General features: G+C 63.0%; 52 protein-coding genes and 1 pseudogene. 38 read left to right on the top strand and 15 right to left on the bottom strand.

The annotated features are described in order from the left end of the window. Positions 1 to 459 precede the first annotated feature (459 nt). Positions 460 to 1,785, bottom strand: a complete 1,326-nt coding sequence (locus QA600_RS15295) for an ABC transporter permease (protein ID WP_278292819.1) — start codon at positions 1,783 to 1,785, stop codon at positions 460 to 462. Positions 1,786 to 1,936: 151 nt separating this feature from the next. Between QA600_RS15295 and QA600_RS15290 the strand changes: the two genes are divergently transcribed. Continuing rightward, positions 1,937 to 3,184 (top strand): hypothetical protein, encoded by a 1,248-nt coding sequence (locus tag QA600_RS15290; protein ID WP_278292817.1) that lies wholly within the window; start codon positions 1,937 to 1,939, stop codon positions 3,182 to 3,184. 47 nt (positions 3,185 to 3,231) lie between these two features. After that, positions 3,232 to 3,729, top strand: a complete 498-nt coding sequence (locus QA600_RS15285) for a type IV pilin N-terminal domain-containing protein (RefSeq protein WP_278292816.1) — start codon at positions 3,232 to 3,234, stop codon at positions 3,727 to 3,729. Here QA600_RS15285 and QA600_RS15280 read toward each other — a convergent pair whose 3' ends face one another. Next, complete coding sequence (locus QA600_RS15280; RefSeq protein ID WP_278292815.1) at positions 3,730 to 4,353, bottom strand: methyltransferase domain-containing protein; 624 nt, start codon at positions 4,351 to 4,353, stop codon at positions 3,730 to 3,732. Positions 4,354 to 4,510: 157 nt separating this feature from the next. Here QA600_RS15280 and ahaH point away from each other — a divergent pair, with 157 nt between their 5' ends. The 12 genes from ahaH to QA600_RS15220 all read left to right on the top strand — a co-directional run bounded on the left by ahaH (position 4,511) and on the right by QA600_RS15220 (position 16,761). Beyond that, a complete protein-coding gene (gene ahaH, locus QA600_RS15275) occupies positions 4,511 to 4,843 on the top strand; it encodes an ATP synthase archaeal subunit H (RefSeq protein ID WP_278292814.1) in 333 nt (110 codons plus the stop codon). Beyond that, positions 4,830 to 7,085 carry a V-type ATP synthase subunit I gene (locus QA600_RS15270; RefSeq protein ID WP_278292813.1) on the top strand — a complete coding sequence of 752 codons (2,256 nt, stop codon included), beginning with the start codon at positions 4,830 to 4,832 and terminating at the stop codon, positions 7,083 to 7,085. The genes ahaH and QA600_RS15270 overlap by 14 nt, the downstream gene beginning before the upstream one ends. A gap of 233 nt (positions 7,086 to 7,318) precedes the next feature. After that, entirely contained in the window at positions 7,319 to 7,582 is a 264-nt protein-coding gene (locus QA600_RS15265) for a hypothetical protein (RefSeq protein WP_278292812.1), read from the top strand. Between the two features lie 22 nt (positions 7,583 to 7,604). After that, positions 7,605 to 8,186 carry a V-type ATP synthase subunit E gene (locus QA600_RS15260; protein ID WP_278292811.1) on the top strand — a complete coding sequence of 194 codons (582 nt, stop codon included), beginning with the start codon at positions 7,605 to 7,607 and terminating at the stop codon, positions 8,184 to 8,186. After that, positions 8,183 to 9,235: a V-type ATP synthase subunit C gene (locus QA600_RS15255; protein WP_278292810.1), complete on the top strand. Its 1,053-nt coding sequence runs from the start codon at positions 8,183 to 8,185 to the stop codon at positions 9,233 to 9,235. The genes QA600_RS15260 and QA600_RS15255 overlap by 4 nt, the downstream gene beginning before the upstream one ends. Next, positions 9,232 to 9,564, top strand: coding sequence for a V-type ATP synthase subunit F (locus tag QA600_RS15250; RefSeq protein ID WP_278292809.1), 333 nt, complete (start codon positions 9,232 to 9,234; stop codon positions 9,562 to 9,564). Before QA600_RS15255 ends, QA600_RS15250 begins: the two co-directional genes overlap by 4 nt. A gap of 3 nt (positions 9,565 to 9,567) precedes the next feature. Continuing rightward, positions 9,568 to 11,331 carry an ATP synthase subunit A gene (locus QA600_RS15245; protein WP_278292807.1) on the top strand — a complete coding sequence of 588 codons (1,764 nt, stop codon included), beginning with the start codon at positions 9,568 to 9,570 and terminating at the stop codon, positions 11,329 to 11,331. 1 nt (position 11,332) lies between these two features. Continuing rightward, the gene (locus tag QA600_RS15240) at positions 11,333 to 12,748 is read left to right on the top strand and encodes an ATP synthase subunit B (RefSeq protein WP_278292805.1); all 1,416 of its coding nucleotides are present in this window, start codon (positions 11,333 to 11,335) and stop codon (positions 12,746 to 12,748) included. Between the two features lie 147 nt (positions 12,749 to 12,895). Further along, on the top strand, positions 12,896 to 14,557 hold the full coding sequence (locus QA600_RS15235; protein ID WP_278292803.1) for a long-chain-fatty-acid--CoA ligase: 1,662 nt from the start codon (positions 12,896 to 12,898) through the stop codon (positions 14,555 to 14,557). A 155-nt stretch (positions 14,558 to 14,712) separates the two neighbouring features. Further along, complete coding sequence (locus QA600_RS15230) at positions 14,713 to 15,483, top strand: endonuclease/exonuclease/phosphatase family protein (protein WP_278292802.1); 771 nt, start codon at positions 14,713 to 14,715, stop codon at positions 15,481 to 15,483. 100 nt (positions 15,484 to 15,583) lie between these two features. After that, on the top strand, positions 15,584 to 16,339 hold the full coding sequence (locus tag QA600_RS15225; protein WP_278292801.1) for a V-type ATP synthase subunit D: 756 nt from the start codon (positions 15,584 to 15,586) through the stop codon (positions 16,337 to 16,339). A gap of 5 nt (positions 16,340 to 16,344) precedes the next feature. After that, complete coding sequence (locus tag QA600_RS15220) at positions 16,345 to 16,761, top strand: DUF6276 family protein (protein ID WP_278292800.1); 417 nt, start codon at positions 16,345 to 16,347, stop codon at positions 16,759 to 16,761. 14 nt (positions 16,762 to 16,775) lie between these two features. Here QA600_RS15220 and QA600_RS15215 read toward each other — a convergent pair whose 3' ends face one another. From QA600_RS15215 to QA600_RS15200, 4 genes are all read right to left on the bottom strand, one after another. Beyond that, entirely contained in the window at positions 16,776 to 17,168 is a 393-nt protein-coding gene (locus QA600_RS15215; protein WP_005553227.1) for a DUF5811 family protein, read from the bottom strand. A gap of 58 nt (positions 17,169 to 17,226) precedes the next feature. Next, a complete protein-coding gene (locus QA600_RS15210) occupies positions 17,227 to 17,706 on the bottom strand; it encodes a pyruvoyl-dependent arginine decarboxylase (protein ID WP_278292799.1) in 480 nt (159 codons plus the stop codon). 424 nt (positions 17,707 to 18,130) lie between these two features. Further along, positions 18,131 to 19,360 (bottom strand): proteasome-activating nucleotidase, encoded by a 1,230-nt coding sequence (locus tag QA600_RS15205; RefSeq protein WP_278292798.1) that lies wholly within the window; start codon positions 19,358 to 19,360, stop codon positions 18,131 to 18,133. 120 nt (positions 19,361 to 19,480) lie between these two features. After that, on the bottom strand, positions 19,481 to 20,431 hold the full coding sequence (locus tag QA600_RS15200) for a hypothetical protein (RefSeq protein ID WP_278292796.1): 951 nt from the start codon (positions 20,429 to 20,431) through the stop codon (positions 19,481 to 19,483). 140 nt (positions 20,432 to 20,571) lie between these two features. On the opposite strand from QA600_RS15200, the gene QA600_RS15195 reads away from it, so the two are divergent. Together QA600_RS15195 and QA600_RS15190 are read left to right on the top strand one after the other, a co-directional pair. Next, positions 20,572 to 21,030: a hypothetical protein gene (locus tag QA600_RS15195; protein ID WP_278292795.1), complete on the top strand. Its 459-nt coding sequence runs from the start codon at positions 20,572 to 20,574 to the stop codon at positions 21,028 to 21,030. A 62-nt stretch (positions 21,031 to 21,092) separates the two neighbouring features. After that, complete coding sequence (locus QA600_RS15190) at positions 21,093 to 21,263, top strand: hypothetical protein (protein WP_278292794.1); 171 nt, start codon at positions 21,093 to 21,095, stop codon at positions 21,261 to 21,263. A gap of 13 nt (positions 21,264 to 21,276) precedes the next feature. On the opposite strand, the gene pepF is transcribed toward QA600_RS15190, so the two are convergent. Then, the gene (gene pepF, locus QA600_RS15185) at positions 21,277 to 23,070 is read right to left on the bottom strand and encodes an oligoendopeptidase F (protein WP_278292793.1); all 1,794 of its coding nucleotides are present in this window, start codon (positions 23,068 to 23,070) and stop codon (positions 21,277 to 21,279) included. 92 nt (positions 23,071 to 23,162) lie between these two features. Between pepF and QA600_RS15180 the strand changes: the two genes are divergently transcribed. Continuing rightward, positions 23,163 to 24,551, top strand: a complete 1,389-nt coding sequence (locus QA600_RS15180; protein WP_278292792.1) for a M28 family metallopeptidase — start codon at positions 23,163 to 23,165, stop codon at positions 24,549 to 24,551. A gap of 74 nt (positions 24,552 to 24,625) precedes the next feature. Beyond that, positions 24,626 to 24,787: a hypothetical protein gene (locus QA600_RS15175; RefSeq protein ID WP_278292791.1), complete on the top strand. Its 162-nt coding sequence runs from the start codon at positions 24,626 to 24,628 to the stop codon at positions 24,785 to 24,787. Positions 24,788 to 24,809: 22 nt separating this feature from the next. Here the strand turns inward: QA600_RS15175 and QA600_RS15170 are convergent, their stop codons facing one another. The 3 genes from QA600_RS15170 to QA600_RS15160 form a co-directional block, all read right to left on the bottom strand. Further along, on the bottom strand, positions 24,810 to 25,055 hold the full coding sequence (locus QA600_RS15170; protein ID WP_278292790.1) for a hypothetical protein: 246 nt from the start codon (positions 25,053 to 25,055) through the stop codon (positions 24,810 to 24,812). Positions 25,056 to 25,113: 58 nt separating this feature from the next. Continuing rightward, positions 25,114 to 25,971 carry a tRNA pseudouridine(38-40) synthase TruA gene (gene truA / locus QA600_RS15165; RefSeq protein WP_278292789.1) on the bottom strand — a complete coding sequence of 286 codons (858 nt, stop codon included), beginning with the start codon at positions 25,969 to 25,971 and terminating at the stop codon, positions 25,114 to 25,116. Between the two features lie 112 nt (positions 25,972 to 26,083). After that, complete coding sequence (locus QA600_RS15160) at positions 26,084 to 27,445, bottom strand: sulfatase (RefSeq protein WP_278292788.1); 1,362 nt, start codon at positions 27,443 to 27,445, stop codon at positions 26,084 to 26,086. Between the two features lie 157 nt (positions 27,446 to 27,602). Between QA600_RS15160 and QA600_RS15155 the strand changes: the two genes are divergently transcribed. The 9 genes from QA600_RS15155 to QA600_RS15115 all read left to right on the top strand — a co-directional run bounded on the left by QA600_RS15155 (position 27,603) and on the right by QA600_RS15115 (position 38,396). Further along, a complete protein-coding gene (locus QA600_RS15155; protein ID WP_278292787.1) occupies positions 27,603 to 29,087 on the top strand; it encodes a sulfatase in 1,485 nt (494 codons plus the stop codon). Between the two features lie 533 nt (positions 29,088 to 29,620). Further along, positions 29,621 to 32,128, top strand: a complete 2,508-nt coding sequence (locus tag QA600_RS15150; protein WP_278292786.1) for a heavy metal translocating P-type ATPase — start codon at positions 29,621 to 29,623, stop codon at positions 32,126 to 32,128. A 106-nt stretch (positions 32,129 to 32,234) separates the two neighbouring features. Next, a complete protein-coding gene (locus QA600_RS15145) occupies positions 32,235 to 33,476 on the top strand; it encodes an MFS transporter (RefSeq protein ID WP_278292785.1) in 1,242 nt (413 codons plus the stop codon). Between the two features lie 57 nt (positions 33,477 to 33,533). Continuing rightward, positions 33,534 to 34,688: a site-2 protease family protein gene (locus QA600_RS15140; RefSeq protein ID WP_278292784.1), complete on the top strand. Its 1,155-nt coding sequence runs from the start codon at positions 33,534 to 33,536 to the stop codon at positions 34,686 to 34,688. 282 nt (positions 34,689 to 34,970) lie between these two features. Beyond that, positions 34,971 to 35,609 (top strand): helix-turn-helix domain-containing protein, encoded by a 639-nt coding sequence (locus QA600_RS15135; RefSeq protein WP_278292783.1) that lies wholly within the window; start codon positions 34,971 to 34,973, stop codon positions 35,607 to 35,609. Positions 35,610 to 35,822: 213 nt separating this feature from the next. Beyond that, positions 35,823 to 36,254: a response regulator gene (locus QA600_RS15130; RefSeq protein WP_278292782.1), complete on the top strand. Its 432-nt coding sequence runs from the start codon at positions 35,823 to 35,825 to the stop codon at positions 36,252 to 36,254. A gap of 52 nt (positions 36,255 to 36,306) precedes the next feature. Further along, on the top strand, positions 36,307 to 37,770 hold the full coding sequence (locus tag QA600_RS15125; protein ID WP_278292781.1) for a lipase maturation factor family protein: 1,464 nt from the start codon (positions 36,307 to 36,309) through the stop codon (positions 37,768 to 37,770). Between the two features lie 198 nt (positions 37,771 to 37,968). Then, a complete protein-coding gene (locus tag QA600_RS15120) occupies positions 37,969 to 38,241 on the top strand; it encodes a hypothetical protein (protein WP_278292780.1) in 273 nt (90 codons plus the stop codon). Next, entirely contained in the window at positions 38,238 to 38,396 is a 159-nt protein-coding gene (locus QA600_RS15115) for a hypothetical protein (protein WP_278292779.1), read from the top strand. The genes QA600_RS15120 and QA600_RS15115 overlap by 4 nt, the downstream gene beginning before the upstream one ends. Before the next feature lie 47 nt (positions 38,397 to 38,443). Here the strand turns inward: QA600_RS15115 and QA600_RS15110 are convergent, their stop codons facing one another. Next, on the bottom strand, positions 38,444 to 38,821 hold the full coding sequence (locus tag QA600_RS15110; protein ID WP_278292778.1) for a DCC1-like thiol-disulfide oxidoreductase family protein: 378 nt from the start codon (positions 38,819 to 38,821) through the stop codon (positions 38,444 to 38,446). An 85-nt stretch (positions 38,822 to 38,906) separates the two neighbouring features. On the opposite strand from QA600_RS15110, the gene QA600_RS15105 reads away from it, so the two are divergent. From QA600_RS15105 to QA600_RS15095, 3 genes are all read left to right on the top strand, one after another. Then, positions 38,907 to 39,101 (top strand): hypothetical protein, encoded by a 195-nt coding sequence (locus tag QA600_RS15105; protein WP_278292777.1) that lies wholly within the window; start codon positions 38,907 to 38,909, stop codon positions 39,099 to 39,101. A gap of 114 nt (positions 39,102 to 39,215) precedes the next feature. After that, entirely contained in the window at positions 39,216 to 40,463 is a 1,248-nt protein-coding gene (locus QA600_RS15100; protein ID WP_278292776.1) for a hypothetical protein, read from the top strand. A gap of 172 nt (positions 40,464 to 40,635) precedes the next feature. Beyond that, the gene (locus tag QA600_RS15095; protein ID WP_278292775.1) at positions 40,636 to 41,853 is read left to right on the top strand and encodes a DegT/DnrJ/EryC1/StrS family aminotransferase; all 1,218 of its coding nucleotides are present in this window, start codon (positions 40,636 to 40,638) and stop codon (positions 41,851 to 41,853) included. On the opposite strand, the gene QA600_RS15090 is transcribed toward QA600_RS15095, so the two are convergent. After that, positions 41,838 to 43,511, bottom strand: coding sequence for an alpha-glucosidase (locus QA600_RS15090; protein WP_278292774.1), 1,674 nt, complete (start codon positions 43,509 to 43,511; stop codon positions 41,838 to 41,840). The two genes, QA600_RS15095 and QA600_RS15090, sit on opposite strands and share 16 nt — an antisense overlap. A 757-nt stretch (positions 43,512 to 44,268) precedes the next feature. Between QA600_RS15090 and QA600_RS15085 the strand changes: the two genes are divergently transcribed. From QA600_RS15085 to QA600_RS15065, 5 genes are all read left to right on the top strand, one after another. After that, entirely contained in the window at positions 44,269 to 46,734 is a 2,466-nt protein-coding gene (locus QA600_RS15085) for a CARDB domain-containing protein (protein ID WP_278292773.1), read from the top strand. A gap of 422 nt (positions 46,735 to 47,156) precedes the next feature. Beyond that, positions 47,157 to 48,170 (top strand): tyrosine-type recombinase/integrase, encoded by a 1,014-nt coding sequence (locus tag QA600_RS15080; protein ID WP_278292772.1) that lies wholly within the window; start codon positions 47,157 to 47,159, stop codon positions 48,168 to 48,170. A gap of 520 nt (positions 48,171 to 48,690) precedes the next feature. Continuing rightward, complete coding sequence (locus QA600_RS15075) at positions 48,691 to 49,410, top strand: YgjP-like metallopeptidase domain-containing protein (protein ID WP_278292771.1); 720 nt, start codon at positions 48,691 to 48,693, stop codon at positions 49,408 to 49,410. Positions 49,411 to 49,487: 77 nt separating this feature from the next. Beyond that, positions 49,488 to 49,718 (top strand): hypothetical protein, encoded by a 231-nt coding sequence (locus QA600_RS15070; RefSeq protein ID WP_278292770.1) that lies wholly within the window; start codon positions 49,488 to 49,490, stop codon positions 49,716 to 49,718. A gap of 127 nt (positions 49,719 to 49,845) precedes the next feature. Beyond that, positions 49,846 to 51,543, top strand: a complete 1,698-nt coding sequence (locus tag QA600_RS15065; protein ID WP_278292769.1) for a hypothetical protein — start codon at positions 49,846 to 49,848, stop codon at positions 51,541 to 51,543. 375 nt (positions 51,544 to 51,918) lie between these two features. Here the strand turns inward: QA600_RS15065 and QA600_RS15060 are convergent, their stop codons facing one another. Continuing rightward, positions 51,919 to 52,881, bottom strand: a complete 963-nt coding sequence (locus QA600_RS15060; protein WP_278292768.1) for a hypothetical protein — start codon at positions 52,879 to 52,881, stop codon at positions 51,919 to 51,921. Between the two features lie 835 nt (positions 52,882 to 53,716). Here QA600_RS15060 and QA600_RS15055 point away from each other — a divergent pair. Further along, a complete protein-coding gene (locus QA600_RS15055) occupies positions 53,717 to 53,953 on the top strand; it encodes a hypothetical protein (RefSeq protein WP_278292767.1) in 237 nt (78 codons plus the stop codon). Positions 53,954 to 53,977: 24 nt separating this feature from the next. After that, entirely contained in the window at positions 53,978 to 54,583 is a 606-nt protein-coding gene (locus tag QA600_RS15050; protein ID WP_278292766.1) for a hypothetical protein, read from the top strand. Between the two features lie 819 nt (positions 54,584 to 55,402). On the opposite strand, the gene QA600_RS15045 is transcribed toward QA600_RS15050, so the two are convergent. After that, entirely contained in the window at positions 55,403 to 55,594 is a 192-nt protein-coding gene (locus tag QA600_RS15045) for a hypothetical protein (RefSeq protein ID WP_278292765.1), read from the bottom strand. 638 nt (positions 55,595 to 56,232) lie between these two features. Between QA600_RS15045 and QA600_RS15040 the strand changes: the two genes are divergently transcribed. Then, complete coding sequence (locus tag QA600_RS15040) at positions 56,233 to 56,451, top strand: hypothetical protein (protein WP_278292764.1); 219 nt, start codon at positions 56,233 to 56,235, stop codon at positions 56,449 to 56,451. A 163-nt stretch (positions 56,452 to 56,614) separates the two neighbouring features. Here the strand turns inward: QA600_RS15040 and QA600_RS15035 are convergent. Next, a pseudogene (locus tag QA600_RS15035) lies at positions 56,615 to 57,026 on the bottom strand (hypothetical protein); the annotation flags it as partial.

The raw sequence follows: 57,026 nt of genomic DNA, 5'->3' as shown, positions 1-57,026 counted from the left end.
GACGAGAAAAAGGGACCACGCGGCAGGTCGTCGAGCGGACGCCGTTAACATAATTTCTGTATCACGAACGAACGCCACTGACGAAAGCCGCAGTCCCGCAGTTTACGGCCGGGAGCGCGACTCGAGCGACAGTGAGAGTCGCGCTCCCCGGGGAAGGGCAGGCAGTCGACCGATGTGCGGCGAGCGACCGTAGAAAACGGCCGCTTCCACCGAATGCTCCAGGGATCGGCCGTCCACCCGGGAACCGTTCGGGCTCGAGCTCGTCCGATTCCAAAGGGGCCGACGAGAACTCGGATGCGTTTTCCATCCCGAGTCGTGCGTCGAACCCGCGAACGCTCTCCGGTTGCCGAAACCGCTTTTTCCAGTGCCGGACCGCTGGTCCCGCAAGCCGTGCGAACGGCAGGGGATCGCGAGCGAAGCTAACTCTGCCGACGGCGCTCTCGAGCCGAAAAGGGACCGTCAGCCGAGTTCCGTCGGATCGACTTCCGGCAGGGTGATGAGGTTCTCGCGGCCGATCCGGAGCTTCTCGATTTCCTCGTCGTCGGCCATCTGTGAGAGCAGTTGGGAGACCTTGGCGTTTGACCAGCCGGTCTCCGAGACGATCGAGCCTTGTTTCATTCGACCGCCGTTTCGCCTGAGCAGCCGGAGAACCCGCTCTTCGTCGCTCAACAGCTCGGGGTCGACCGCCTCACCCGTCCCATCCGCCCCCGACTCCTCGGCGTACGCGAACGTCTGGCCCGACGATTCTCGAGCGTCGACTGGCGGTGTCGAGTCAGCGTCTCGAGAATCGTCGGTATCGACCGCACCCAGTTCGGCGTCCCGCTCCGAAGCGCTGCTCGGGTCGTCACGTCCGGTCGGTGGCGACCCTCCGCCGGTTCGTTCTCCTGCGTTCGACGGGAGGAGCCCGGAGACCCACAGCGCCGGCGACCACTCCGAATCCGAGGACCATCGCGCCAGAGCGTAGCTTCCCGTTCCGATCAAGATCGCGAGAACGAACACCCCACCGAAGAGTAGTTCGGCGCTGGCGGGGTAGAAATCGGCGCCTCCGGACGAGCCGTCGTCGGCCCCGCGGAGGAACGTCGCCTCGAGTTCGTCCTCGTCGAACTGGTGGGGACCGTCGACGATGAGCGCGCTATCCTGTGGACTCACCGAGAGGTTGTAGTCGTGAAAGCCGTGGTCCGAGGGCGCCTGAATCACGAGACGTTGCTCCTCGGCGAGCGCCGAGAGCCATGGCCCGTCGTCGCTCTGGAACGCATCCCCGACGTGGATCTGCGTTCCGTCGACTGCCGCAAACTCGGTCCAGGTAAACGAGTACGAGAGGACGCCGACCGTTGATCCCGACTCGTTCGATCCGTCGTCCGCGGAACGTAGCTGTGGGTCGTCCCAGCCGGCGTCTTCGATCGTCATCTCCCGGTCGGTCGCGTCCGCGGCAGTCTCGACGTGGGGTTCGAACAGGCTTCGATCGTAGACGCCCTCGTCTTCGTCGGTCGAAGCCGTCTCGGCATACTCGAGGAACGCCTCGACCTCGCCCTCGTCGCTCAGGAGAAACCGGCTCTCGATCGTCCAGACCGCGTCCCCGCTCTCCGTGACGTTGATGCGGATTTCCTGGGCCGGGTTCGCGCTCTCGAGCATCGAACCGTCGTCGACCGCGGGCTGTGTTGTCTGCACCGAGGGCGTGCTCGCTGGATCCGACGCCGTCGCTGTCGATCCGGTGGCAGCCGCTCCGAGGACCGAACCGGCAAGTACCACCACCAGTACGACCGACGCGACGATCGAAACCCGCATACATACCACCAATACCCTCAGAGTAAAAAACACTTTCCATGGGTGAATAAAAAATCACAGCGGTGTTTGAAGCGTTTCCGGTCCTCTCGAACGGTCCCGAAACGACGGCCGGCCGATCGTATTTTATATCATGAGTTCTTATGATGTATTGATGAAGGGTGTGATGGCCGTCGTTCTCGCAGGACTACTCGTCCTCTCGGTGCCCGCAATGGCCGTTTCCGCGGTCGATGGGGAACCGAACGAGACGGACGAGATCGTCTTCGAGGCGGACGAGGCCGACCAGGGAGCGACGTTCGTCGAGGCGAACGGGACGTCGAACCGACTCGATCCCGGCGAGGAGCAGCGAAGCGAACGGGTCGAGCACGGCAGCGGTCTCGGCGCGTCGCTCATGGCCGCGGACGACGAGCTCAGAGTCGCCTCCGAACAGGAAACGCTCGTCCGAAGCGGGTTCGACAACGCCTCCGACGAGGAGCGCGAAGAGCGGGTCCGGGCGGGGTACGATCGGCTACAGGAGCGGATCGACGAACTCGAGGATCGCGAGCGAACGGTGGTGCGAGCGCACGCGGCGGACGAGCAGTCGACGATCGAACTACTCCAGACGTTCTCGCGGAACTACCACGAGTCGGAGACGATCGAGCGTGCGCTCGACGACCTCGTCGGATATGCAAACGAGATTCCGGGGTACTCGCTTTCGACTCGAGACGATGTGAGAAAGCTGGAGATGCATCGTAGCGATACCCGATCGCAACTCGAGACGACGGCGAGTCGGTCCGGCAGTGGGGGACAACCGCTGGCCGTCCGGACCGCCGAGACCGGCTACACCCTCTCGTTGCTGGACGGCAACTACGTCCGGGAGACGACGCGGTTCGACAGTCGGAACACGACGCAGTCGAACCAGTTCGACGACATCACCGACGCACACGGAACGGCCCAGGAGCTGTATCCGTGGGTGTTCGGTGCCGACCACGAGAGCCACTCTTCCGACGCCGTCGAAAGCAGGACGGGACAGCTGTACCGGGTTCAGGCAATCCACGACCAGGGACAGCTAACCACGTACCTCGACGGCGGGACGGGCACAGCCTATCGGGAAGTTCAGACCCTCGACTATCGGCAGCTGCCGACGATCAACAACAGCCAGTGGAACGACGACGGGCTGGCCCTCTCGATCAACGAAACTGCGGCGAACGGACCGGTCGAAGTCGTCGTGACGGACGCCGAAACCGACGAGCCGGAGCCAGCCACGGTTTCGGTCGACGGCGAAGAAATCGGCGAGACGGGCCCGGACGGCTCGCTGTGGCTTCTTCCGCCCGACGGCGAGTACGACCTGCGAGCGGAGACCGGCGACGGCAGTATCGAGGGAACCGTCTCGAGTAGCGACGCACCGAGCGACGGCGAGTAGCGGCCGCGACCGACTCTTTATGTAGGAAGGCGAGGCCAGAGAGTGCCGTGATACTGGGATCGACGTTCCGAGCCCACCGATCCGACGACCGCGGGGTCAGCCCCGTGATCGGCGTAGTGCTCCTGATCGGCGTTACCGTGGCACTGGCGGCAGTCGTCGCGGTCGGTGCCGGCGGGCTGAGTCCGACATCCCCTAAGAACCCGGTCGCGTTCGACCTTGCGGCCGACGGGAGCGAGGGGACGATCACGGTCGAACACGTCGCCGGCGATTCGATCGACGTCGAGGAGCTCGCGCTTACGGTCGCAGTAAACGGTGAGCAGCTCTCGGAGCAGCCGCCGGTTCCCTTCACCGGTGCCGCGGGCTTCGACCAGGCACCGAGCGGTCCGTTCAACTCGGCGAGCGGTTCGACCTGGAGCGCCGGTGAACGCTCGACGCTCTCCGTCGCGGGAACCAACACGCCGACGATCAGCTCCGGTGACACGGTTTCCGTGACCATCGCCGTCGACGGCCAACAGGTCGCCGCGCTCGAGACGACCGCCGACTGACTACTCCGGGGCGCGGGCGACGGTCGTGATGGCGACCTCGGGCTCGTACTCCGGCCCCATGAAGGCGTGTCTGACGTCCTCGAAGCCGGCCGCCTTGAACATCCGATCGGCCTCGTACTCGTCGTAAAACAGCATCATTGCGTCGGCGAGACGCTGTGCGATCGGGTTTTCGGGGTAGTTCGGTCCGACGACCAGCACCTGGCCGCCGGGTTTGAGCACGCGGCGGAACTCACGAAGCGCCAGTATCGGGTTCGGCCAGTACTCGATCGAGCCCGACGACCAGACGACGTCGAAGGTGTCGGTCGCGAACGGGAGCCGCTCGGCGTCGCCCCGGTGGAAGTGAACCGGCGGCGCTCGCTTGCCGAACTTCGCGTAGGCCTGCTCGAGCTGGTGTTCGCTCTGGTCGATCGCGTACACCTCCTCGACGTGCTCGAGGAGCCCCTCCGTGGCGAAACCGGTACCACAGCCGACGTCGAGCACCGTGGCTTCGGGCTCGAACTCGAGCAACTCGAGGGCCTCGCTTCGCATCCGTTCGTTCCAGATAAACGGGTTGATGCGGTCGTACACCTTCGAGAGGTACTTATAGAACAGCCGAGCTCGGGCCTTGTTCTCGAGGACTCCCATTGGAGAGGAGGTTTTGATCCGACGGCAATATGTCTGCTGTTCCCGGTCGATTCGGCGCCGGACAATCACTGACTACCACCGATCTGCGTCGCGATCGAACGCGATACTTTCGCAACTACCATATACGCGTTGCCGCAAACGTTCGTTTGCTTAGAATATGCCGAGGCCACAGGTTCTCGAACGAATCAAGTCGGCGGAAGAGGAGGCCGACGAGATCGTCGCACAGGCAGAAGACGACCGCGACGAGCGGATAGCCGAGGCCCGGAAACGTGCCGAGGAGATTCGCACGGAAGCGGAACAGGAAGCGCGGGATCTCAAGGAGCGCCGCCTCGAGGAGGCGCGCGCCGAGATCGACGAGGAGTGCGAGCGCGTCCTTCGTGAGGGCGAACAGGAGCGCGAGGCGCTCGCCGAGCGTGCCCAGAGCCGGGTCGACGAAGTGACCGACTACGTCGTCGAACTGTTCCAGGAGGACGTTCATGTTCAGACCTGAGCGGATGAGCAAGGTCTCGGTGGCCGGTTCGAAGGGCGTCATGCCCACGGTCATCGAGACGATTCACAACCTGAATCTGGTTCATCTCTCGGACTACGACGGCTCGTGGGAGGGGTTTGACAACGGGACGCCGATCGAAGGGGCCGACGACGCCTCCGAGAAGCTGGTTACCGTTCGCGCCCTGGAAAGCACCCTCGACCTATCGGCCGACGAGACGACCGTGGGTTCGGTCGACGACGGCTGGGAACAGCGACTCGAGGAGACGCGGACGCGGGTCAACGAACTCGACGACGATCGCAGCGAGATCCGCGAAGAGCTCCGGCAGGTCGAGGAACGACTCGACCGCGTCGAGCCCTTTGCGGAACTCGAAGTGGATCTTGATCTGCTCTCGGGCTACGAGACGGTCGACGTCGTCGTCGGCGAAGGGCCTACCGACGAGATCGAAGCCGCCCTCGAGATGGCCGACGAGATTCGGGCGTTCGAGACGTTTGCTGGCGGTGACGTCGTCGCCATCGTCGCTGCACCCGCCGAGGGCGTCGATGCTGACGACGGCCTGATCGACGACGCGCTCGTCGGCGTCGAGTTTACGCGCCACGAGATTCCTGAGACCGACCGGACGCCGGGAGCGTACGTCGCCGAACTCGAGGAGGAAAAACAGGCACTGCAGTCTCGTACCGACGAGATCGATGCGGAGCTCGAACGGATCAAGGCCAACGAAGGGGGGTTCCTGCTCGCGCTCGAGGCGGAGCTGACCGTCGAGGTCCAGCGTGCGGAAGCGCCCCTGCAGTTTGCGACGAGCGACCGGGCGTTTATCGCCGAGGGATGGATCCCCACCGAGCAGTACGAGGAACTCGTTGCCGCGCTGCGCGATACGGTCGGCGAAAGCGTCGAAATCGAGGAACTCGAGCGGGCCGAGTACGACGAGCACGAACACGGTCCCGTCGAGCACACCGACGATACGGAGACGGAAGCCGACGCCGACGCGGAATCCGACGAAGCGTCCTCGCCCAAACAGAAGGCGGCGACCGACGGCGGACAGCCTACACGCGCCGATGGCGGCGGACACGGCAGTCGTGCCGTAACGATGGACAGCGAGCCGCCGGTCAGGCTCGACAACATCACGCCGGCAAAGCCGTTCGAGCTGATCGTGAAGATGGTCAGCCAGCCCAAGTACAGCGAGCTGGATCCGACGTTTTTCATCTTCCTGACCTACCCGTTCGCCTTCGGGTTCATGATCGGTGACATCGGCTACGGGATCCTCTACATGCTGATGGGCTGGGGAGCCTGGAAGATCTTCGACTCCGACGCCGGCAAGGCCCTCGGGACCATCGCCATCTGGGCCGGTGTGTTCACGATACTCTTCGGCTACCTGTACGACGACTTCTTCGGCGTCTACATGAGCGACGTGGGAATACACCTGCCCCTCGCCGGCGTGCTCACCAAGGGCCTCCAACATCCCGAGAGCTGGGCGATGCTGTGGATCGTCATGAGCGTCGTCTTCGGGATTGTCCACCTCAACGTCGGTCTGGTGCTGGGCTTCATCAACGAGCTCAACCACAGCCTGAAGGCGGCCGTCATGGAGAAGTTCTCCTGGATCCTCGCGATGAACGGCCTGTTCCTCTGGCTGTTCAGCACCCACGGAGAGGGACAGAAACCCGACTTCCTCGTCGGAACCGAGAGTGTCCTCTACGAGACGGACCAGTTCGCACTCGGGTTCGAGGGACTCCCGGAGGTCGTCGGCCTCGCGGGGCTCGCGATGTTGGTCGTCGGCGTCGTCATGGTCGGCAGCGCCGAGGGCGTCGCCGGCCTCCTCGAGACGCCGGCCTGGGCGTTCGGTCACGTCCTCTCGTATCTCCGGATGGTCGCCGTCCTGCTCGCGAAGGGTGGGATGGCGTTCGTCGTGAACCTCCTGGTCTTCGGCGCTGCCGCCGACGAGACCGGTTACATGGAGTTCGCGTACTTCGGCGCGCCGGCGGCTCCCGAGACCGGTGAAGTCGTCTTCGAAGGGCTCGTCTGGATCGGGTTCGACGGCGGCCCCATCGTGATGGCGCTGGCACTGATCGGCGCCGTGCTGGTGTTCGTCCTCGGCCACATCGTGGTCCTGCTGCTGGGGATCACCGCAGCCGGGATCCAGATGCTCCGCCTGGAGTACGTGGAGTTCTTCCAGAAGTTCTACGACGGCGGCGGCGAGGAGTACGAGCCGTTCGGTCACGAGGGACAGTCCGCTCCACAGGCGGACTGATCGCGCCGCTGTCGGTCGTTATCACCGTTTTCTCTCTCGAGCCGGGACGATTCGTATCGATACGTTTCGGAGTCGAACGATCACCGGTGAATTCTAGCTTGGGAATAGCTACCATCTCTGCCTGAGTCGGTGGTATAGCGCGGGCTCCGTCGATTCGTTTCGAGAGTTTTATAGGGAGTGCAGAGACAGATACGCTTGTTCGGAGCAATCGATCCAGAGGAAATCTATAAGCCATGATGGAAGAACTTGTACTCGCGACCGAGACCGTGCTACAGAATGGAACCACCGAAGAAGCGCCGTTCCTGACCGATTCGGGTGCAGCCGCCCTCGCCGTCGGTCTGTCGGCGCTCGCAGCCGGATACGCCGAGCGTGGTATCGGAGCCGCTGCAGTCGGCGCAATCGCGGAAGACGACGACCTCTTCGTCCCGGGCCTGATCATGACAGTCCTGCCGGAGACGCTCGTCATCTTCGCGCTCGTCGTCGTCTTCGTTATCTAAGCACACCCCCCTTCTCCCACCAATGAGTTTGGACACAGTCGTCGAGGATATCAGAGAAGAGGCCCACGCGCGTGCGGAGGAAATCCGCGAAGAGGGCGAATCTCGCGCCGAGAAGATCATCTCGGAAGCCGAGGATGATGCCGACGAAATCCTCGAAGAGGCCGAAGGAGATGTCGAGCGCGAGATCGAGCAACTGCGTGAACAGCGCCTCTCCAGTGCCAAACTGGAGGCGAAACAGAAACGTCTGGAGGCCAGACGCGACGTCCTCAGCGACGTCCGTGAGCACGTCGAAGCCGAACTCGCCGACCTCGAAGGCGAGACCCGTACGGAGCTTACACGAGCGCTCGTCGAGACATCCAGCGTCGAGTTCGAGAACGCAGACACCGTCCGCGTCTACGGCCGTGCTGACGACGAGGAGCTGATCGAGTCGATTCTCGAGGAGTACGACGGTTACGAGTACGCCGGCGAATACGACTGTCTCGGCGGCGTCGTCGTCGAAAGCGATCAGTCCCGCGTTCGGGTCAACAACACCTTCGACTCGGTGCTCGAGGACGTCTGGGAGGACAACCTTCAGGAGATCAGCAACCGACTCTTCGAGCAATGAGCTTAGGCGCCTCGAACACGGAGTACGTCAGCGCTCGCGTCCGCGCACGAAAAGCAGCGCTGTTTACAGACGAGGATTATCGCAAACTCGTCCGTATGGGGCCAAGCGGGATCGCACGCTTTATGGAAGAGTCGGAGTACGAACGCGAAATCAACGAACTCGGTGCGCGATTTTCGGGTGTCGACCTGATCGAACACGCCCTCAACCGCAACCTCGCGAAACACTTCGGAGACCTGCTCGAGTGGTCCGAGGGTCGGCTGTACGATCTCATCGCTCGGTATCTCCGAAAGTTCGACGTCTGGAACATCAAGACGATCATCCGTGGAATCTACACGGGCACACCTGCCGAAGAGTTCCAGACGGACCTGATTCGTGCCGGCGAGCTCGACGATGCGACGCTCGACCGCCTGCTCGAGGTCGAGTCGATCGAAGACGTCGTCGAACTGCTCGACGGGACGACCTACGCCGAGCCGCTCGAGGACGCCCGCGAGGAGTTCGAAGAGACGAACACGCTCGTCCCCCTCGAGAACGCCCTCGATCGGGAGTTCTACGTGCATCTGCTCGACGACCTCGGCCGTCCACAGGAAGGACCGGAGGCCAAATACGTCGAGTTCCTCCAGGCCGAAATCGACTTCCGAAACGCCCGAAACGCCCTGCGACTCGCCCGCAGTGGCGCGGATTTGGATCCAGCCAGCTACTACATCGAGGGCGGTGTGCTGTTCGACGAGTCCGAGCTCAACCAGCTCGTCGCCAACCCCGACGAACTCGTCGATCACATCGCCGACAGCAAACGCTACGGCAACCGGCTCTCGGAGGCGCTGTCACGATTGCGCGATGCTGATAGCCTTATCCAGTTCGAGCACGCAATAGATGCTGCACTGCTCGAGTACGCCGACATGCTCTCGAGTATCCACCCGACCTCCGTGTCGGCCGTCCTGTCGTACATCCTCGCGAAGGAACGCGAGGTCGAGAACATCCGTGCGATCGCACGCGGTCGCGAGGTTGGACTTTCAGAAAGCGAGATCGAGGAGGAACTGGTGATCCAATGAGCCAGGAAATCGCAGTCGTCGGCAGTCCGGAGTTCACCACCGGGTTCCGACTCGCGGGCGTTCGCCGCTTCGAGAACGTCCCCGAGGACGAGAAGGAAGAATCGCTCGACGACGCCGCGACGGCCGCCCTCGAGGATGAGGGGATCGGGATCGTCGTCATGCACGACGACGACCTCGAGTACCTCTCGCGGGGCGTTCGCCAGGACGTCGAAACGAGCGTCGAACCGGTCGTCGTCACCATCGGGAGCGGAACCGGCGGCGGCGGACTGCGCGACCAGATCAAGCGCGCGATCGGCATCGACCTGATGGAAGAGGACGATCAAGAGTAAACTATGAGCCAGGCAGAAGACATCGAATCCGTCGACGAAGACGGTGTAATCGAAAGCGTGAGCGGTCCCGTCGTGACCGCCACGGACCTCGACGCCCGGATGAACGACGTCGTCTACGTCGGCGACGAAGGACTGATGGGCGAGGTCATCGAGATCGAAGGGAACCTGACCACGATTCAGGTCTACGAGGAAACCTCCGGCGTCGGCCCGGGCGAACCCGTCCAGAACACGGGCGAACCGCTCAGCGTCGACCTCGGACCCGGGATGCTGAACGCTATCTACGACGGCGTCCAGCGCCCCCTCGACGAACTCGAGGAGAAGATGGGATCGGCGTTCCTCGACCGCGGGGTCGACGCGCCCGGAATCGACTTCGAGCGCGAGTGGGAGTTTACCCCATCCGTCGCCGAGGGCGAGATCGTCGAACCCGGCGACGTCATCGGGAAGGTTCCCGAGACGGCGAGTATCACCCACAAGGTGATGGTACCGCCGAACTACGAGGGCGGCGAGATCTCCTCGATCGAGACCGGCGAGTTCACCGTCGACGAAGTGATCGCCGAGCTCGACTCCGGCGAGGAGATCACCATGCACCAGGAGTGGCCCGTCCGCCGGGCCCGCCCCTCCGACGAGAAGGAGACGCCGACGGAACCGCTGGTCTCCGGCCAGCGGATCCTCGACGGCCTGTTCCCGATCGCGAAGGGCGGGACCGCGGCGATTCCCGGTCCCTTCGGCTCCGGGAAGACCGTCACCCAGCACCAGCTCGCGAAATGGGCCGACGCCGACATCGTCGTCTACGTCGGCTGTGGCGAGCGCGGCAACGAGATGACGGAAGTCATTGAGGACTTCCCCGAACTCGAGGACCCGAAGACGGGCAAGCCGCTGATGTCCCGGACATGTCTCATCGCGAACACCTCCAACATGCCGGTGGCGGCCCGCGAGTCCTGTATCTACACGGGGATCACCATCGCGGAGTACTTCCGCGATATGGGGTATGACGTCGCGTTGATGGCCGACTCCACCTCCCGGTGGGCCGAGGCCATGCGCGAGATCTCGAGCCGGCTCGAGGAGATGCCCGGCGAGGAGGGCTACCCCGCCTACCTCGCCGCGCGGCTCTCGGAGTTCTACGAGCGCGCCGGCAAGTTCCAGCTGATCAACGGCGAGGAGGGATCGATCTCGGTCATCGGCGCCGTCTCCCCGCCCGGCGGGGACTTCTCGGAGCCGGTTACCCAGAACACGCTGCGTATCGTCAAGACGTTCTGGGCGCTCGACGCCGACCTCGCCGAGCGACGCCACTTCCCGTCGATCAACTGGAACGAGTCGTACTCGCTGTACCGCCAGCAGCTCGACCCGTGGTTCCGGGAGAACGTCGCCGAGGACTGGCCCGAACGGCGCCAGTGGGGCGTCGACGTCCTCGACGAGGAGGGCGAACTCCAGGAGATCGTTCAGCTCGTCGGCAAGGACGCGCTGCCGGAGGACCAGCAGCTGACCCTCGAGGTCGCTCGCTACCTGCGCGAGGCCTGGCTCCAGCAGAACGCGTTCCACGACGTCGACACCTACTGCGAACCGGAGAAGACCTACCGCATGCTCGGCGCGATCAAGACGTTCAACGACGAGGCGTTCGACGCCCTCGAGGCCGGCGTCCCCGTCGAAGAGATCCAGGACGTCGACGCCGCACCCCAGCTCAACCGGATGGGCGTCGCCGACGACTGGAACGAGTTCATCGACGAGCTCGAATCGGACCTCAAACAGCAGATCAGAGCACTGTACTAACATGAAAGAGTACCAGACAATCACGGAAATCAGCGGTCCGCTGGTGTTCGCCGAGGTCGACGAACCCGTCGGATACGACGAGATGGTCGAGATCGAGACGCCGCAGGGCGAGACCCTGCGCGGACAGGTCCTGGAGTCGAGCGAGGGACTCGTCTCGATCCAGGTGTTCGAGGGAACGGGCGGTATCGATCGCAACGCCTCGGTCCGGTTCCTGGGCGAGACGATGAAGATGCCCGTCACCGAGGATCTGCTCGGCCGGGTGCTCGACGGCTCCGGGAACCCGATCGACGGCGGCCCGGAGATCGTCCCCGACGATCGCGTCGACATCGTCGGCGAAGCGATCAACCCCTACTCCCGGGAGTACCCCGAGGAGTTCATCCAGACCGGCGTCTCCGCCATCGACGGCATGAACACGCTGGTCCGGGGTCAGAAGCTGCCGATTTTCTCCGGATCGGGGCTGCCCCACAACGAACTCGCACTGCAGATCGCCCGCCAGGCGTCGGTGCCCGAAGAGGAGGAGGGTGACGACGAGGAAGGGTCGGAGTTCGCCGTCATCTTCGGCGCGATGGGGATCACCCAGGAGGAGGCAAACGAGTTCATGCAGGACTTCGAGCGCACGGGCGCACTTGAGCGCTCGGTCGTCTTCATGAACCTCGCGGACGACCCGGCGGTCGAACGCCAGGTCACGCCGCGACTCGTACTCACCACGGCCGAGTACCTCGCCTTCGAGAAGGGATACCACGTGCTGGTTATCCTGACCGACATCACCAACTACTGCGAGGCACTGCGCGAGATCGGTGCGGCCCGCGAGGAGGTTCCGGGCCGGCGTGGCTACCCCGGGTACATGTACACCGACCTGGCCCAGCTCTACGAGCGCGCGGGCCGGATCGAGGGCAATGAAGGCTCGGTGACGCAGATTCCGATCCTGACGATGCCCGGCGACGACGACACCCACCCGATCCCCGACCTCACCGGTTACATCACCGAGGGACAGATCGTGATGGACCGGGACCTGAACAGTCAGGGGATTGAACCGCCGGTGAACGTCCTCCCGAGCCTCTCGCGGCTGATGGACGACGGGATCGGCGAGGGGCTGACCCGCGAGGACCACGGCGACGTCTCCGACCAGATGTACGCCGCCTACGCGGAAGGTGAGGACCTGCGAGACCTCGTGAACATCGTCGGTCGCGAGGCGCTGTCAGAGCGGGACAACAAGTTCCTCGACTTCGCTGATCGCTTCGAGACGGAGTTCGTTCAGCAGGGGTACGACACCAACCGCTCGATCGAGGAGACGCTCGATCTCGGCTGGGACCTGCTGTCGATGCTGCCCAAGGAGGCCCTCAACCGGATCGACGAGGACCTCATCGAGAAGTACTACCGTGAAGAAGAAGCCGAGACTGCCGAAGTCGAAGCCTAACTCGGCAAGGCACTGCGAACGCGGTTGTAGCAACGGTTTCGATTTTTCGACGGATGTCAGATGCAGTGATGGCACGGACCGTTCAGGGACGAGTGTCTTGATCGTGTGAAGCAAAACGATCATAACGATCGTTGTTTGAGGTTAACTATGCAGAAGCCACTGCTCGTCACAGAGTTTCTCGACCGGGCACGAACGCATTACGGTGAGACGGAAGCCGTCGTCGGGACGGACGGCAAGCGGTTCACCTACGACGAACTCGGCGAGCGCGCCGATCGGTTCGCCGCGGCCCTTCAGGAGCGGGGCATCGAGAAGGGCGACCGTGTGGCGGTGCTCGACCCCAATACCCACTACCATCTCACGGCGGCCTACGGCTCGATGCAGGCCGGCGCGGTCCACACGCCGTTGAACTACCGGCTCACGCCCGACGACTTCGCGTACATCCTCGAGGACGCCGGTGTCGATGCCGTCTACGCCGACTACGAGTACGCCGATCGGATCGAAGAGATTCGCGAGGAGGTGCCGACGGAGACGTTCATCACGAACGACGTCGACGCCGTCGAAGGGGGTGAGGCCGCCGAAGGCGGGCGATCCTCGTCGGACTCGTCCGACGGGGAGTGGGAGGACTTCGAGCAAGTCCTCGGGGACGCCACGCCGGAGTACGACCGCCCGGAGATGCACGAAGACGAGATAATCACGATAAACTACACCTCGGGGACGACGGGCGATCCGAAGGGAGTCTGTCGAACCCACCGCGGCGAGACGATCCACGCCTACCTGGTCGCGGTCCACCAGAACCTCACCGACGACGACGTCTACCTCTGGACGCTGCCGATGTTCCACGTCAACGGATGGGGACACATCTACGCCGTCACGGGGATGGGCGCGAAACACGTCTGTACCCGCGGAGTCGACGCCGAGTGGATCCTCGAGACGATCCGCGAGGAGGACGTCTCCTACCTCTGTGGGGCGCCGACGGTGTTGAACATGCTGATCGACTACTACGGGGACAACGAGGTCAAGACGACGGGCGCGAACGACGTCCGGATCGCGACCGCGGGGTCGGCGCCGCCGGAGGCGACGCTGCGGACCGTCGAGGACGAGTTCGGCTGGTACCTGAAACACGTCTACGGCGCCACCGAAACCGGGCCGCTGATCACGACCTCGGACGCCCGGCGCCACTTCGACGACGACAGCGACAGCCGGTTCGCGATCAAGAAACGCCAGGGACTTGGCTTCTTGGGCACCGAGGTCCGAGTCGTCGACGAGGACGGCGAGGACGTTCCCCGGGACGGCGAGACGCTCGGCGAGGTCGTCGTCCAGGGCAACCAGGTCATGGAGAAGTACTGGAACAAACCCGAGGCGACCGAGGAGGCCTTCTCCGACCGCGTGGAGGGCTACTACCACACCGGCGACCTCGCGACGATCGACGAGAACGGGATGATCGCGATCCAGGACCGCAAGAAGGACATCATCATCTCCGGCGGGGAGAACATCTCGAGCATCGAGCTCGAGGATACCCTCTTCGACCACCCGGAGGTCTCCGACGCTGCCGTCATCCCGTCGCCAAGCGAACAGTGGGGTGAGACGCCGAAGGCGTTCGTCGTCCCGGAGAGCGGCGATCCGGACGAGCCGGGCGTCAGCGAGGACGACCTCGTCGCGTTCACTCGAGAACACCTCGCGAACTACAAGACCGTCCAGCGGATCGAGTTCGTCGAAGAACTGCCGACGACCGCGACCGGGAAGGTCCAGAAGTACGAACTCCGCGAGCAGGAGTGGGACGACGAGGAGGGGATGGTCGGCCAAGGATAGCGGCTCCGACCGCTACCGACGGTTTCGGGTTGTGCGGGCGACCGTTTTCCCGGCTGACCCCGGGTTCCGTCCGATTCTCCTGCCACAACTGGTAGTTCGAGAGCACGACCTGCGACTCCGCAACCGTTACCCGGCTGGTTGTCGGCATCGAACGTATGGCCCTCATTCGGGCGTCTACGTTCAACGTCCGGTACGACGATCCGGCGGACGAGTACCCGTGGGACGAGCGGCGCTCGCGAGTTCTCGAGACGCTCGACCGGATCGACCCGGATCTGTTGGGCAGTCAGGAGGCACTCGCCCACCAGTACGACGACCTGCAGGCCGGCCTCGAGGCGTACGACTGGCACGGCGTCGGCCGACGGGACGGCGAGCGCGAGGGGGAGTTCGTTCCGATCGCGTGGCGACCGTCGCGGTTCGAGCGCCTCGAGACGGGTGCGTTCTGGCTCTCGGAAACGCCGGCCGAACCGAGCGTCGGATGGGACGCGTCCCTGCCCCGGGTCGCCACGTGGGCTCGCCTGCGGGACCAGGAGAGTGACCGGACCGTTTGGTTCTGTAGCGTCCACTTCGACCACCGCGGCGAGCGGGCACGCCTCGAGTCCGCACGACTGCTGCGTCGACGGGCGACGAACCGCCTCGAGCAGGGAGACGTGCCGGTCGTGACCGGGGACGCGAACTGTACGGTCGGATCGGCCCCCCACCGGACGCTGACGACGGGCCCGCTCGCGGATGCCCGTCGAGTCGCGAGCGAGCGGTTGGGTCCCGCCGGAACGTTCCGCGGTTTCGACGGCGGCATCGGTGACCGGATCGACTACGTGTTCGTTCCGTCGACCGTTGACGTAAGGCAGTATCGAACGCTCCCCCCGAACGAGACGACGCCCCGGTCGGATCACCTGCCGGTGGTTGCCGATCTCGAACTCGAGGAATGACGTGCCCGGTCACGTCGTGAGTGCGGCCGCGAGAAACCGATCGCTCGAGCCGGCAAAACTGTAAACAGTTATCCGACTGGGAGCGCAAATCCTCCACAAGATGGCCAAGGACGTCAAACCGACCCGCAAGAACCTGATGGAGATCGAAGACCGGATCGAACTCTCCGAGCGCGGGCACGGGACCCTGGAAAAGAAGCGGGACGGGCTAATCATGGAGTTCATGGACATCCTGGACAAGGCCCAGGACGTCCGCGGCGACCTCGCCGACGACTACGAGGACGCCCAGAAGAAGATCAACATGGCCCGGGCGATGGAGGGCGACGTCGCGGTTCGGGGCGCCGCAGCGGCCCTGCAGGAACACCCCGAGATCACCACCGAGTCGAAGAACATCATGGGCGTCGTCGTCCCACAGATCGAGTCCTCGCGCGTCTCCAAGAGCCTCGATCAGCGCGGCTACGGGATCATGGGGACCTCCGCGCGCATCGACGAGGCCGCCGAGGCCTACGAGGACCTACTGGAGAGCATCATCCTCGCCGCGGAAGTCGAGACGGCGATGAAGAAGATGCTCCGCGAGATCGAGACGACCAAACGTCGGGTCAACGCGCTCGAGTTCACGATCCTGCCCGAGCTCTACGAGGGCCAGGAGTACATCGAGCAGAAACTCGAGGAGAAGGAGCGCGAGGAGACCTTCCGCCTGAAGAAGATCAAGGACAAGAAAGAGCAGGAAGAGAAAGAGGAGCGCGAGGCCAAAGACGACGTCGAGGAGACCGAGGAGGCCGCGACCGGCGACACCGCCGGCACCGAGTCCGAGGAGATGGGCCAGTCGACTGCCGGCGGCGTCCCCGGCGGCGACTAGCTCCGATGACCTGTTCGGCGTGTGGTTCCGACGCGACGATCGTTCTCTCCCTTTCTGCCGAGTATCGCGACCACGCGCCGGCGAACGCCGCGGTAGTCAGCGTCTGTACGCGCTGTCTCACGGTCGATCCGGTCGAAAGCGAGGCCGACTCGACCGCCGAATCCGACGACAAACCTGACTTCGCTCGGATCAGCGACGCACTCCCGCCCCGTCCCGAGCAGGCGATCCCGCTGGTTCTCGCGATCGACCTGTCGTCCTCGCTTGCGACCAACCGCGCCGCGATCGAGTCGCTCTTCGAGGACGTTGAGCGGGCCGGCACGGACCCACTGCTGGCGATCGATCGACTCGTCGCGGATCCGACCCTCGAGCCGGCGGTCGATCTCGAGCGTCGACGCCACCAGCTCGAACAGCTGTTGTACTAGAAGGACTCTCGAGGCTACTTCGCCGTCGGCGTTACGTTGTTGCTGACCGCCTGCTTGACCTGTAGCGCCGCGCTCGCGGCCAGTCCGCGGGCGACCTCGTCGCGTTCGTCAGCCGAGATGAGTTCCTCGGTTGGCTCCTCGAGGTCGGGCTGGAAGCCGGCGCTGACGGGATGGCCGATCGGCGGCTGGACGGCGACGGTCACCTGAAAGCCGGCCTGGCCGCTGGCGACGTCGGCGTCGACGATGTACTCGTTTGGCAGGAACTCGCGGGTTCGGGCGGCGATCCGCGACACGTCGCGGCTGAGCGTCCGCCGCTGGGTGCTCGAGAGCTCCGGAACGTCCGCCGCGGCACGCTGACCAGCACCGGTCTCGCCCGGCAGCCCCGCATACGGCGTATTTCCGTTCATGAGAAGTTGTATCCTGTGTATAGGGGCCACAGGTGAAAAGCGTTCGCCTTCGGGCAGCTCAGCAGATCGGCTCGCTCTCGCCGTACACAGCCAACGCCAGCGCCGTCGTGTACGTCCCGGCATCGGCTCGGCTGCTCTCGACGACGACGCTCGGGTCGTCGAACGGCCAGTCGCGCAGCTCCTGGCCCGCCTCGAGCCCCTCACGGACGCGGCGTTCGACGTCGTCGCGGTCCATCTCGCCGGCGGTCTCGTAGAACAGCCCCGGCCCGCCGTCGACGGACTGGTTCCACGCGAGTGCAGCGCTCGCCCGGCCCGGCCCGGCGGTAGTCGCTCGAGCCTCGACGACGGTCAGACGGTCGCCCGCAGGTCCGAGGTCGGGTGCGGTTCCGACGGCTTCGACGTCGGTGTCGGCCGGGATCACCGACGACACTGCGACGAGGTTATAGTTCTCGACACCGGCGTCGGCTAGCGCGGCGTCGTAGGAGGCCATCTTCGTGGGTCCCGAACCGGTACCCCAGACGACTCGGATCATGCTCATGGCCGGGATAGGGCTCCCGCGGCGTAAGGCGTTGCGATCCTCGGTTGCGCCGTGGCCGCGAGCGGCGTCCGAAGAGATGAGGACGTCGCGAGCCGGGAAAGGGCAGGCGGTTCATGACACTCACCGCGAGCAGTCGTCGGCTGCGAGCGGGCCGACGATTGATTCGGAGCGAGAGAAGCGAGCGGAGAGGAAAGAGGAGTGCTTTTAACCGAATCTGAGCGGGATCTTTGATCCCGCGAGGTCGTCGGCGTGCTCAAAAATAGAAGATTTTTGGCATCACGAAACGGCTTCGCCGTTTCGAACGACTTCGCGCCGACTGCAAGCGATTCCGGGGGAATCGCCCCGTGCAAAAGAGTGCTTCGCACTCTTTTGAAGATTTTGCCGAGGTGCGCCGAAGGCGCACCCGTAGAGCAAAACTTCGCGCTTACTGGTAGAAGTAGCCCGCAGACGAGATCACGTCGCTCGAGTCGTCCTCCTCGATCTTCTCTAAGGCGTCGAGGAAGTCCTGCTGGCGGACCTCCTCGCGGTCGTTCCGGATGGCGAACATACCGGCCTCGGTCGCGAGGCTCTCGATCTCGGCGCCGGAGTAGCCGTCGGTCTCCTCGGCCAGCGCGGCGAAGTCGACTTCGTCGTCGACGTTCATGTCACGGGTGTGGATCGCGAGGATCTGCTCGCGACCCTCCTGGCTGGGTTCGGGGACCTCGATGAGCCGATCGAACCGGCCCGGGCGGAGGATCGCGCGGTCGAGCATGTCGAAGCGGTTGGTCGCGGCGATGATACGGATCTCGCCGCGAGCCTCGAAGCCGTCCATCTCGCTGAGGAGTTGCATCATCGTCCGCTGAACCTCGGCGTCGCCCGACGTCTTCGACTCGGTTCGGGTGGTGGCGACGGCGTCGATCTCGTCGATGAAGATAATTGCCGGCTCGCGTTCGCGGGCCATCTCGAACAGGTCACGAACGAGCCGGGAGCCCTCGCCGATGAACTTGCGAACCAGTTCCGAGCCGGCCATCTTGATGAACGTGGCGTCGGTCTCGTTGGCGACGGCCTTCGCGAGCATCGTCTTCCCGGTTCCCGGCGGACCATGCAGGAGCACGCCGCTTGGGGGGTCGATGCCGACCTCCTCGAACAGCTCGGGGTTCGTCAGGGGCTGTTCGACGGCCTCGCGGACCTCCTTGACCTGCTCGTCGATCCCGCCGATGTCAGTGTAGTCGACCTCGGGACGCTCGGTGATCTCCATCGCCTGGGCGCGGGCGTCGGTCTCGGCCTCGAGGATCGTCTGGATCCCGAAGGAGTCGTTGACGGCGACGCGGTCACCGGCCTCGACGCGCTCGAGCAGCCGCGGGGAAACGTCCGTGAGGACCTCCTGGTTGTTGCCGTGCTGTTTGACGATGACTTCCTCGTCGATCACGTCCTCGACGGTCGCGATATACAGCGAGGAGCTCTTCAGCGTCTCGTTCTCGCGTTCGACTCGGTTGGCCTTCTCCTGGAGGCGCTGTCTGCGGCCCTCGGCCTCGTCGAGTTGCTCCGTGAGCTGCTCGTTGATGTCGACGAGATCCTCGAAGTGGTCGCGAAGCGCATCGAGCCGCTCGTCGTCGGGGAGATCGGGGTCGATCTCGCGGTGTGGTCGGTCGGGGATAGACGGGCTTCGAGACATCTGTTATAGGTCGATTAGTTTTCGACGATAAATGTGCCTTTGGGTCGCGGTGGGATTGCGTGGCGGATTCCGTCGCCCGAGGGCGGACACGACGGTATCCGCGCTCGAATCAACACTCCGTTACTCGAGGTCGAGTTCGGAGACGGGGTACTCGAACAGCCGCTCGTCGGTTTCGGCGCAGGTGATCGCGATGACGTCGTGGGAGCGACAGCAGGACTCGACGGTTTCCTCGCCCATGACGACCTCGCCCCCGGCCGTCGGGCAGGTCTCGAGGAACAGCCGCAGACTGTTGAGCAGTTCGCCCCTCGCCCGCGGGTCGTAGTCCGTCCAGTCACTGTCCCACGACTCGAGAACGCGAGCGGCGGTGACGTCGGCAACGAGGGCGGCCCGCGAGGGCCACTTGCCGAGCAGGCGGCCGTCCCGCCGGAGCGTGCGCGCGTCGCCGCCGTGACCGGTGATCTCGAACGCGCCATCCTCGGCGTCGAATCCGAGGGCTCTCGCGGCGTCGGTCCCCTCGAGCGCGTCGGCGTCGATCCGATCGATCTCGTCGCTCCAGGCGCTCTCGAACGACTCGGTCAGACAGAGGTCGTCGATCTCCTCGCAGGGTTCGACGATCCCCTCCTCGAGGAAGTAGGTCTCGGGTTCAGGGGGTTGCGGACGGTCGGATGCGTCCCCGGTATCGGTGGCCGTGGAAACGGCGTCCGGTTCGTCGACGTCGCTGTCGGTCTCGGAGTCGACGGCTCCCGGCTCTGTGCCCGTCTCGTCGGCTCGTGACTCCCCCGCGACGAGCCCGCCGCGGATCTCGGGCTCCGGCGTCTTGCCGAACAGCCGGAGCACCGGCTCCGGCAGGTACCGCTTGGTCAGTTCGGGCGTCCCAGGAACGAGATATCCCCGGAGATAGATCGCGGCGGTCGACGCTCCGACGACGGCGGCAGCCGCGATTCTCGACCTGCGTGCGACGGCCGCACCGATTGCGCCGGCGATGGCGAGGTTGAGTACCGTACACGGCGTACACCGGTTCTCGCCGGTGTACTCCGGTTGCCGGAGGCGATCGACGATGGTCTCTCGCATTCTCCAGTAGCATCTCCCGGTAATCGTATCGCTCTTTCGGTGGTTCGATCCGCGAGGCCGTGATCGACGGCCATCGGTCGGCTCCCCTCGGCCGACGGCGGCGGGGTAACTGTTATGTGATCTGTCGAAGTCATTTCATTATGGCTCGCTTCCAACGCCGTCTCGCACTCCCTCTTGGGGTCGGAATCCTCCTCTCCTCGACCGGCTTTCTCGCGCTCGCCGAGCCGTCGGGTTGGCCGTCGATCGTCGGCGCGGTCCTGTTCTGTCTCGCTGGCCTCGCGTTCGTGCTCTCGAGCGCGACCGACCGACTCCGGATCGGCGGGCGAGCGATCGGGTGGCAGCAGGCAAACGGTATCGGCACGATACTGCTCGCAGTCGGCTGGCTGCTTACCACAGTCCCGATCATCGACTCGTCGCCGCTGTTCGGAATCGTCGTGGGAGTCGGCGCGCTGTCGCTCGCGTTCTTTGGCGTCCAGGCGCTAACCGACGGTCCGCACGTCGACCTCGAGCGCGAGCCCTCCCGCGGGCGACTCGTCGCCGTGCTGGTGCTGGTGCTCGTCTCCGTCGGGTTCGGGGTCGGGTTCGCGGTCGCGATCTGAGCCGTCGGGATCGGCGTCTCGAGGACGAACGATATAACGGGACGGGCCGTCTGGGTCGAAACGTGAACCGGGAACGTCGGCGGCCGCTGATCGTCGCCTCGCACGGCGTCGCCGGGATCGCGCTGGTCGGCTACGGGCTCCTCGCGGGCGAGGTACTCGCCGTCGGCTTCGGGGCGGTACTGGTCGCGATCGGGCTCGCGTACCGCCGGCTCGATCTTCGAACCGAACGGTAGCGTCGAAAGCGGCCTACGCCAGCAGGTCCTCGAGCTGCTCGAGCCGTCGGCCGTAGGTCTCGAGCGCGCGGTCGACGGGCTCGGAGGAACTCATGTCGACACCGGCGATCCGCAGCAACTCGAGGGGGTACTCCCGGGAGCCCCGCCGGAGGAAGTCGAGGTAGTCGTCGGCGGCCTCGTCGCCGTTCTCGTCGATGCCGTCGACGATCGCCAGCGCGGCGGAGATCCCCGTCGAGTACTGGTAGACGTAGAACGCCCGGTAGAAGTGAGGGATGCGCATCCACTCGCGGGCGATGCGGTCGTCGGTCTCGGCGGGCTCGTAGTACCGCTCCTTGAGCCCCCCGTAGATCTCGTCGAGGCGGTCGGCGGTGAGCGGCTCGCCCTGCTCCTCGAGACGGTGGGCCTCGTGTTCGAACTCGGCGAACAGGGTCTGTCGGTACAGCGTCGAGCGCACTCGCTCTAAGAACTCGTTGAGCACGTGCTTGCGGAAGTGGGGGTCCTCGACGGTCTCGAGCAAGTGATTGGTCAGCAGCGCCTCGTTGACCGTACTCGCGACTTCGGCCACGAAGATCTCGTAATCGGAGTAGACGTAGGGCTGTTCCTCCTTGGCGAGTTCGGAATGCATCGAATGTCCTAGCTCGTGGGCCAGGGTGTACATCGAGGCGATGTCGTCCTGGTAGTTCATCAGGATGAAGGGCTGGGTGTCGTACGTGCCGCCCGAGTAGGCGCCCGACTGCTTGCCCTCGTTCTCGTAGACGTCGACCCACCGGGATTCGAGACCCTCCGCGACGCGGGACTGGTACGCCTCGCCCAGCGGCTCGAGGGCGTCGACGACGTACTCGGTCGCCTGGTCGTACTCGACGTCGGGCCCCTCGTCGGCGGTGAGGGGCATGTACAGGTCCCACATCTGCAGCTCGTCGACCTCGAGGGCTTCACGCTTGAGCTCGGCATGATGGTGGAGCTTCTCGAGGTTGTCGTTGACACTGTCGACGAGCGTGTCGTAGACCTCGACGGGAACGTTCGGGCCGTCGAGAGCGGCCTCCCGGGCGGTGTCGTAGTTGCGAGCCTGGGCCATCTTGACGTCGGCTTTGACGCTGTTCTTGTAGGAGGCGGCGACGGTGTTGCGGACGTCGCTCCACTCCTCGAAGTAGGCTTCGTAGACCTCGCGTCGAAAGTCGCGATCGGGGCGCTTGAGCAGGTTCGTGAAGTTGCTCTGGGTGATCTCGACGGGCTCGCCCGAGGGATCTTCGACCGTCGGGAACGACATGTCCGCGTTCGAGAGCATGTTGTAGACCTCTCCCGTCCCTCCCGTCACCTCGCTCAGATCCGCCAGCAGCGCCTCGACTTCCGCCGAGCGCGTGTGTGGCTTCATCCGCAACACGTCGTCGACGTAGTGGTCGTAGGTCTCGAGTTCCGGCTGCTCGTCGACCATCGCGTCGAACTCTTCGCGGGTCAGTGTCTGGAGCTCGGGCTCGATGAACGACGCCGCCGACTGGGCGTCGGCCGCCAGCGACTGCGCCCGGGCGGTCATCGCCTGATACTCCTGGTCGGTCGTATCCTCGTCGCGTCGCATTCGGGCGTACGAGAAGACGGTCGCGACCTCCCGCATAATCTCGTTTCGAAGCTCGAGGACGGCGTACAGCGTTTCGGCGTCGTCGGTCGCCTCCCCCTCGTAGTCCGCGAGTTCGTCGACGCGCTCGGCGACCGCCTCGTAGGCGGCCTCCCAGTCGTCGTCGGTCGCGTAGATGCTCTCGAGATCCCACGTGTACTCGTCGTCGATCTCGGAGCGCTCTGGAACGGAACTCATGAACGAACGTTCGGAATGAAGCTGGTAAAGGGTATCGAAGCCCCGCATCGATCACCCGACGGCTTTTGATCGTCGCCGCGAAACGGCGAGGTATGGACGACATCGGCGGATCGACAACTCGCGAGCGCGACCCGACCCTTGAGCGAGCGCTCGGCCGCGCGTGGGCCGACGACCGAACCTGGAACCTGCTGAGTCGACTGACCGCCCTGCCGGACCGAATGGGCGGGTCTTCGGGCGAACGACGAGCCGCGGCGTTCGTCCGCGACAGCCTCGAGGAGGCGGGGGTCGCCGACGTTCGGACCGACGAGTTTTCGATGCGACACTGGCAGCGAGGGACGACCGAGTTCGCGGTCACCGACGTCGGCGACGACGGGACGGACACACCAACCGAGCGCAGCTTCGAGGCGATCGCCCTACCGTACTGTCCGCCGGGCGACCTCGAGGGGCCGCTGGTCGACGTCGGCTACGGCACCCCAGAGGAGATCGACGAGGCCGATCTGCGGGGCGCGATCGCGGTCGCGAGCACGACGACCCCCCCGGATCGACGGTTCGTCCACCGGATGGAGAAGTTCGGCCACGCGGCCGCCGCGGGCGCCGAGGCGTTCGTCTTCGCCAACCACGTCCCCGGCCAGCTGCCGCCGACGGGCGCGCTGAAGTTCGACGCCGAGGCCGCGATCCCCGGCGTCGGCGTCAGCGCCGAAACCCACGACTGGCTCGTCGAGTACGCAACGCGGGACGCTCGAGCCCGACTGCGCGTCGACGCCTCGACGACGGACGGCACGAGCCGGAACGTCCACGGGACCCTGGGCCCCGACACCGACGAGGAGGTTCTCGTCCTGGCTCACTACGACGCCCACGATACCGCCGAGGGGGCGCTCGACAACGGCTGCGGGATCGCGACCGTCGTGGGTGCGGCGTCGATCCTCGCCGACCTCGAGGACGATCTCGAGTGTCGGGTCCGAATCGCCGGCGTCGGCTGCGAGGAGATCGGGCTGCTGGGCGCCGAGGCTCTGGCCGAGGGCCTCGAGCTCGAATCGGTCCGGGCGGTCGTCAACGTCGACGGTGCCGGCCGATTCCGAAACCTGCAGGCGCTCTCCCACGCCTCGGAACCGCTGGCGGAGCTCGCCGAGGACGTAACCGACTCGGTCGGCCAGCCGATCGTTCACGACCGGGATCCCCACCCGTTCAGCGATCACTGGCCGTTCCTGCGTGCGGGCGTTCCCTCGCTGCAGCTCCACAGCGAGCCAGCCGACGGCGGCGAGCGGGGACGGGGCTGGGGTCACACCGCGGCCGACACCAGGGACAAGGTCGAACCGCGCAACCTGCGCGAACACGCGATGCTGGTCGCGCTGTTGGTTCGGGAGCTGACCGGTGCCGAAGTTCCGCGGGTGTCAGCCGACGAACTTCGGGAGCGCTTCGAGGCCCAGAACTACGTCCCCGGGATGCGGGCGGCCGAGGTCTGGCCGTCGGCCTGGGAGTAGCGGGGTCGGATTCGGGTGCGAGCATATGCAGGCTGTAGGGGTTTGTCCGCAGTTGGCAAATATCGAAGGAGAACATGACATTCGATCCACCAGTTACGTGTCCCGTCTGCGAGGAAGTCCTGGAGTTAGACCGTGGTCTCGAGGATCATCTCGTGGAAAAACACACCCAGCGGGAGGTCGTACGCTACGTCGTCTCACAGCAGGATCGAACCGAGACCGAAGCACTCGTCAGGTGACGGCTCTCGAGCGGATTCGTTCTCACCCTCGCATCTCCGCGTCGACGGCGGTCCGGACGACTCGTGCGACGCCCAGCATGGCGAGAAAGCAGCCAGCGAACGTTAACGTCCCAAACAGGAACAGTCCGATCGCGATCGGGCCGCCCTCCGACTGGGCGAACAGCGTCGAGATGACGAACCGATAACTCAGGAAGACGAGGACGACGCCCGCGGCGACGTAGATCGATGCACGCCAGTAGGCGCCGTACTCCTCGGGAGAGAGCTCCATGTGCCGTCGATCGAACGCAGGGGGCAAAAACGCTCTCCTGCGTGGGGTCGAACGGGAGTTATCGTAGGCCGTCCCGGAGCTGTCCCGCCACTCGCGACCCGGTCCGTCGATCGATCTGTCGACGGTCGAACACCGCTCGAGCGCTCGCCGCGGCGTCCCCGTCGACTTCGAACGCGAGATCGGGATAGTCGACGTCGGCGAGCACGAGCGGTTCGGGCGGAGCGGGCGCGATCCCCTCGTGACCGGGCAGCGACTCGGGCTCGATGGCGCGCTCTAGGTCTGCGAACGATCGCTCGCCTGTTCCGACCGATTCGGCGAGCGAGACGAGCCGCCGAACGAGCTCGCGGGCGAAGCCGCTGGCAGAAACGGTGACGACGAGATAGTCGCCGTCCCGCGTCGCCTCGAGCGTCGGCGACCGCTCGGTGTTGCGTTCGTCGGGCGTGAGGTTGTGGAAGTCGTGCGTTCCCGACAGCTCGCCACAGGCGGTTCGAAAGCGGTCGTCGTCGACGGCCGCTCGGCCGTCTCGAGCGGGGCTGTTCTCCTCGCGGCGGTTCGCGGGCGGTGCGTACAGGTGATACGTGTACTCGCGTCGGGTCGCGTGGTGGGTCGCGTGGAACCCCTCAGGTGCGGCGGCGGCCGCCCACGCACGAACGTCGGCCGGGAGTTCGCCGTTGAACGCGCGCGGCGCCAGCCAGTCGGGCACCTCGAGGGCGATCGTCTGGGCGAGCGCGGAGACGCCGGCGTCGGTTCGTCCCGCTGCGGCGTAGTCGGTCGGTTTCCTCGCGTCGGGCTCGAGAACACCCAGCGCGCGCAGGGCGTCGAAGAGCGCGTCCTCGACCGTCGACACGTCGGGCTGGCGCTGGAAGCCGTAGTAGCCACTGCCGTCGTAGGCGATCCGGAACGCGCGCAGAGACATCGATTGAACGCAGCGGGCCGGGCGTGTTAGGGCCGTCGTTCGGTCTCGAGGGGTCGACGAGTCGCCCGCTCCGGGATGTTAAAAAGCGCTGGCTCGTGTAGGCGGAGCCGGACTACGGTCCGTCCTGCTCGGGTTCGCTCTCGATCTGTGGGTGGATCGCGTCCCAGTCGCTGGGTCGGACCGGACCCTCGAGCAGCGGGTCGTCGGTCTCGATCATCCACCCGATGAGTTCGTCCCGGAGGCTGTCCCTGACGTCCTCGTGGTCGGAATCCTCGGCGAGGTTCTCCTGTTCGTGGGGGTCGGTCTCGAGGTCGTACAGCTCGACGTAGGGGCGTTGCTCGCAGTAGTACTCCTCGCGGACCTCGCTGCCGGCCGCGCTCTCGTAGATGTCGCGCGTGAGGTAGACACCGGGCAGGTGCCAGAAGTTGCGGACGTACTTGTAGCGGTCCGTGCGGACGGCCCGTACCGGGTTGTACCGATCGTGCCAGGTCATCCCCGCGAACAGCCGCTCCCGGGGTTGGTATTCGTCCTCGCCCTCGTCGACAAGCCGGTTCCGAAAACTCCGCCCGGCGACGTTCGCCGGGACCTCGACGTCGGCGAACTCGAGCAGCGTCGAGAAGACGTCGACGTTGCTGACGAGGTCGTCGACGACGCTCGGCTCGAATCCGTCGGGGTAACGCATCGCCAGCGCAGCGCCGATACCGGCGTCGTAACAACAGCCCTTCGCCCGAGGGAACGCCAGTCCGTGCTCGGTCGTGAAAACGACGAGGGTATCCTCGGCGAGCCCCGCCTCCTCGAGGGCGTCGAGCACCGTTCCGACGCCGTCGTCGAGCGCCCCGAGCATCCCCTGTACTTCGGCGATGTCGCTGCGAATCCCCGGTTGGTCGGGGAGAAACGGGAGCGGCTCGACGCGCTCCGGATCGGGGGTCTCGTAGCGGTCGGCCTCGAAGCCGAACCGATCCTCCTCCTCGACCCGGTGGAGTTCGAAGAAGCCGACGGAGGCGAAGAAGGGGTCGTCGTGTTCGCCCGCCGAAAGCACCGAGGCGACCTCCTCACCGACGTCGCGGGCGCGGGCGGTTTCGTGGACCGACGGGGGCGTGTTCACCCGCAGGGACTCCTCGACGTGTTCGTGATCGTAGCCGAGCCGGTCGGGGTACTCGGTGATATGCTGAAGGCCGAATCGGTGGGTCTCGTAGCCGGCCTCGCCGAGCAACCGCGGAAGGAGCCGCTCGTCGGGGCCGATCTCCCAGTCGCCGTGAGCGAGCCCCAACATCCCGTTCTGGTGGGGGTGGCGTCCGGTCATCAGACTCGAGCGGCTCGGCGAACACTGCGGGGCTGTCACGAAGTGGCGGTCGAAGCGGACCCCCTCCTCGGCGAGTCCGTCGATCCGCGGCGTGTCGACGGCCGCTCCGTAGCAGCCGAGATAGCGCCCCAGATCGTGGCAGTGCATCAGAACGATGTTTGGCGGGGCCATTGCACCGGCGTACGCAACCGGGTCGAGTAAGCGTTGGGCCGGCTACAGCCTGATCGGTCGCCGACGGAGACGGTCACTCGACCCGATCCGAATCCCTGAATCCCCTGCATTAGCCGGGTCTGGCTCCTTGCCGACGAGAGGCGGAGGAGATATAGTCATGAGCGAACCCAACGAGCGTGACGGAGAGTCACACACTAACGTTCGGAACGTCGTTCTCGTCGTTCTCGACACCGCTCGAGCGAAAAGCGTCAGCCCGGAGACGGCGCCGACGCTGACGACGCTCGCCGAAGAGGGGACGAGCTTCGAGAACGCGTTCGCGACCGCGCCGTGGACGCTGCCCTCACACGCTTCGATATTCACCGGCTGCTACCCGTCCGAACACGGTGCCCACGGCGGACATACGTTCCTCGACGACGATCTTCGAACGCTGGCGGAGGCCTTCTCTGAGGGCGGGTACGAGACGGTCGGCGTCTCGAACAACACCTGGATCACCGAGGAGTTCGGCTTCGACCGCGGGTTCGACGACCTCCGGAAGGGTTGGCAGTACATCCAGTCCGACACCGACATGGGCGCCGTCGTCAGGGGCGAGGACGCCCGCGAGAAGCTGCAAGCGACCCGCGACCGGCTGTTCGAGGGCAACCCCCTCGTCAACGCGGCGAACGTCCTCTACAGCGAGGTGTTCCAGCCGACCGGCGATGACGGCGCTTCGCGGTCGGTCGACTGGATCGGCGACTGGCTCGAGGGGCGGGGCGACGACCCCTTCTTCCTGTTCTGTAACCTCATCGAGCCCCACGTCGAGTACGACCCGCCGCGGTCGTACGCCGAGCGCTTTCTCCCCGAAGGAGCGAGCTACGAGGAGGCGACCGCGATCCGACAGGACCCGCGCGCCTTCGACTGCGAGGACTACGATCTCACCGAGCGGGAGTTCCGGCTCCTCCGGGGGCTCTACCGGGCCGAACTGGCCTACGTCGACGATCACCTCGCTCGGCTTCGCGAATCCCTGGAGGCAGCCGGCGAGTGGGAGGACACCCTGTTCGTCGTCTGTGGCGACCACGGCGAACACATCGGCGAGCACGGCTTCTTCGGCCACCAGTACAACCTCTACGACACCCTGATCAACGTCCCCCTCGTCTGTCACGGCGGTCCCTTCACCGGCGGCGGTCGGCGACGGGAGCTGGTCCAGCTGCTCGACCTCCCTGCGACGCTGCTCGAGACCGTCGGGATCGACGACCCGGAACTGCTCGAGCAGGGCCACGGTCGGTCGTTCCACCCCGACAGCGACGGCGAGCGACGGGACGCGATCTTCGCCGAGTATGCCGCCCCCCAGCCCTCGATCGACCGCCTTGAGGCCCGCTTCGACGAGATCCCCGACCGCGTGCGCGCGTTCGATCGCCGGCTCCGGGCGATCCGCACCCACGACGAGAAGTACGTCTGCGGCGACGACGGCTTCGAACGCTACCACGACCTCGAGGGCGATCCCGACGAGCGGACCGACCTCGCGGCCGACCGCCCCGAGCGGGTTCGGGAGCTTCGGAAACGACTCGAGGAGCACTTCGACTCGCTCGAGGCGTCCGAAGCGGGCGGGGAGGTCGAAATGCAGGCCGGAACCAAGGAGCGACTGGCGGATCTGGGGTATCTGTAACCAGTAATTGGTGGGACGGGTTCGTTTTTAGCTGGCTCGTGAATCTAATTCGCCCGATTCGTTACGTAGAACGTGCTTATTTATCAATTAGTTCCGTTCGTCCCCGCCTTGTCGAATCCCGTCTTGTCGGATGATCTCTATAACTGTAGTTATACTTGGTCGTGTCCCATAGTGGAAAGACTGAAGCGCCATCATAGCCCCTAAATAAGAAGCACCGGCGATGAAGAGGAATATGATAAGTCCTATGATGAGGATGCCTATGATGTCTACCATAGGCTGTTCTCATTGACTGACATTAAAGTACTTTCTGGGCTTCGATTTCCAATACGGTAACTGCACCACCTGTATTCAGCGCGCTGTTCTTGACAGTCATCGGTGACGTACACTCGAGCCAGCACGGGAATACCAGCGGAGTGAACGTTCTACTCCCCCCCCCTAACACATTGGATCCCCTGCCCTCTCCAGCCGCCTCGCTCAACTCGATTGAACACCACCAGCCATCGTTATTGTTGTGGGCCGTCGTACGGGTAGACGTGTCCGATACCCGCGCGGAGACGGGCAGTTGCCGGCTCTGTGGCGCCGACGTCGACGGCGACGAGCGGTTCTGCTCGAGGGGCTGTCGGGAGATCCACGAGAGCCTCGGCGAGCCACCCGAGGGCGCAGCCGACGAGCGGACGGCGGACGACGCGACGATCTCGAGCGACACACCCGACGACGCGGCCCGCGCGTTCTTCCGGATCGACGGGATGTACTCCGCGCTCTGTGAGGCCTACCTCGAGTCGATCGCCGAGAAACGGGAGGGCGTTCTCGAGGCGAGCGCGAGCTACGTCAGCGAAACGGTGCGGGTCGACTACGATCCCGCGCTGACTTCGGCCGACGAGCTTCGGGTAACTCTGACCACGACCGGGTATACGGCCTACCGCCGGGAGGGGATCGCCAGCGGGAGCGCCGAGGACAGCAGGAGCGACGGGGACGACTCGAGCGAGACCACCCATCGGTCCCGGGAGATGGCGGGCCTTCGCAAGCGACGCACCGACGACGTCCTCGAGATGCGCTACGTCGTCGGGATCGTCTTCGGCTCCTTCCTGCTGGTGCCGTACGTCACGATCCTCTACCCGGTCTATCTCGCGGACGTCGTCGACTGGCGGTTTCTCGCACCGTACGAGGGGGCGTTCGCAACCCTCGACGGGCTGATACTGCTGCCGCTGTTTCTGTCCGTCACCGGCGCCGTCCTCTACCTGAGCGGGATGCCCCTCCTCCGGGGCGCCTACGTCAGCCTGAAGCTCCGCCGGCCGAACACCCAGCTGCTGGCCGCCGTCACCGTCGTCGCCGCCTTCGCCTACGGCACCGTCGCCCTCGCGCTCGGTCGCAACGACGTCTACTACGACCTGACGATCCTGGTCGCCGCGACGGTGATGGCGGCGCTGTTCTACGAGGCGACCGTCAAACGGCGGGCGCTGGCCCGGCTCACCGACCTCACCGTCTCTGACGTCGGCGAGGCGCGCCTGCTCGAGGCCGACGGGACGACACGGACAGTGCCGACCGAGCGGCTGGCCGCGGGCGATCGGCTGCTCGTCCGCGAGGGCGAGCGGATCCCGGTCGACGGCCGGCTCGCGGAGGGGAGCTGCACGGTCGACGAGGCGGTCGTCACCGGGGAGTCGCTTCCGGTGGCAAAGCGGGCGGGCGACGACGCCGTCGGCGGCTCGCTCGTCGTTTCCGGTGCGGCGATCGTCGACGCGGCCGACAGAACCGAGAGCAGTCTCGAGCGCCTCACTGAGACGGTCTGGGATCTCCAGAGCGCGACCCACGGCGTCGGCCGGCGCGCCGATCGACTCGCCGCGCGTGCGACTCCGCTGGTCGTCCTCGCCGTGGGGGGCGTCGGCGCAGCCGCGCTCGCGCTGGGCTGGGACGCGACGACGGCGGTGACCGCTATCCTGGCGGCCGCGATCGTCACGAGCCCCTGGGCGCTCGGCCTCGCGGCCCCGGTTTCGGTCGCGACGAGCATTCGAGAGGCCCTGGATCGGGGGATCGTCGTCTTCGACGAGACGGTGTTCGAACGGCTCCGGGCGGTCGACGTCGTCGTCTTCGACAAGACGGGAACCTTGACGACCGGCGAGATGCGGGTGCTCGAGGCCGACGCACCGGAGGAACTGCTCCGGGCCGCAGGCGCGCTCGAGGAACGGGCGGCCCATCCGGCTGCGACCGCGATCCGGGAGGCGTTCGCCGGCGGGACCGGCTTCGAGGCCGGCGAGGACGGGGCCGACAGGGGCGAAACGACCGTCGGCGACGGTGCCGGCGCTCCGCCGACGGTTCGGGAGTTCGACTCCCACGAGACCGGCGTCGAGGGCGTCGTCGACGGACGACGGGTGCTGGTCGGCCACCCGGATCTGTTCCGCGAACGGGGCTGGACGCTCGAGGGCGACCTCACCCAGCGAGCCGCTGAGGCCCGCAGGCGCGGACGGCTTCCGGTCCTCGTCGGCGCCGACGGCCGCGCGTGCGGGCTCGTCGTCGTCGGCGACGAGCCCCGCGCCGAGTGGGTCGAGAGCCTGACCCGACTTCAGGATGCGGGCATCGAGATCGTCGTCCTCACCGGCGACGACACGGCCGCCAGCGCGTTCCTCGAGCGTCGGGCCGGCCTCGAGGTCTTCGCCGATGTCCCGCCGGCCGGCAAGACCGCGGCGATCGAGCGGCTGGCGGCGGATCGGCAGGTGGCGATGGTCGGCGACGGGACCAACGACGCGCCCGCGCTGGCCGCGGCTGACCTGGGGATCTCGCTCGGCGGCGGGACCGCGCTCGCGGCCGACGCTGCCGACCTCGCGATCCTCGGAGACAACCTGGCCGGCGTCGAGCGGGCGATCGCGCTCGCTCGAGCCGCGGGGGACCGCGCCACCCAGAACCTCTGGCTGGCACTTTCGTACAACGCGATCGCGATCGCGGTCGCACTGGCCGGCCTGTTGAGCCCGCTGATGACGGCGGGCGCGTTTGCGGTGAGCGCATCGCTCGTCGCCGCGAACGCCTCGCGACCGCTGCTCGACCGGTAGCGCTCGAGTGCGCGGAGTAACGGAGGGTTCCCCTCGAGATCGCGAAGCGGCAACCGGGCGGGGCAAGGCCAACCTACAGGACGAAACGCCCGCATCTCGCGGACGAATGGCCGACGACACCCTCGGGCGCCGACGGAGCTACGGGATCGTCGTCGCCGCGACACTCGCCTACACCTGCCTGATGTTCGTCTGGTTCTCGCTACCGGCGTACCTCTCGACGATCATCGCGGAGCTCGAGCTGTCGGGGACGCAGGCCGGCGTCGTCGCGGGTGCGGTACCGCTGACCTACATCCCGCTGGCGCTGTTCTCGGGACTGGCGGTCGATCGGATCGGTCCCGGACGGAGCCTCGCGGCCGGCGCGGCGATCTTCGGCGTCGCGCAGTCGGGTCGGAGCGTCGCCGAAGGGTTTCCGTCGTTGCTGGCGCTGACCCTGCTGCTCGGAGTCGGCGCGACCGCGATCACGTTTGGCCTGCCGAAGCTCGTCTCGACGCTGTTTCCGCCGAGCCGAACGGGGCTTCCGTCCTCGATCTACCTCGTCGGCGCGTCGGCGGGGACCGCGCTCGCCTTCGGGGTCGGACGGCCGATCCTCGGCCCGTGGCTCGGCGGCTGGCGCCCGCTCTTTCTCTGGAGCGGGCTCGTCGCGATCGGCTACGGGCTCGGCTGGTACCTCCTCGCCCGGCAACTGAGGCTCGACGACCGCGCCGCGGCAAAGGACGCAAACGAGAACGACCACGGCGACCGATCGCCCCTCGAGTCGATCCGACGGGACCTCCGGCTGATCCTCACTCACCGGGAGCTCCAGCTCGTGGTCGTCGTCGGCACGATGTACTTGCTGGCGAGTCACGGGATACAGGGCTGGCTCCCGACGGTGCTCGAGGCCCGGGGCGTCTCGCCCGGGCTCGCGGGCCAGACGACGAGCCTCTTCGTCGCGGCCTACGCCGTGGGAATCTTTACGGTCCCGGCACTGGCCGACCGCTACGAGGCCCGTCCGTCGGCGCTGATCTGCTGCGGCATCGTGTTCTGTGTTGGGATGGTCGGTATCGTGCTCGCCGATCGGATGTGGGTCGCGCTCCTGGCGAGTATCGTCGTCGCCGGACTCGGCGTCGGCGGGCTCTCGCCGCTCGTTCGAGCGATCCCGCCCGCGCTCGAGGGGATCGGCGCGCGGCTGACGGGCACCGCCGTCGGCTTCATCTTCGCCGTCGGCGAGATCGGCGGCTTCCTCGGTCCGGTGCTGATCGGGACGAGCCACGATCTGACGGGCTCGTACGCCCCCGGACTGGGACTGATCGCAGCGGCGGGGATCGTGGTCGCGGCCGCGGGCGCGGCGCTGCGTCGCCTCGCCGATTGAGGTCCGAGAGACCTATGCAGCATATCGTCTGAAGAGGCTCCGGTTCCTAACGCCAGTATGGCCAGTATCCGTATCGGTTCGGCGTTCGGCATTCCGATCAAGCTCGGCGTCTCGTTTCTCCTCGTCGTTCCGCTGTTAGCCTACCTCATCGGCGTCCAGATGGAACTCACTGTCCAGTTGCTCAACGACACCTTCGGCGCGGGGATCGATCCGGTCCCGCTGACCGACGGCGTGACGCCGTGGCTGCTCGGGCTGGCGGCCGCGCTGGGGCTGTTCGTCAGCGTCTTCTTCCACGAGCTGGGACACGCGCTGGCCGCCCGCCGCTACGACCTCGAGACCCAGTCGATCACGTTGTGGTTTCTGGGCGGGCTCGCGCAGTTCGCCGAGATGCCCGAGGACTGGCACAAGGAGTTCGTCATCGCGATCGCAGGTCCGATCGTCAGCGTCGCTGTCGGAGTCGTCTGTTACGTCGGGTTCGTCCTGCTGCCCGCCGAGTTCCCGGCGATGCTGTTCGTGCTCGGCTACCTGGCGATACTCAACGTCGTGCTGGCGATCTTCAACATGCTCCCGGGGTTCCCGATGGACGGCGGACGGGTGCTTCGAGCGCTGCTTTCGCGGAACCGATCGCGGCTGGAGGCGACGCAGATCGCCGCCGGCGTCGGAAAGGGGTTTGCACTCCTGCTCGGATTCTTCGGCATTCTTACGCTCAGCATCTTCGCGATCGCGATCGCCTTCTTCATCTACATCGCCGCCTCGAGCGAGACCCAGCAGATCTTCGTCGAGACCGCCTTCGAGGGGCTGTCCGTCGCCGACCTGATGACGCCCGCGGCGCGGCTCGATACGGTCACGCCGGAGTTCCCGCTCGATCGGCTCCTCGAGCGGATGATGCGCGAGCGCCACACCGGCTACCCCGTCCTCGAGGACGGCGAACTCGTCGGCATCGTCACCCTCGAGGACCTCCAGGAGCGGGCTGACGACGCCGACGACGTCGTCACGGACGTGATGTCGACCGACCTCGTCACTGCCGCGCCTACCGACGAGGCGACGTCAGCCCTGCGGACGATCCAGCGGGAGGATATCGGACGCATCCTCGTCGTCGACGACGACGGCTCGCTCGCGGGGCTGCTCTCGCGGACGGACCTGATGAAGGCCCTGGAGATCGCCCAGCGGAGCCGCTCGATCCCGGCCGAGCCGCGGTCGCTCGAGCAGTGAGCGCCCGCCGCGGCCGCAGCCGCGACTCCGTTGACGACGGTTCGACTGTCGGGCGTCGGTCTCTGAGGCGCGTGCTCGTGGAACGAGCGACGTGGCGTGCGGTGAACGCCACTGACAGGCGTAATCCGGGGATCGGCACTCACCAGAATCGCGGTCACTGTGGCATCGCGGCCCACGAGCGGATCCTGGCGGCGACCGCGTCGTCCGCCCGCGAGTCGTTTGCGGACACGAGGTTTCTACTGCCGACCATAGAATTTACTACAGCGAAAGTATGGAGGAATTATGGCGATCGAGGCCGCATTCGACGTGTCGGGGGAGTGGTTTCCGCTGACATGCGTGTTCGAGGAGCTTCCGGACGCGATAGCCGAACTCGATCGGACCGTCCCGACGAACGGAGAAACGATACCGTACTTCTGGTTGCGCGGTCCGAACGTCGCGTCGTTCGACCCGGACGCGGTCTCACACCCGGATATCGGGGCGATCAGTGTCGTCGAAACTGTCGGCGAGGAGCGGCTGGTTCGCGTCGAGTGGGCTCCCGACCGGGAGAACCTCCTGACGGTGTTGCTCGAGTCGGCGGTCGTCCTCGTCTCCGCGGTCGGCACGAGGCGGCGCTGGTCCTTCGAGATCCGAGGTGACGACCGCGAGTCGCTCGCCGCCTTCCAGTCGGCCTGCCGCGAGGCGTCGATCCCGATCGACCTCACGCGACTCCAGTCGCTTTCGTCGCGGACGGACGAGAGCGACGCCCTCACGTCCGCTCAACGCGAGGCGTTGCTCCTGGCCTACGAGCGGGGCTACTTCGACTCGCCGCGACAGATCACCCAGGCGGAGCTCGCCGCGGAACTCGACATTACGCGCCAGTCGGTTTCCTCGCGGTTGCAGCGCGGACTCCGGCGACTCGTCGGAACCACGATGTTCGATTGAATCGACACGGTCCGTATAAAAAGGATGCTGCACACGCAGCAGTACGCTCAACCGTTCGAAACGCCGCCGTACGGTAATGGCAGACGGATTCGAGTTCATTTTATCCGTATACTTTCGGGGAAAACTGAGACGACTGTCGCGGCGAACGAGGGTGGCAGTCGCTCGCGAGACGTCGGGGAACGGGGACGAACGGTCGGTCGTCCGAGGAGGACAATGATTCCCTCGCGGGAGGTGTTGCTGGTCGAGGACAATCCCGGCGACGTCCGACTCGTCCAGGAGGCGTTCGAAGCGACCGACGGCGATCACGAACTCCACGCGGTACCGACCGGCGAGGATGCCATGCGGTTCCTCGAGCGACGAGCCCGGGACGCCAACGGAACGCTTCCCGACCTCGTCCTGCTGGATCTGAACCTGCCCGGGACAGACGGCGAGACCGTCCTCGAGCGAATCAGGAAGTCGCGGGACCTCCGACGGCTCCCCGTTATCGTGTTGACGAGTTCGGAGGCCAGCGAGGACGTCGAGGCGTGTTACCGACGGGCCGCCAACGCCTACCTGACGAAACCGATCGCACCCGACGACCTCGTCTCGATGATCAGGAGTGTCGAGACGTTCTGGTTCGATCGCGTCCGACTTCCGCCGCAGTAGGCCGACCCGTTTCGGCGGTATCCCTTTGCCCGTTCGCACGTTCAGGCGGAACGTGTTCCACGGCGAGGAGTTCTGGCTCGTTCGCTTCCTCTTCCAGCGCGGGCTGGCGCTCCTCTATCTGCTCGCCTTCCTCGTCGCCGCCGTCCAGTTTCGCCCGCTGGCCGGCGAGGACGGCCTGTTCCCCCTCGAGTGGTACGCCGAGGGTGCCTCGTTCAAGGAACAACCGAGCCTCTTCTATCTCGTCCCCAGCGACCGCGCGATCGGTGTCGCCGCCTGGACCGGGGTCGGTCTCTCCGCGCTGGCGCTGTTCGCGGTTCCCTACCAGCTTCCCGACGGCTACGCGACGCCCGCCTCGATGGCGCTGTGGGCGACGCTGTGGCTGCTGTACCTCTCCTTCGTCAACGCTGGCCAGCTCTTCTACGGCTACGGCTGGGAGTCGATGCTGCTCGAGACCGGCTTCCTGGCGATCTTCCTCGGCGCCGGCTCGGCCTCCCCGCCCGCGGTCGTTTTCCTCCTGCTGCAGTGGGTGCTCTTCCGAAATATGTTCGGCGCGGGACTCATCAAGATCCGTGGCGACGACTGCTGGCGCGACCTCTCCTGTCTGGACTACCACTACGAAACCCAGCCCATCCCCAACCCCGTGAGCTGGTACGCCCACCATCGCTCGAAGCTCTTTCACCGACTCGAGACGTTCGGGAATCACGTCCTCGAGCTTGCGGTGCCGTTTCTCTACTTCGCGCCCCAGCCCGCCGCGGCGCTGGCCGGCGCGGCGACGATCGGCTTCCAGGGCTGGCTGATGGTCACCGGGAACTTCGCCTGGCTGAACGCGCTGACGATCGTGCTGGCGATCGCCACCTTCAGCGACGGGATCCTCGAGGCCCTGCTCCCGGTGACGGCGCCGGCGACCACGGCGACGCCGATCTACCTCGAGGCCGCGGCGATCCTCGTCGCCGTGGTCGTCCTCGTGTTGAGCATCTACCCCGTTCGGAACATGCTCTCCGAACGGCAGGCGATGAACACCGCCTTCGATCCGCTGCACCTGGTCAACACCTACGGGGCGTTCGGTTCGGTCACGCGGGATCGCTACGAGCTCGTGATTCAGGGGACCGGCGACGGGCGGGTCACCGACGATACCGAGTGGGAAACGTACCGGTTCCGGGGGAAGCCGACGGATCCCGAGCGACGGCCGCCACAGATCGCCCCCTACCACCTGCGACTGGACTGGCAGCTCTGGTTCGCGGCCATGTCACCGACCCCGCGTCGCAGCCCGTGGGTGCTGCGATTCCTCCGGCGACTGCTCGAGGAGGACGAGCCCACGCGCTCGCTGTTGGCCGAGGACCCCTTCGAAGGCGCCGAGGAGTCTCCCGAACATGTCCGCGTGCTTCGCTATCGTTACCGGTTTACGACCCCCGAGGAACGCGCCGAGACGGGCGCGTGGTGGCACCGGGAACGGGTCGGTACCTACGTCGATCCGGTTTCGGTCGAGGAACTGCGCGTTCGGCGATTCGGCCTGTAGGGTGAACTCCGCGCCGAAGAAACGGAGGGGCGAACGTCGTCGAAACCGCTCGGGACACTGATCACCTCGGTTAGTCAGATGTTTACGCGAAAGGCCGCGTGTGAGAACCTCACAATCGGCACCGGTGAAACGGGTAACCGTCGACTAACGTCAGGAAACAACCACATAACAATACCTGTGACTTCCATCGTTAGTAACATGAGCGAGGAGATCACCGTCGGACTGACGGACGGACGGGAGATCACGGTCGACGAACTGACGGTACTGGACCGCGACAACGGTTCGTGGATCCGGTGTGTGCGATCCGAGCCGAGTCGGCGGATGGAGTTCGACGAGACCACGACGTACTACCACCTCGGGCGCGACGTCGACTACGTCGTCGCGGACGGCACGGACGACCGCGAGGTAGACGACATCGTCGGCCGCCGACCGAACCTCGCCGCGGTGCCGACCGACGCCGCTCGCCGATGATCGAGCTTCCGAGTCTCAGCGTCTTGCTGATCGGTAGCGGCGCGTATCTCGTGGCGATCGCCGCCGTCCTCCGGTCGCTGGGTCGAACGCCGACGCCTCGCTGGCGAACCGAGCGCTCGAGCGAGGGGCCACCGGAGAACGAGGTTTCGTCGTAGCTCGCGATCGGTGTGAAACGTCGAAGACCGATCGAGCGCGCCGCCGCTTACTCCTCTCGTCGGACCGGTGGAGTTTTCGAGAGGTACTGCCCCCAGAAGTCGCGGTTATGCGCTACTCGTCGGTACCCACTCTCGCGGAGTCGCTCGTAGTCCTCGAAGTTCCGCAGGAACCCGACGGCCTCTCGCACCACGCCGGCGTCGTCGACTCGAGCCATCCCCTCCTCGAGGGAGGCGCCACAGGAGTAGACCTCGTCGTCGGTCACGAAGTGCGAACAGTCCTCGTAGTCCTCGGGCAGTCGCTCGCGGAGCTCCGGTGTGAGGTCGGTGAAGCCAACGATGCGGATGTCGGCTCGGTCATCGAAGAACTCGGCCCACCACGTACAGAAGCCGCAGTCGTCGTCGAAGACGAGCGTCGGTTCGGTCATCCTATCGAAAATCTTCGGGGTCGGCTCACTTAGCTTCTCGCCCGACGGGGCCGGGATACTTGGCTCGGGCAACCGACCGACCGATATGGAGCGATTCGTCGGACTGATCGTCGCCGGCGGGTTCGCCCTCGTCGCCGGACTCTGGCTGCTCGCGCTCCTCGAGCCAGGAGCTGTGGGCTGGGTGCTGGGGCTCGCGCTGACGGTCCTCGGAACGGGTGCGCTGGCTGTCGGGATCGCGAGCGAGCTCGAACTCGAGAGCGAGTTCGGACGGGAGCCGTAGACCGGTAGTCGCCGTCGCTCGAGGAGGGACGCCGGAACCGGACGCTCACCGTGTCGCTCGAGCCGACAGTCGCTGCGCCGGAACGTTCTTGGCGCCGACGGCCGATGCCGAACCATGAGCGTCCGGTCACTGGCCGAGCCCGAGGTGTTGGCCGACGCCAAAAGAGGACTCTTTCCCGACGATGGCGGGCCCGCCTATGCGGTCGCGGACACGCAGTTCGCCCGCGAGGAGTGGCTTCCCGGACGGGCCGTCGACCCCGAGATCAGGGACCGGCTGGCGCCGTTCAACCACGTCCGGATCGGCGGCGGCTACCCGGACCTCGTCGGCGTCGGCCGGCTCGAGCCGGAGTTCGTAGCCGTCGATCGACTCGGCGACGAGCCACCGCTGGTCGCCGTGGAGGCGAAAGGGTACGCGAGCGACGGTGTCGACACCCAGCGCGGGATCGTCCAGGCGTACGACCGACTCGGCGAGGCCAACGCGACTTACCTCGCGGCGCCCGCATCGGCCGTCTCCGAGACCGACCGAACGCTGGCGCGGGAGCTGAACGTCGGCGTCCTCGGCGTCGGGTCCGACGGCGGGGTGGCGCCCCTCGAGGTGCCGCGCGTGGTCGGGAACAGGACGACGACCGAGGCGACAGCGATCCGGTTTCAGGCGAGCGCGCAGGGCGTCGCGAATCAGTCGTTCGGCCTGAACCACCCGAAGAACTACTTGGGGTATCCGCTGGCCCACTACGCCGACGGCGACACCGAGACGCTGCTGACGACGTACGACGTCGTCGGCGCGGTCGACGACGCCCGGCGAGGCGCCGTGTTTCTCGGACTGCTCGAGGAGGCCCCGGGCGGAGCGGAACTCACCTCGCTCGGTGAGGAGGTAGTTCGGTTCGCAAAGCGCAACTACGGGACTGTCGAGGGCGCCCTCGAGGAGTTCGGGTCGTGGTACGGCTCCCCGAAACGCTTCGTCGATCTGGCGCCGGCCTGGGGCCAGCTCGCCCGCCGAGTCGTGTTCGACTACCCCGCGACCGAACTGCTCGTGACCGAACTTCAGCGCCTCCACCGAGACGGGAGCCGCGAGCCGTCACTCGTCGAGTTCGTCACCTACCTCCACGAACTCCACCCGACGTTTGCCGTCGAACTGTTCATCCGGGGCGACCGAATGGTTCGGCGTCGCGCGCTGACGACCGACGGCGACCTCCGTCGGGAACCCCTCGAGGACGGCGCGACCTACCACGCGCCGACGGTGTTCCAGCTGAAGACGATGCTGTACCACGTCGGGATCCTCACCGAGCGCGGCCGCGAGCCACACCGGCTCGAGCCGACCAGCGACGTCTGGGCGCTTCGCGAGTCGGTCTGGGACGGACAGTAGGGTGCTCGTACCGTGACGACCGCGTCCGTCGGTCGGTTCCACACCATCGCTGTTCGGGAAACCGGCCTCGAGAGGATCGAGAAACCGTCGTCTAGGGACGGTTCTCCGGCCCCATACTTATGTCCCCAAGAGTGTCACCGGCGATTATGCGCTTCGACGGGTGGACGGACGGATGGTGGGAACCGAACGCAAGGACGAACCGGCCGGGTGGTCAGCCGTGACCGACGAGTACCCGATCGCGACGGGCGGCTCGTTTCCGGGCAAGAAACGGGTGCTGACCGAGTTCGAACGGATGCTCGACGGCGACGCGCGGCTGACGATGGGCGAGCACTGCCGAGCGTTCGAACGGGAGTTCGCCGACTACGTCGGCCGCGAGCACGGGATCGTGACCAACTCGTGTACGTCGGCCCTCGAGACGGTCTTTCGCGCGCTTGAGGGTCGCGGCGAGGAGGTGATCGTCCCGATCCAGACGTTCGCCGCGAACGCCTCGTCGGTGCTGACCGCGGGCTACGAGCTCCGGTTCGCCGATATCGAGCCCGACGATCACAACATCTCGCTCGAGTCGGTCGCCGAACGGATCAGCGACGACACCGCGGCCGTGGTGGCCGTCCACTTCGCGGGCAACGTCTGCGAACGGACGGCCGAGCTGCGGGCCCTCTGTGAAGCTCACGACGCCGTCCTGATCGAGGACTGCTCGCACGCCCACGGCGCGACGATCGACGGCCGGCCCGCGGGCAGCATCGGCCACGCGGCGTGCTTCTCGTTCTACGCGACGAAGGTGCTGACGACCGGTGAGGGTGGCATGGTGCTGATCGACGACGCCTCCCTCGCGCGACGGGTGGCGGCGATCCGCAACCGGGGGCTCGATCCCGACGCCGACGACCCACGATTCACTCACCTCGGGAGCAACTACCGCCTCTCGGAGTTTGCGGCCGTCCTCGGCCGGAGCCAACTCGAGCGCGTCGAGGCGTTCGTCGCCTACCGCAACGAGATCGCCCGGATCTACGACGATCTGCTGGTCGGGCTCGAGGGTGCCGACCCGATCTCGCCGCCGCCGACCGTTCGCTCGAGCTACTGGCGCTACCCCGTCGCGCTCGATCCCGGTTGCGACCGAACTCGCGTTCGGGACTGCCTCGAAGCGGAGGGGATCACGATCGACTGGGCGTACGATCCGCCCCTGCACCGCCAGCCGTTCGTTACCGATCGCTACGACACCGACGGCGTCGCGCCCGAGGGGACCGCAGCGATGGGACGACACGTCTGCCTGCCGATCCACCGGGACCTCTCGCTTGAGGACGCGAAACACGTCGGCGAGCGAGCCGTCCGGGCGATCCGTCGGGCGCGATCGGAGTCGACGACGGCCGCAAAGCAGGGCTACGAGAGTCGGTAGACGGCGGCCTCGTACGGTCGCAACTCGAGCGTCTCGCTGAACGACGATTCTTCGTCGTAGTTGCCGAGCAGCCGGTTCGCGACCTCGTCCTCGAGGCCGAGTTCGATCTCCGCTCGCTCGCCGAAGAAGTTACAGACGACCAGCAGCCGCTCGTCCTCGAGGCTGCGCTCGTAGGCGAACACCTCCGGATGGTCGGGACACAGGAGTTCGTACTCGCCGTAGACGAGCGTCTCGTGTTCCTCCCGGAGGGCGAACAGCTCCCGGTAGTAGTGCCAGATCGAGTCGGAGTCCGCGCGGGCGGCCTCGACGTTGATCTCGTCGTAGTTGTCGGTAACGCCGATCCAGGGCTCGCCCTCCGTGAAGCCGGCGTTGTCGTCGTCGGCCCACTGCATCGGGGTCCGGGCGTTGTCCCGCGAGCACTCCTCGAGCACCGGACGAACGTCCTCGAAGGAGTCGTACCGATCGCTCTCGAGAGCCTCCTCGAGGAAGTTCTCCGCCCAGACGTCCTCGACGTCGGCGGGATCCTCGAAGCTCGTGTTCGTCATCCCGATCTCCTGACCCTGGTAGAGAAACGGCGTCCCCCGGAGCGTACAGAGTACGGTTGCGAGCATCTTGGCGGACTCCTCGCGGTACTCGCCGTCGTCGCCGAGCCGGGAGACGGTCCGGGGCTGGTCGTGGTTGCTGAAGTACAGGCAGTTCCACCCTTCGTCGGCCAGCGCCTCCTGCCAGCGGGTAACGATCTCCTTGAGCTCGAGCAGATCGAGGTCGACGGGATCGTACTTCCCACCCTCACCGCGGTCGACGTTCATGTGCTCGAAGTGGATCGCCATATTGAGCGCCCGATCGTCGCCGATGTACGCCGAGGCCTCTTCGGTCGCCATCCCGACCGTCTCGCCGACGGTCATCGCGTCGTAGTCGGCCAGTGCCTCCTCGTACATCTCCTCCAGGTACGCCTCGAGGTTCGGCCCGTTGACGTAGTGCTCGGCCCCGACGGGGAGGCCGTCGGTCTCGGGATCGCCGTCCGGCAGCCCGTCGGGTTTGGAGATGAGGTTGATGACGTCCATCCGGAAGCCGTCGATCCCCTTCTCGAGCCACCAGCGCATCATCTCGAAGACGTCCGCACGAACGTCGGGGTTCTCCCAGTTTAGATCCGGCTGGCTCTCGTCGTAGAGGTGCAAAAAGTACGCCTCGCGATCCTCGTCGTAGCGCCAGGCCGACCCCCGGAAGAACGACTCCCAGTTGTTCGGCGCCGGACCGTCGGGCTCGCCCTCGCGCCAGACGTAGTGATCCCGGTACGCCGGATCGCCGTCCCGCGAGCGGACGAACCACTCGTGTTCTTCGGAGGTGTGGTTGACCACCAGGTCCATGATCAGGCGCATGTCCCGGTCGTGAAGCTCCTCGAGCAGGCGCTCCCAGTCGTCCATCGTCCCGAAGCGAGGGTGGATCGCCCGGTAGTCCGCGATATCGTAGCCGTTGTCTTCCATCGGCGACTCGTAGACGGGGTTGAGCCAGACGACGTCGACGCCGAGCTCTTCGAGGTAGTTGACCTTCTCGACGATCCCGGGAATGTCGCCGACGCCGTCGCCGTCGCTGTCGTTGAAGCTGCGCGGATAGATCTGGTAGACGATCGCCTCCTTCCACCACTCGCGTTCGGACATAGGGACGGCTACCCACCGTGGCGTATAGTAGCTACGGCTCTCGGCTCGAGGGAGCGGCGAAAACGGACGCTGTCTCGGTCGGGCTACGCGTCGTCCGCGTCGCCCTCATCGGAATCGGGGTCGGTCTCGTTCTGTCGCGATCCGTCCTCGGGGATCTCCTCGGTTTTCTCGTCGTCGGTCATCCGTCGGAACCATCGGGTCGACGGGCCTGAACCTTCGCCCGGAGTTCGACGGGTCGGCGCTCGAGGGTGGAACGGTGCTCGAGGAGCGTCGATAACACAGCGGGTGCGGCGGGGCCCTCGGAGGGAGGTCGCCCACTACGATTGGTGACGACGGATGGCGGGAGGAGACGACCGCCGCCCTGCCGATCGGCCACCAATCCGGTCGGTTGAGACCGACGCAGACGAGGATCGCGAGTGGACCACACGTTAGACTTCCCGGAACGAGGTGACCCGCTCACCCCCTGACGGTCGGACGACCCTCGTTCGATCGACAGGGGTCGTCACTCGGTCACCGGATATAACTAAAGAAACCGTCGGCGAGAGCTTTCGATAGAGGAGGTCGGTTCCTCGCGGCGAGGCGAAACCGGCGGTCGCGATCGACGGGCAAGGATGGACCACAGCGGGGCGGAACGGCTCGGTCTACTCAAGTCCGGCCACGATCGAAGGAGACGGGGCCGACCCGAAGCCGACCACCGGGACACGACGGGAAGCACCGACGGGAGCGAGCTGACACCCCCACCGAAGGTGATTACACGATGCGCGATTCCAAACGAAACGGGGACGATTCTGGTCTGTCTCGTCGCTCGGTACTGGCGAGTACCGGCACGGCGCTCGGCGCGGGCGCGGTGATTCCGGAAGTCGGACTCGCCCAGGACGAGTCACCCGTCGAAGCCGGCGTCGACGCTGGTATCGACATCTTAGCCGACGAGTTCGGCGTGGAACTGACCGAGGAACAGCGCGAGCAGGCGATCGAGAGCGGTCGGGAGGCGGCCGAGGAACACCCCGAGGCCAGCGACGAGGCAGTCTTCGCATCCGTCGCGGGCAGCACGGTGGGTACCTTCCAGGCGGAACTGCCCGAGAATCCGCAGGCGGAGGAACCGCCGGAGCTCGAACCCCCCGACGAACCGGCGGAGCTGCAGGCGGCCGAGGAACCGGACGGCGGCGAGGGGGCGAACGATGACGGGTTCGAACTCCAGCGGCTGACGCGTCGTCACCGGATACGCACACAGGATCAGATTCACGCGACCATCTACGGCTGCGTCGACGGCGCCCTCGCACTGCGCGATCAGCGGACGGTGATCTCGCTGTACGTCATCTGCTGGAGCACCTGCTTCGGGACCAGCTGGTGGTTCGTGGTGATCCGCCCGCGATTCCTGCAGCCCATCTGTCGCGGCACCGTGACCGGCACCGTCCGCGGGAAACCCCCGCAACCGGACCCGCCGGGCTGCTGGTGGTGCTGTCCCTGGACCTGCTGCTGGTCGGTCTGCCGGCGGGTGATCAGGGTCGGGATCACCGACGTCGACGTGATCGAACAGCTGTGCCTCTCGACGGGCGAGCGGACGATGACCCTCGTCGTCGACGGGGAACTCGTGGAACTCGACGAGATTCGACAGACGACGGACCAGGAGCTACTCGTGACGTTCGACGAGGACGTCGAGGCCAGCCTGTCGGTGGCCGACCAGGCCGCGGACGGGCAGACGTTAGTCGTCGACCAGGCGAGCGCGACGGTTCCCTACGTCGTCACCGTCCACGGCAGCGAGGAGCGAGCGCGGAGCGAACCCTTTGCCGCCGACGAGGAAGCCAGTGACCTCGAACTGACGCTCGATCCGCCGCTCGAGGAGGATACGAGCCTCGAGGTGAGCGTGGTCGCGACGGGCGAGGACGAGGACGACGAGGAGGAACTGCTGGTGGAAGGCGCACCGGACGAAGCGGTAGAGGAAGAACCGGCCGACGAAGACGAGGTCGACGAAGACGAGGTCGACGACGAGGATCCGGTCGTGGAGCGCGGTACGATCGAGTACGAGGTGCAGCCGGAGCTCCCCGAGATCGACGTCCGCGAGGCCGAGCCGATCGAGGAAGAGGACGCGGTCGAGGACGAGGACGGAGATGCAGTCCAGGGTGAGGAAGACGCGGACGAGGACGATGACCTCGGCGAAATCGAGGTCACATTCGAGTACGACAATCCCAACGAGGACCCCCTCGAGGTCGGCAGTGAGTTCGTCGAGGGGACGACCGACGACGAGCCGCCGACGGAGCTCGAGCCGGGCGAGCACACGTTCACCGTGCGGTGGACGCCCGCGGACGCTGATGAGCGGCTCGTCTGGGAAGTCGATCCGACTGAGGACGAGGAGGTGCTCATCGCCGAGACCGAGCCCGCCGGCGAGATTTATCCGGACGAGCCCGGCGAATTCACCGTCGAAATCGTCGAGACGAACGACCCCGTCGAGTCCGGCGAGACGCTCGAGGTGGACGCGACCGTCGAGAACGTGGGCGACGAAGCGGAGACCGTGGAGGTAGAGCTGACGGTCGACGAGGTTGAGGCCGACGACGAGAGCGTCACCCTTGAGCCGGAGGAGCCCGAGACGGTCCAGCTCACCCACGAGACGACGGACCTCGAGCCCGGCGAGCACACCGCGACCGTCACCATCGACGACGATTCCGACGAGACGACGTTCACGATCGAGGAGGTGGCCGAGGCTGCCGAGTTCACCGTCGAGATCGACGAGACGAACGATCCCCTCGAGCCGGGTACGACGCTCACCGTCGACGCTAGCGTGGAGAACGTCGGCGGCGAGGAGGACACACAGGAGGTCGAACTCACGGTTGACGGCGCCGCATCCGACGCTGCGACGGTGACGCTCGGGGCCGAGGAGTCCGAGTCCGTCCAGCTCGACCACGACACCGCGGGGATGGAACCCGATCAGTACCCCATCACCGTCTCGAGCGAGGACGACACCGCCGAAACCACGATCACGATCGAAGAGCCGGAAGAGGAAGACCTACCCGAAGAAGAGCCGGAAGAGGAAGACCTACCCGAAGAAGAGCCGGAAGAGGACGACCTACCCGAAGAAGAGCCGGAAGAGGAAGACCCACCTGAAGAAGAGCCGGAAGAGGACGACCTACCCGAAGAAGAGCCGGAAGAGGAAGACCCACCTGAAGAAGAGCCGGAAGAGGAAGACCCACCTGAAGAAGAGCCAGGAGAAGAAGAACTGGTCGGATGAGCTACAGACCCCCTCAGGTGAGAATAGCAGACTGACCGAAACGAGTAGTGAGAGAAAGATAAGAATATACCCTCTTAACTCACTTCGCAAATGAATCACGGGGAGAGTGAGCGAACGCAACGCGTTCGTGAGCTACGTTACGCTCGCGAGAGGAGTGCAACGAGCCGAGCGGGCGTGACGGGATTGTGAACTACGCGAACGGCTCGCTTCGCTCGGCGTTCTCTACTTCAAATCCCGCGCGATTCGCTATTCCTCCTCACGTCCGTTCGTCGTAGAATAGCGGGCGCGACGGGATTTGAACCCGCGACATCATCGTGAAAATAATGCCGTGACGGGCTATCGCGTCGGAAATCGGGACACCAGCTCCCATCCGATGCGGGTAACGGGAACCCCTAGGCGTGCCACGAGGAGCGATTCCAAAAATGGCACACGACAACGATTACGAACACATCACACCATCAGACGCCCTAGAACTGTACTTGGACGAGAAAGCGCAAGAATGCAGTCCAGCGACCATCCGAAGCCACCGAAGCCGACTCAGCCACTTCATCACGTGGTTCCAGCAGGAGACAGACTACGAGTACACGTACGAACTGGGTGGACTGGACATCCGCCGGTTCCGCTCGTGGCGATTCGACGAACACTCCAACGACACAATCGCCACACAACTGGATACCCTACGCGTGTTCTGCAAATTCCTCAGGAACATCGACGCAATCGATCCTCGGTTGCCGGAGAAAGTAGAAAGTCCAAATCGTGGTGGCCAGCGTAGCAACGAGATCACCGCAGAACGAGCGAAAAACATCCTCTCCCACCTCGACCGGTATCAGTACGCGTCTCTCCAACATACTCTCGTACACCTGTTGTGGTGGACGATGATCCGCATTGGTGCCGCTCATTCGATTGACCTCGACGATATCGACTTGGAAGGTGGGTATATCACGCTTGAACACCGGCCTGACAAGGGTACATCGTTGAAGAATCAAGACGAGAGCGAGCGCACTATCAGCATCAACCGCAAAACGTGCCAAATCCTACGCGACTACATCGAACAAACCAGACCCGAAGTAACGGATGAGTACGACCGCGAACCATTACTCGCCAGCAAGTACGGTAGATATCATAGGAATACTCTGCGCAATCACGTGTACGCAGTTACTCGGCCGTGTCTTGTTCGGGACTGTCCTCACGAGGAAGATCCAGAGACTTGCGAGGCTGCTCAGACCAACAATGATGCGTGTAAATGCGACTCCTCTGAAAGCACTCACGCAATCAGACGAGGGAGTATCAGTTGGCACCTTCGAGAAGAAACGGGGAAGCAGACGGTAAGCGACAGGGCGGATGTTTCACCTTCAGTGATTGACGAGCACTACTCAACACTATCTGACACCGAGAAGGCTGACGTGCGCCGGGAACAACTACCAGACTCGCTATAACTACTTCTTCCTGTTCCTTCTCGACAAGACACAGATTTATTCCACATTCCAGTTGTGGAATTAACCCCTTGTTCCGGTGTTTTCTTGCCCTTCAAAGGCTGAAGTGCCGAAAACCGGAAAAAGTACAGAGTTTAAACATAATGTCCACACATCCTATCAATAGACGTCAACAGCCGCGAAATGTCGACGTAAAAAGACAGGTAAAGCGCCATACACAGCCGAGGCGAGCGATGAAATATCAGTAGTTAGGTACGAGACTGCGTAGATGAATCAACCGATGAACAGCAGCTGCTATCGAAAACACAAAGAATGAACAACAAGACTGTGTGCGAATCGAATATCGAATTGTACAGCCTAAAAATTAACGACGGAATCAAAACCTCTCTCGGGGTGGTCAGCGATGAGTGACGTAGACCCGAGACTCCAAGTCTTCGTCGACCTGTTCAACCTATCGTATCCCGATTGGGAGATCTACGGGTGAGCCGATCTAAAGCTGAAACCGGAAGTTGTTGACTTCGGTATGGGCCTCCAGATCTACAACGCCAAATGCGGGCCACGACCGGCAGGACGCATCTACTATCGTGTTAATGCGTCTGAGTGGAAGCAGTGGGAATGGCCCGAACGAGTGAGACTCGTCATTCACGAGATGGCTCATACCCAACACGTCAACCACTCGCCTGAGTTCTGGGAGGAGGTCGCAGACTCCTATCTCCGCTTCGAGGAACGTTGGGAAGAAGTTGAAGATATTGTTGGAGAGCCCGTCAGTCGGAAAGCTGGTCGTGAAGAGGTTGTTAAGAACCCGATTACCAGTATGGTTGATAATCGGATCGAAACCGCGTATGAACGGCGGTTGAAATTGGCCGAGAAACTGGGACATCCCACGGAAGACATTGATCCGATCAGTGGTATGGAAATTAGGAGTGGGCATCAACCGAATGGTAACGAAGAAATTGCCGTGCCGATGGCGGACGTTGAGTATGAGGAGTATGACCCGGTAGAACTCGCTGCTCATTTCCGCAGTCGGCCGCGACCTGGAATTTGGAAAGACAAGAACGTCTACCACGTGACGCCGCCGAAAGCTGTCAAAACGTCGGATGGCGGTTATCGTGTGGTTGAGGGTGAGAAGCGTGCGGGCATCCGTAGGTATGGTCTGGGGAAGTGCAGTGAGGATCTGATGACTGTTGAGGTGGTGGATTCCGACGAGGATGTGGGTGGTGATGCGGCTGTCGCTGACGACTAACTAAACCTCCATCTTAATACTTATTTATTGTAAACTCAATTAAGTATACGGTCGCTGAGTTCATCTTTGGAACTGCGATGACGATCAGCACAACAGACCTGACACGCAGTGAAGACGGAGACCGGGTTACCGTCAACCTTGACAGCGTCTCAATCACGGTAGACGAACGAGAGGGAGAACCTGAGGTAACAGTTGATGATGGAGATCGAGCAGTGTGCATCCTAATTGATGAGGGAAAGGTTGAATCTGCTGACCTCTTCGACGGGATTGGAGACCCCAAACACGTCGATCTCATTGAGGAAAAATAAGAGCCGGTTATCTTCCTCTGTCAAGTAGGGGTTGTGTCTTCCCTAGATATACCCACCGTCACGCTAAAAAGAGACATCATCCCAACAATGATATCATTCCAGTTACGAGATTTGAGAGAACACGAAGATGTCCGAACAGGAGACATTCGGTGAAGACTCCACCCCCGAGTCCGCCAGTGTCTACTACCGCCCCATCATCACTGACGAGCGAGGAATCCCCGACCCCGAAGAAGCAAACATCTCCCATCCGAGCAAAGTCGAGGAACTCCTCGAGTACATCAAAGATCGAAAGCTGCGGTATCCGAGCAAACTAGAAGACTCGGAAATGGGCGAAGTCGCATACTCACACGTCACAGAACTCGCTAAGAACGGCCCGGATCCCGATTCGAACGTAAGACTTCTACTCTCCAGCTTTTGTGATTCCCTCCAGTCCAAACAACGGACGAAAAACAAGTACGCGATGCTCGTCTGCTACGGCTCTGACTTCTTACTAGCACACGTAAAAACGAAACGGGGAATGTCACTCCAAGAAGAGAGCGGAAAAGTCGAACTCGTTCGCCGTTTTCTCGACGTGGATAACATCCTGAGCGCAGCGTACTTCGAGCAACAGGACGGCCAGGAAATACAGTTCTCACACTTCACCGATACCGATTCCGGCTCGTTCAGGAACTTCATTGGAGTATCGGAGAAACGCGTCAATTATCGACGGAAAAGCATCCAGATTATCTGCCAGTATGAGGGGAAGACTGGTTTGGAGTGCAAGTTCGAGTTTGGGAACGATCAGTTTGAGCAACGGTGGATGCAACAGGAATCGCTCAAAATCAAGAACGACAGACTCTCGCTTTCAAACGGTCGAAGTCACGCCATCAAGGAGATCAGATGGGGTCGGAGTACGTATACTAATCCTCAGAACTTTATGAGCGAGTTCCGGGAGTACAGTTACAACCTTGATGGCCAATCCCGTCGGTACAACGACCTGAAACGGCTTCCGGTTAGCGGTGTCGCATCGGCGTACAGTGATGATACCGAAGTAATTGACCACAAGTCTCACGTTGTAATCAGGGACGGGGAAGGTCAAGAGGAAATCCAAGAGAAAGGTGAACTCCCCAGTCACATCCACGTCTTGTATGCAAACAAGGCTATTTCACTCAGCACGGACTTCGCTTCAGAGATTTTTCAGGGACTGATCGACACCTCTGACGTTTCACTCTACCATCCGTCCAATCCTTTCGCAGCCAACGAGTTCAGCATCAACGGCTTGTCTCTGTTTAATATCGAGGAAGAGGAACTCGCCGCAGAACGGGAGAAGGTGCTGAACACTATTCACAATCATCTCGTCAACTCGACTGGTGAGACTGTTCGTCGATGCCTCGGGTTCGTGTTCTTGCACATTCTCTCCGATTGCGATTGTGTTGAGGTCGGATTCAAGCGTGGTTTAGATCAAGTGATTAACCTCAACCACGGTACTCCCCGTCAGCACGACGTAGTGACGACGAAGGAGCACGATGGTACTGGCCTGATTGAGTACAAGGATCGGGCGGATTTAACTCAGAAGGAGGATGCAGCGGAGAGCATTGTTGACAACATTGAGAAGGAGCGGAAGAGGCACGATGAGAAGGTGTTCTTGTGGGGCGTAGACGAGGAGACTCGGCGGATTGATGGGCTTCGGAAACAGCGGTGGGATGATGATCGGGTCTCAGGCATCCAGAGCCACGTTGATAAGAAGTTAGAGGAGCGGACGGTCGAATATAATGATTTCGAGTTGTTGAACCTCCCTGTTGGGGATGAACGGGAGAAGTGCATTATTGTGGGCGTGCTTTATTGATCGGGAGAGAAGGAGAGTCTCCCCGTTGGCTGGTTAGTCATCCGGAATCCGGGGTAGGATTCGGTTCTTGTTCAGAAAGCTTGAGTTGATATCCGCTTCGGTGGTACTTCGCTATCTTTTCGCCGTATGGGACTGGCACAGACTGTACACCTTCGAAAACTCGTTGAACTAACTCGAACTCGGGGGTGGCCTGTACGACACGTCTGAACAGGCAGCCGAGTACCTTACAGACAACTGACCATCTTCGCCTTCCCGTGCAGTTCCTCTTTTGACAGCACTTGTCGAACAACCCGATAGATCCCATCTGGGACATAAAGAGATGACCGAGCGGATGGATGAGTTCGTAGAGTGATTCTACCGACCGAAGGGAGCACACTATTTGATTGTGTTAGCAGACAGTTGCAACCATGTGTCGGAAAGCGGATATTTATCGAAGTATCTGTCGTATGCAGCCTTGAATTTGTTCCACGCGTCATCGGGCCAGTCGGAGTCTCGTGAAGTTTCGATCTCGCACGTACCCTCTTCGATATCGATCCTCACCAGGGCTGCATCAAGCGGACGAACAACTGTCGAGACCGGCTCAAAGGCATATCGGTATGAAGCCGCTTGGAGATAGTGTTTTGGGCGAATTCTATCAGTGAACTTGAGTTCCGTCGAAAATACGCCTGCGTACCTCGAGGACTCGTCGAGGACGATGCTAAACCGGTCGACACATCCGCCAAACAGATATCCGTCTACGTCAGACAAGAACGGTTTCTCACGCCCGACCGTCCAATTTTCGATTTCACCCCATTCGTTTCGGAAAATGTCTCGAGCTTCGGTTACTTCTAAGACCATCGCTTTCACGAGCGCCTCACGTCCGGTTTTAATCGACGAATCTGGCGGGTCGACCAGCGGCGCCCCGTTGTAGTCTGCCAGCGTTTTGTGTACGTCACGCCAGTTATCACAGGGCGGTGGCGAGGACAGCTCCTCACGCACCAGTTGACCAATGCTCAGTTCCGCCTTTGCGGGCAGTTCTTGATGGCGGTGAAAAACCGATCCACGCGCCGACGTGTACAGACGAATTCGTTCTGATTCACGTGGTGTCCTCCCGGTTCCAGCACCAGTGTTCTCTGGTTCGTACAGTTGATGATCTGCGGGTAGTTGACTGTAGTCGGCGAATTCTGCAATGGAACGCGCCGAAATGGCGGCTCTCCGTCCATCGCTGTAGTAGCTCCCTGGCGGGCCGTCTGGAAGAATTTGACCGCTGTACACGTTTCTGGCTGCGATATTGACAGCGGCTTCGAGCTGGTAATGTGGCACCCCGAAATCATCGACGTATTCTGAGGGATCGGGCATCGCTGCAGCGGATCCCACGTCAGATACAATAAGAGCACCCCAGCCAGAGTGAAACTGGACACCGCTGTCGCAGTGGATCCCTATAACCGCTCCTCGCCGCGCTCTTTTTTCAACTCACACCGTCATAATCTCTCACTGTCTTAACAGCACAAATGGAGCTACCGTGAGAATAGTTTTACGAGGAATACGGCAAAGGTTCCGCGTAATCAGTTAATTTGACTGATGTACTGGGATTTGATATTAGTCACAGCTACAAATGCGTTCAATTCCCGCGGACGCGTCGCGTAGAGAAGCAGGGCGGCGACCGGATTACTGCTCGTCGCCTTCCGTGTAGCCGCCGTCGTCATGGGTGTCATAGAACAGTTCGCATACTCTCCCTCTCTCTCCGCTCTCCGACGAACGATAAGTACAGACAGTACAGTTGTCGGCCCAACAATTCGTATGTCCGATTGCTGTCGAAAACGGCGTGCTGAATACAGATCAGAGGTGTACCAGAGTAAATTTGCTTGGATCGAACTGAGTCAACTGCACCGTTCCTCATCAGGTATTGTTGATCTGAGTCAGTACCAACAAAGTTCTGGAATTGAATCGAATCATCCGAACTAAACGTTAAGAAATCTTTATAGTGCTGAGCCCGCGATTTGAATACCGAACCCAACCACGAGAATAACCGTGCTAAACACCCTGTGTGCCGTGTGCTGACAATTCGTTCACACCGATCCTTGATCTGGTACACTCCCATCAGTTGCGCTGTCACACGCGACGTGTTCTCTCGGACGCCTCAGTGTACGAATCACCCAAAGGTACTAATACGCCAAGCCCGATAGTTGTCTTTATGAGTAAGGAACTTGCTGAGGCTATGCCGAACGCAGGGGATCCAAACCCGGAAGCTCAGGCCCTTGCTCGTAGCGTTATTGAGGCTGGCAGTGGCCTAGACTTTGACATTGAAGTTGCATATAAAGAGTGGCGAGACTCTGCGAATACTGAAACTGAGATTCCCAAAACGATCGACGGGTTCCACGACTCTCAAACCCTAATAGCCCAGAGTTTGTCTGAAAATAAACTAGATTAATTCTTTCTTTTCCATACTCTGTTGATGCAGGTAGATATCTTTGATACCCAAATATGGGTGTATGCTGCGAACAATTCATCACTAATCACAAATTCGACGAGCCAGCAATATTCCAAGGCAGTGAACCTATACAATGAGGTTATAGATGAAGATCGCGCAGTCTATATTCCTCGATATATTATTGCAGAGTTCTATAATGCAATGGACAGCATTAACCGAGCAGACTCAGAAGAAAATGCGATTAAATTACATAAGTCACTAGATAAGTCAGATACAGCATTTATTCCTGTGTTTGAACTTGGTGCACACAACCCCTACCGCAAAAATGTGTCAGTGCGACGTCGCCAGCCAGAAACAACGGCGTTAGCTGAAGCACTGGAAATGGAAGCGAAAGATGCTCCAATTATTGGTGTAGCACAACGTCTTCCAAAATTTGTTCAAGCCTATGATCCACCGAATCACGGTAATATCGCTATTCCACAAGAGTATGAAGAGTACCAACTAATCACGGCCTTACAGAACTCAAATATCTCCGAGATATCTACGAGAATAATAACATACGAAAATGATTTTGTGGGCGTCGATCCGCTACCACTGGACGACGTATCCATCAAAAAGATTAGTGATTGACCGGACTCCATAAACGGCACTGTCTAGTTTAGCACCTCCGCTGGCGGTTGGTTGTTGAGTGTCCGGTGCGGTGGCTGTGTGTTATAGTCACTCAATATTCTTCTATATCATCTAATGGAACACTCCCATAACCACCACACTTCTTACATTTTCCCTTGTATTACCCATTACCTTCACAATAAGTACACTCAATCCGTGGGGATTCAGCAGTTATAACTCCGATACCGCTACAAATATCACATGTTCCTTTGTACTTTCCATCCCCTCCGCAGAACCGACATCTGTACAAGTCCCCATCTGAGACATTTTTCCATATCTTTCCATTCCCACCACAAATATTACAGGTTCCTTTGGGTTTTCCGTTTCCGCCGCAATATGTACATTCTAAAAGAACCTTGCCCGAATTCCGTTCAATCACAATCTCGGTGTACTTCTTGATTTTGTTGTCATTGGGCATGATATCTATTTCATGGATTATAAAATTTCGGTGCGGCGAACACCTATAGTGATGTTAATAAGCAGTAGAAGACTACTGACGACTTGTGAAAGAAGTCATAGCACTCTTGGAGCCCTACTTCTGACTACAAGCTCAATTCTACTACAGAGTGACGTCGGAACGGTTGCCAAACCAGGAACGACAGTAGATTCACATTCAAGAGGATTGAGGCCAATTAAGTGGACAGCGTTATCTCTTTCGTCTGTGTAGGAACGATCAAAGCCTTTTCAGTTGAAAGGTGAGAAATAATTCTGATCTCTGATTAACCCATCTCACCAAAGACAATTCAGATTCGTCGAAATGACAGATGATTCCAGATCACCTCAGACACGTTCCCACTGACCAGTATGTCCAGTTCTGAATTCATCCCGCTGCCTTTTGATTGCCATCTTGACTCTATTTTTGGGCAACACCACTACCACGGCATACTGGCAATACCACTCTTTCCCGGCAATTTCAGCCATTGTCTCGAATGTGATTCTGGTGATGATCTCAACGTGTGTCTCATCGCTCACATTTCTCTGACACGTTGGACGAGGTGATACCACTCATAGCCATTGAGGGCGACTGCGACGTAATCGTCACCTCCGCCGACGAGCAGCCGGCTCGCAGCTAAGTCCTCAATCTGACTTTCATATCCCTGTGGACGCGTTCGAAAGCGGCGTAGACTTCTCCGGGATTGAATCCCATCACTTCGGCTTCGCGATGGAGGTGATCGACAGCACGGTCAGTTCGAGTAATGAGGTCTCGGATTTGAGGCCCAGAGGGAGTGGATGATTCTGTTGGGACTGAACGTGTTACGTGAAAGGTTGTATGGCTTTTTTCAGATTGGTTTTCTGCAGAATCGGTTGGCTGGTCTTCCGAATCGGGTTGTTCCACCCGTCAATTAATTGTAAAGAATGGATGTCAAAAAAGCACGTTGGCTGAGCGGGTCGGACATTGTAGTTACTTTTCCACAATGAGCGATCTCAATAGAGTTCCTTGAAAATTTCATGTCGTGCTGAGTTTCAACATACTTGTTGAGTAGGAGATGTATGTGTATCAAACGGTATCTAACCAAACCAAGTCCTTAGTAGATTGAATCAAAAAGTAATATTTGTTGGCAGTCTATCAGTTCGAGGTTTATATACAAGGACTGTCTAGGGAAGGTGCAATGGTAGAGTACATTCGAGCCTTGCATCCGAACCCCGAACAGGACGGTTACAATAACGATATCTCCGATGAGAAGCTTTCTGGTTGCGGTGACAGAGTCTTGGTTGAGTATCAAGAAGTTCCACCAGTAGAAGAGGGGGATGTTTTTAGAGCGAGATGTCCTTCGTGCAAGCACCGCAATTCACGGATGGAAGTGCTTGGCGTACAGCGCGAGGAATAACCGAATCAAGACATCTATCGATTATCTAACAGCGAGCGGACTCCCGTTCGGCAACTACTTGATAATAAACAAACCACGACGAGAGCGATGACCTTCGTCGTAGTAAGTCTCCGAAACCCTCATCACGATGGCTTCCTCCGAGGTAGCCGCTCACACGAGACGGTCATCGAAGCAAATCAGCTACCGTTTCTTTCTGTGTAGGAAGGTCTTCCGCCGTGAGGTGTCGTATTTGTCCATCAACGGATTCCGTTTTTATGCCGTCAGTGATCAATAGACCAGCAACATCGACTCCCGGTGTCTCGTGAAGATACGTATCTCGAACGCGAGCGAACCGTGTGTACTCCAGCAATTCACGGAGTCCGCGGGCAAACGTTTGTTCGCTCTCGGTATACTTAATTTCACCTAACAGAACGCGGCGAGGAAGCGTAGTGTCTGTCTCCTTCTCGTATACCTCGACGACGATGTCCGGCCGGCCGCTGTAGAGGGTTTTTCCAGCTCCCCGGTTCAGGAAGTCACCTAGTAGTTCGATATGCGTCTCCAGCACGTCTTGATACCTGCGGAAGTACGGTGTATTG

The sequence above is a fragment of the Natronococcus sp. A-GB1 genome (genome assembly GCF_029688845.1).
GTDB lineage: Archaea > Halobacteriota > Halobacteria > Halobacteriales > Natrialbaceae > Natronococcus.
The sequence above is the reverse complement of the archived record's forward strand: the minus strand, read 5'-3'. Positions and strand labels throughout refer to the sequence as shown.

Excerpts from the sequence above, each read along its gene's own strand:
- pepF (WP_278292793.1), bottom strand. The coding sequence starts at position 23,070 with ATGAGTTCCGTTCCAGAGCGCTCCGAGATCGACGACGAGTACACGTGG.
- QA600_RS15080 (WP_278292772.1), top strand. The coding sequence starts at position 47,157 with ATGGCACACGACAACGATTACGAACACATCACACCATCAGACGCCCTA.
- QA600_RS15095 (WP_278292775.1), top strand. The coding sequence starts at position 40,636 with ATGGTGGGAACCGAACGCAAGGACGAACCGGCCGGGTGGTCAGCCGTG.
- QA600_RS15235 (WP_278292803.1), top strand. The coding sequence starts at position 12,896 with ATGCAGAAGCCACTGCTCGTCACAGAGTTTCTCGACCGGGCACGAACG.
- QA600_RS15130 (WP_278292782.1), top strand. The coding sequence starts at position 35,823 with ATGATTCCCTCGCGGGAGGTGTTGCTGGTCGAGGACAATCCCGGCGAC.
- QA600_RS15290 (WP_278292817.1), top strand. The coding sequence starts at position 1,937 with ATGAAGGGTGTGATGGCCGTCGTTCTCGCAGGACTACTCGTCCTCTCG.
- QA600_RS15250 (WP_278292809.1), top strand. The coding sequence starts at position 9,232 with ATGAGCCAGGAAATCGCAGTCGTCGGCAGTCCGGAGTTCACCACCGGG.
- ahaH (WP_278292814.1), top strand. The coding sequence starts at position 4,511 with ATGCCGAGGCCACAGGTTCTCGAACGAATCAAGTCGGCGGAAGAGGAG.
- QA600_RS15270 (WP_278292813.1), top strand. The coding sequence starts at position 4,830 with ATGTTCAGACCTGAGCGGATGAGCAAGGTCTCGGTGGCCGGTTCGAAG.
- QA600_RS15055 (WP_278292767.1), top strand. The coding sequence starts at position 53,717 with ATGAGTAAGGAACTTGCTGAGGCTATGCCGAACGCAGGGGATCCAAAC.
- QA600_RS15105 (WP_278292777.1), top strand. The coding sequence starts at position 38,907 with ATGGAGCGATTCGTCGGACTGATCGTCGCCGGCGGGTTCGCCCTCGTC.
- QA600_RS15195 (WP_278292795.1), top strand. The coding sequence starts at position 20,572 with ATGGCTCGCTTCCAACGCCGTCTCGCACTCCCTCTTGGGGTCGGAATC.
- QA600_RS15065 (WP_278292769.1), top strand. The coding sequence starts at position 49,846 with ATGTCCGAACAGGAGACATTCGGTGAAGACTCCACCCCCGAGTCCGCC.
- QA600_RS15040 (WP_278292764.1), top strand. The coding sequence starts at position 56,233 with ATGGTAGAGTACATTCGAGCCTTGCATCCGAACCCCGAACAGGACGGT.
- QA600_RS15230 (WP_278292802.1), top strand. The coding sequence starts at position 14,713 with ATGGCCCTCATTCGGGCGTCTACGTTCAACGTCCGGTACGACGATCCG.
- QA600_RS15260 (WP_278292811.1), top strand. The coding sequence starts at position 7,605 with ATGAGTTTGGACACAGTCGTCGAGGATATCAGAGAAGAGGCCCACGCG.
- QA600_RS15205 (WP_278292798.1), bottom strand. The coding sequence starts at position 19,360 with ATGTCTCGAAGCCCGTCTATCCCCGACCGACCACACCGCGAGATCGAC.
- QA600_RS15210 (WP_278292799.1), bottom strand. The coding sequence starts at position 17,706 with ATGAGCATGATCCGAGTCGTCTGGGGTACCGGTTCGGGACCCACGAAG.
- QA600_RS15175 (WP_278292791.1), top strand. The coding sequence starts at position 24,626 with ATGACATTCGATCCACCAGTTACGTGTCCCGTCTGCGAGGAAGTCCTG.
- QA600_RS15280 (WP_278292815.1), bottom strand. The coding sequence starts at position 4,353 with ATGGGAGTCCTCGAGAACAAGGCCCGAGCTCGGCTGTTCTATAAGTAC.
- QA600_RS15255 (WP_278292810.1), top strand. The coding sequence starts at position 8,183 with ATGAGCTTAGGCGCCTCGAACACGGAGTACGTCAGCGCTCGCGTCCGC.
- QA600_RS15140 (WP_278292784.1), top strand. The coding sequence starts at position 33,534 with ATGGCCAGTATCCGTATCGGTTCGGCGTTCGGCATTCCGATCAAGCTC.
- QA600_RS15100 (WP_278292776.1), top strand. The coding sequence starts at position 39,216 with ATGAGCGTCCGGTCACTGGCCGAGCCCGAGGTGTTGGCCGACGCCAAA.
- QA600_RS15155 (WP_278292787.1), top strand. The coding sequence starts at position 27,603 with ATGAGCGAACCCAACGAGCGTGACGGAGAGTCACACACTAACGTTCGG.
- QA600_RS15170 (WP_278292790.1), bottom strand. The coding sequence starts at position 25,055 with ATGGAGCTCTCTCCCGAGGAGTACGGCGCCTACTGGCGTGCATCGATC.
- QA600_RS15200 (WP_278292796.1), bottom strand. The coding sequence starts at position 20,431 with ATGCGAGAGACCATCGTCGATCGCCTCCGGCAACCGGAGTACACCGGC.
- QA600_RS15075 (WP_278292771.1), top strand. The coding sequence starts at position 48,691 with ATGGGCCTCCAGATCTACAACGCCAAATGCGGGCCACGACCGGCAGGA.
- QA600_RS15215 (WP_005553227.1), bottom strand. The coding sequence starts at position 17,168 with ATGAACGGAAATACGCCGTATGCGGGGCTGCCGGGCGAGACCGGTGCT.
- QA600_RS15070 (WP_278292770.1), top strand. The coding sequence starts at position 49,488 with ATGACGATCAGCACAACAGACCTGACACGCAGTGAAGACGGAGACCGG.
- QA600_RS15060 (WP_278292768.1), bottom strand. The coding sequence starts at position 52,881 with ATGCCCGATCCCTCAGAATACGTCGATGATTTCGGGGTGCCACATTAC.
- QA600_RS15110 (WP_278292778.1), bottom strand. The coding sequence starts at position 38,821 with ATGACCGAACCGACGCTCGTCTTCGACGACGACTGCGGCTTCTGTACG.
- QA600_RS15145 (WP_278292785.1), top strand. The coding sequence starts at position 32,235 with ATGGCCGACGACACCCTCGGGCGCCGACGGAGCTACGGGATCGTCGTC.
- QA600_RS15090 (WP_278292774.1), bottom strand. The coding sequence starts at position 43,511 with ATGTCCGAACGCGAGTGGTGGAAGGAGGCGATCGTCTACCAGATCTAT.
- QA600_RS15295 (WP_278292819.1), bottom strand. The coding sequence starts at position 1,785 with ATGCGGGTTTCGATCGTCGCGTCGGTCGTACTGGTGGTGGTACTTGCC.
- QA600_RS15265 (WP_278292812.1), top strand. The coding sequence starts at position 7,319 with ATGATGGAAGAACTTGTACTCGCGACCGAGACCGTGCTACAGAATGGA.
- QA600_RS15135 (WP_278292783.1), top strand. The coding sequence starts at position 34,971 with ATGGCGATCGAGGCCGCATTCGACGTGTCGGGGGAGTGGTTTCCGCTG.
- QA600_RS15180 (WP_278292792.1), top strand. The coding sequence starts at position 23,163 with ATGGACGACATCGGCGGATCGACAACTCGCGAGCGCGACCCGACCCTT.
- QA600_RS15220 (WP_278292800.1), top strand. The coding sequence starts at position 16,345 with ATGACCTGTTCGGCGTGTGGTTCCGACGCGACGATCGTTCTCTCCCTT.
- truA (WP_278292789.1), bottom strand. The coding sequence starts at position 25,971 with ATGTCTCTGCGCGCGTTCCGGATCGCCTACGACGGCAGTGGCTACTAC.
- QA600_RS15085 (WP_278292773.1), top strand. The coding sequence starts at position 44,269 with ATGCGCGATTCCAAACGAAACGGGGACGATTCTGGTCTGTCTCGTCGC.
- QA600_RS15160 (WP_278292788.1), bottom strand. The coding sequence starts at position 27,445 with ATGGCCCCGCCAAACATCGTTCTGATGCACTGCCACGATCTGGGGCGC.
- QA600_RS15240 (WP_278292805.1), top strand. The coding sequence starts at position 11,333 with ATGAAAGAGTACCAGACAATCACGGAAATCAGCGGTCCGCTGGTGTTC.
- QA600_RS15115 (WP_278292779.1), top strand. The coding sequence starts at position 38,238 with ATGATCGAGCTTCCGAGTCTCAGCGTCTTGCTGATCGGTAGCGGCGCG.
- QA600_RS15225 (WP_278292801.1), top strand. The coding sequence starts at position 15,584 with ATGGCCAAGGACGTCAAACCGACCCGCAAGAACCTGATGGAGATCGAA.
- QA600_RS15245 (WP_278292807.1), top strand. The coding sequence starts at position 9,568 with ATGAGCCAGGCAGAAGACATCGAATCCGTCGACGAAGACGGTGTAATC.
- QA600_RS15120 (WP_278292780.1), top strand. The coding sequence starts at position 37,969 with ATGAGCGAGGAGATCACCGTCGGACTGACGGACGGACGGGAGATCACG.
- QA600_RS15050 (WP_278292766.1), top strand. The coding sequence starts at position 53,978 with ATGCAGGTAGATATCTTTGATACCCAAATATGGGTGTATGCTGCGAAC.